Below are 56,456 nucleotides of genomic sequence, written 5' to 3' on the forward strand. Positions count from 1 at the left end.
ACACCGCATCCCATTCCAGCCCCTTGGCGGCGTGCAACGACGCGAGGGTGACGCCCTGCACCACCGGTGGATGGCGCGCGTCGGCCCGGATCCGCAGCTCGGCCACCAGCCCCGGCAACTCCAGCTGCGGACGCTGCGCGACCTCGTCGTCCACCAGCTCGGCCAACGCCGTCAGCGCCTCCCAGCGCTCCCGGACCCGGGTGCCAACGGGTTCGGAGGCCGTGAGCCCCAGCGGCTCCAGCACCGCGCGGACCACGTCGGGCACGGGTCCCTCGGCGCCGCGCTCGGCCGCGCGATGCAGCGCCACCATCGCCTGCTTGATCTCCTGGCGGTTGAAGAAGCCCTCGCCGCCGCGAACCTGGTAGGCGATGCCCGCCTCGGTCAGGGCTTCCTCGTAGATCTCGGACTGCGCGTTGACGCGGTAGAGCACCGCGATTTCGGACGGCGCGGTACCGGATTCGATCAGCCCCGCGATCTCCTTCGCGACCGCGGCCGCCTCGACGGTTTCGTCGGGATGCTCGTGAAACGTCGGGGCCGGACCCGGCGCACGCTGCCCGGACAGCTGCAGCTTGCTGCCGGCGACCCGGCCGCGGGCCGCGGCGATCACCTGGTTGGCCAGCGATACGACCTGTGGAGTGGACCGGTAGTCGCGCTCCAGGCGCACCACCGTGGCGTCGGGAAACTGCCGCGAGAAGTCGAGCAGGAAGCGGGGCGAGGCGCCGGTGAACGAGTAGATGGTCTGGTTGGCATCGCCGACGACGGTCAGGTCGTCCCGGTCGCCCAGCCACGCCGACAGCACCCGCTGCTGCAGCGGGGTGACGTCCTGATACTCGTCGACGACGAAGCAGCGGTAGCGGTCGCGGAACTCCTCGGCGACCGCGGCGTCGTTCTCGATCGCGGCCGCGGTGTGCAGCAGCAGGTCGTCGAAGTCGAGCAGCGTCACCGATTCGTCGCGAACCTTGAGGGCCTCGTAGGCGGTGTAGACGTCGGAGACCTTCTTGGCGCCCAACGGGATGTCCCGCCCGGCCGCGGCGACCTCGGCCGGGTAGGCCTCGGGGCTGATCAGCGAGGCCTTGGCCCATTCAATCTCACCGGCCAGGTCGCGCACGTCGTCGGTGCTGACGTTGAGCCGGATGCGGCCGGCCGCCCGGGCGACGACGGCAAACTTGGTGTCGAGCAGCTGCCAGCCGGTGTCACCGACCACTCGCGGCCAGAAATACCGCAACTGCCGGTGCGCGGCCGAGTGAAAGGTCAGCGCCTGCACGGCGCCGACGCCCGATCCGCTCTGCGTGTTCGCGTCCAGCGTCCGCAACCGGGACCGCATCTCCCCGGCCGCGCGCTGGGTGAACGTGACCGCGAGCACCTGCCCGGCCGCGACATGGCCACTCGCCACCAACTGGGCGATGCGGTGCGTGATGGTGCGGGTCTTGCCCGTTCCGGCGCCCGCGAGCACGCAGACCGGTCCGCGCGGCGCCAGCACGGCCTCGCGCTGTTCGTCGTCCAGTCCGGCGGTCAGTGGGTCGGCGACCATCGGCATGCCGTCCATCTTGGCAGCGGTCGCCGACAAACCGGGTGTTTCGCCACGCCGAACGCGCCCACCTCCTCAGCGCCCGCCGCGCGGAACGCATCGTCGGCGGGCTACGTTATTCGGTTATGAGCAACGCTCCGATTACCGTTTACACGACGTCATGGTGTGGGTACTGCCATCGGCTCATGACCGTGCTCAAGTCCAACGGAATCCCCTACGTGACGGTCGACATCGAAGCCGACCCGGCGGCCGCGGAATTCGTCGGTTCGGTCAACGGTGGCAACCGGACGGTGCCGACGGTGAAGTTCGCGGACGGGTCGACGCTGACCAACCCGAGTGCTGCCGAGGTGAAAGCGAAGCTGGCTCAGGTCGCCGGCTAAGCGCTCGAGCTGAACCCGCGCACTCGGCCAAAGTATCCCGTAGGGCGCCTTACGATACGAACTATGGCGCCGAGTCTGCGTTCGCGGCAGGACAGTCCAATTCGCAAATTCTGGCCCGCCGCGATGGCCTGCTGCGCGGTGATGCTGCTGTCGGCTTGCTCGCATTCGAGCACTCCGGCCACGTCACACCCCACCGTCACACATGTCGACGACATGATCGTCGACCTCGATGATGTCCGGCGCATCGCCAAAGCCGACGACCTCGCGCGCGCCGAGGCGGACCTGAACAAGCCGGCCCCGTCGGACGCCAATGCTCCGGGACCGTGCCGGGCGGTGGGACACAACGACCTCACCTTCGGCAGCGCCTGGACAGAGTTTCGTGCCGCGGGATATCACGGCGTCACCGACGACATCCAGCCGTTGGGCAGGGCCATGATCAATGGCGTCACCCAGGCGGTGGCGCGCTACGCGAATCCCGAAGCGGCACAAGGCGCATTCCATCAGCTGGAGTCGTCGCTGCACGCGTGCGTGGATCTGCACGATCCCAACTTCAGCTTCAATCTCGACAGCCCGGATCCGTCGACGCTGAGGATCGGCGCCCACCAGTGGAGCCATCTGTACCGAACCAAGTCCGCCTATGTGGTGTCGGTCGGCGTGGTGGGACTGGAGTCCGCGGATCAGATCGCGAATTCCGTCCTGCAGATGATCACCGACCGCATCGGCTAGCGCCTCAGTCCAGCTCTGCCCAGGACTCGATGATCACGCGTGCGATCGAAATCGAGCCGGGCAGAAGCAGTTTCGACTCCGACGAACTGCTCCAATCACCGACGGCGAGCGCCGCGCGTACCTCGTCGCGGGTGAACCAGGCCGCCTCGGCGATCTCACCGTCGTTGAACGAGAACTCCTCGTCGGGGTCGCCCAGCGCGTGGAAACCGACCATCAGCGAACGCGGGAAGGGCCACGGCTGGCTGCCCAGGTAGCGAACGTCGGTGACGTTCAGGCCGATTTCCTCGCGGATCTCGCGGACCACACAGACCTCGAAAGACTCTCCGGCTTCGACGAATCCGGCCAGCAGCGAGAACATGCGCTCGGGCCACACCGCCTGGCGCGCCAGCACCGCACGGTCGCCGCCATCGTGCACCAGGCAGATGACCGCCGGATCGATGCGCGGGAACTCCTCATGCCCGGTGACCGGGTTGACCCGCGACCAGCCCGCGCGCGCCAGTTTCGTCGGGGAGCCGTCCACCGCGCTGAATCGCGCGCTGTCATGCCAATTCAGCAGCGCAACGGCCGACGACACCAGTTGGCTGCTGGTGTCGTCGAAGATCGGGCCGAGACTGCGCAAGTTCACCACCTCGGTTTGGACGTCGGGATCCTCGGGTGCCTGCAGCGCTCCCCGGATGGCCCAGACGTGCTGGTCGTTCTCGATGCGGCCGAGGAATACCGCGTCGTGGGTGGGCTTTTCGCCCAGTTCGGCCGCCTTGCCGAGCACCACCCGGCCGTTGGCGACCAGCACCTGATTGCGCGAATCTACCCGCAGGAGCGCCGCATCCGCCCACCCGACAGTGGCCGCGTCGACGTCGGTGCGCAGTTGGTCGGCTCGGTCGGCGCCGACGCGCGAGAGCAACGGAACACTGCGCAGCTGAAAGTCCACTAGTGTCCCGCATCCCGGATGTAGAGCAGCCGGTCGGTGGCCTCGATGGCGTCCACTTCGGGTGCGCCGATGCGGATCAGGTATCCGTCACGCACCACGCCCAGCACGATGTCGCGTAGGTGCCGCGGCGATCCGCCGACTTCGCTCGGCTCCACTTCGCGTTCGGCGATGGCCAACCCGGCATCCGGGGTCAGCAGGTCCTCGATCATCTCCACGACGCTGGGTGTGGTGGTGGCAAGACCGAGCAACCGGCCCGCGGTTTCCGAGGAGACCACCACCGAGTCCGCGCCCGATTGCTGCAGCAGGTGCGAATTCTCGGCCTCCCGGATCGCGGCCACGATTCTCGCCGTGGGCGCGATCTCTCGCGCGGTCAGCGTGACCAGCACGGCGGTGTCGTCACGGTTGGTGGCAACGATGATTGACGACGCTTGCTGCGCCCCGGCCAGCCGCAGTACGTCGGACTTGGTGCCGTCGCCGTGCACGGTGACCAGGCCGGCGGTGGCGGCGTGCTCGAGGGCGCCGCGGTCGGTGTCGACGACGACGATCTCGCCCTGGGCGGCTTCGTCGCTGACCCGCGCGGCGACGGCACGTTTGCCCTTGGTGCCGTACCCGATCACGATGGTGTGGTTACGCACTCTGTTCCTCCAACGCTGAATTTTCCATCCCTGCCGGGACCGCTCCGAGAGCACCTCGAGCGTCGTTCCGACCAACACGACCAGGAACGCGATCCGCAGCGGTGTGAAGACGACGGTGTTGACCAGGCGTGCGGTTTCGGTGTACGGCGTGATGTCGCCGTAACCGGTCGTCGACAGCGACACCGCCGAGAAATAAAGGCAATCCAGAAACGTCAGCCGATCGCCGCGCACGTCGCGGTAACCATTGCGATCCAGGTAGACGACGAGGGCGGCACCGAACAAGACCAGCAGCGCGATGACCAGCCGCCGGGTGATGACGCGAGCGGGGCTGCCGTGGTCTTCGGGGATGCGCAACACTCCGACCAGCGAATGACCGGGCTGGGTGGTCAGTCTCTCGTCGAGACCCGGCAGCCGTCGCAACCTACCTTTGGGCACAGCGGTCCGTCGTTGGCCGGACAACACCGCACGCCACACGCACGACTCAAATGTAACCACGATCGCCGGTCGGCAGACACTTGATCGCCTCAGACGGCGACATCGCGCTCGCCGGCGACATCGGTCTGGGGCTACGGCCCGCTCGCCGAGGCCAGCCCCGCCAGCTCGCCGGGATCGGGCAGTTCGTCGGGGACGACGGTGACACCGGTACGCACGTAATGGAACGCGGTCCGCACCGAGGACTCCGGGCAGCCGGACAACGCAGCCCAGGCCAACCGGTAGACGGCGAGCTGGACCGCGGCCTGACGCATCGCCTCGGCACCGCGCGGAGGTTCGCCCGTCTTCCAGTCCACCACCGTGGCGCCGCCGTCGGGTTCGGCGAAAACGGCGTCGATGCGTCCGCGCACCACGGTGTCGCCGATCGGCATCTCGAACGGAACCTCGACGGCAATCGGTGTGCGGGCCGCCCACCGCGATCGGGTGAATGCCTGCTGCAGCGCGGCCAATTCTTCGGTGTGGCCGAGATCGGCGTCCGCCGCACCCGGCAGATCGCCGAGGTCGAACAGCCACTCGGTTCCGTAGAACTGCTGCACCCAGGAGTGAAAAGCATTGCCCGGCAATGCATGTGGATCCGGGCGGGTCGGCAGGCGATGCGCCAGCCGCTGCATCGCACCGTCGGGATCGCGGGCCAGGTCCACCAGGCCGCTGACCGACAGCTGGCTGGGCAGCGCGTGGGCGACCCGCCGTTCGGCGCGAGCGCGCTCGGCCAGCAACGCGTCGACGTCAGCCGCCCAGCCGTCGACGTCGGCACACTGTCGCGTCGCGTCCGCGGCCATCGCTGCGGCCACCAACGCCGCGCCGCGTTCGACGTCGGGACGGCGCCGGGCCAGCGGATCGGCCGGCCAGATCGCCTCGATCACATTGTCGCGCATCGGGTTTCGATCGCCGTCGGCGGGCGCCGGAGCCCACTGCTCCACCACCCCGCAGGGATCGTCGGCCGCGGCCGAGCGGTCGATGACGTCCTTGAGTTCGCACAGAAAGTCCGACGGCCCGCGCGGTTTGATCCCGGTCGGGCCCCAGTGATGACCGGAGACCAGCAGCGTGTCCTCGGCCCGGGTGATCGCGACATAGAGCAGGCGGCGCTCTTCGTCGAGGCGCCGCTGATCGAGCTGGCGGCGATGCTCGGAGATCTTGTCCGACAACTGCTTTCGGTTGGTGACGTCCGAAAGGTCCAGCACCGGGATGCCTGGCGAGCCCGCTGCTGCGCGATCCCCGCGCAGCAGCGGTGGCAGCTCGGCGGCGTCGGTGAGCCAGCTGCTGCGCGACGCGTTCGACGGGAATGTTCCGCCGGACAGGTGGGCCACCGCGACGACTTCCCATTCCAGCCCCTTCGCGGAGTGCACGGTGAGCACCTGGACCCGGTCCCGCGCGACCGTCAGCGGCGCGGGCGCCAAGCCGTTTTCGACGACCTCGGCGGCGTCCAGGTAGGCCAGCAGCCCCAGCACCGACGCCGCGGCGGACACGTCGGTCGCGCTGGTTCGCTCGGCGTATCCGGCGACCACGTCGGCGAAGGCGTCGAGGTGTTCGGCGCCGGCCCAGCCGCGATGGCCCACGGCCGCGCGGACTTCGCAGTCCACACCCAACGTGCGTCGCACCTCGGCGACCAGGTCGGGCAGCGAATGATCGAGATGCGCACGCAGGGTGTTCAGCTCGGCGGCCAGCGTGGTGATGCGTTGATATCCCGCCTCCGAATACGAGCCGGACGCGCCGGGATCACCGATCGCGTCGGCCAGGCACGCGGTGTCGGCTTCGATGCTGGAGGGACCGGCCGCCCTCGCGATCGACTGGGCCGAGGACGCGTCGGCGTGGCGCCCCGGACCGAGGGACGCTGCGCGCCGCCAGAGCGCGGCGATATCGCGGCCGCCCAGCCGCCAGCGTGGCCCGGTCAGCACCCGCATCGCCGCCGCGCCGGCCGTGGGGTCGGCGACCAGGCGCAGCATCGCCACCAGTTCGGCCACCTCCGGGATGGACAACAGGCCGGCCAACCCGACGACCTCGACCGGGATCCCGCGGGCGCGCAGCGCATCGGCGACGGGTGCGGCATCGGCGTTGCGGCGCACCAGCACCGCGGCGGTCGGCGGGCTAGTGCCGTCGGCGCGGGCCCGCTGGTAGTGCTCGTGCAGGTGGTCGGCGATCCACTCGCGCTCGGCCTGCGCATCTGCCAGCAGCGCGGCACGCACGGTGCCGGGCGGGGCTTCCGGGCGTGGCCGAAGGGCGTGCACGGCCACCGATCGGCGCCGCGCCTCCGCCGAAATGGCGTTGGCGATGTGCAGCGTGCTCGGCGGGTTGCGCCAGCTGGTCCGCAGCTCCAGCACCGGCGCTGCAGTGCCGTCTGACCGCGGGAAGTCGGTGGTGAACCGGGGCAGATTGGTTGCCGAAGCGCCGCGCCAGCCGTAGATCGACTGAATCGGATCGCCGACGGCCGTGAGCGCCAACTCATCGTCGACACCGCCGCCGAACAGGGCCGACAACGCGACACGCTGGGCGTGGCCGGTGTCCTGGTACTCGTCGAGCAGGACCACCCGGTAGCGGTTGCGCACGTCCTCCCCGACCTGCGGGAAGTTCGCGGCAAGCCTTGCCGCCGAGGCCATTTGCACGCCGAAGTCCATGACCTTCGAGCTGTGCATCCGGTCCCGCAATGCGTCGAGCAGCGCCACGAGCTCGGTGCGCTCGGTCTGAGCGGCCAGCAGGCGCAGCAACCATTGGCTCGGTCCGCGGTCGCGTTGGTACGGGCCGGCGGGCAGAGTGTGGATCAGCCGCTCCAACTCCAGGTGGGTGTCGCGGAGTTGACCGGTGTCGACGAGGTGCTCGGTGAGCTGGCCCCACAGTCGCAACACCATCGAGGTGACCGCGGCCGGCGTCTTGTCGGTGCCCAGCTGCCCGTCGTAGCCGTTGACGACGTCGAAGGCCAGCTGCCACAACTCGGTCTCGCTGAGCAAACGGGCATCCGGTTCGATCGGCAACAGCAGCCCATAGTCACGCAGCAGCGAGCCGGCGAACGCGTGATAAGTGCTGACCGCCGGGGCGCCCGCCGATTCGGCCGTCGCCGGGCCGGCCGTGTCCAAGCCGATACCCGCCAACCGGGCCAGCCGGGAGCGGACCCGGCGTAGCAACTGCCCGGCGGCCTTGCGGGTGAACGTCAGTCCCAGCACCTGGCCGGGCTCGGCGTACCCGTTGGCGATCAGCCACACCACCCGCGCGGCCATCGTCTCGGTCTTGCCCGCGCCGGCTCCCGCGATCACGACGAGCGGGCCCGGCGGCGCGGCGATCACGGCCGCCTGTTCGGCGGTGGGCGGGAAAAGACCAAGCGCACAGGCTAATTCGTCCGGGCTGTAGCGCGGGGTCATGGCGCCGACTCCGCTACGTGGGCCGGGCACGACGGGCGGACCGGGCAGTGCGAGCAGCCGTCGTTGCGCCGGGCCACGAACTGCGGACCGGCGGTCGCATCGGCCGCGCGCGTGACGAGGTCGCGCCATTCCTCGCGGGCGGCCGGCGTCAGCGGATCCTGCTCTCGCACGGTGGCGCCCGCCGCTCCGGTCTTGCCGATGTAAACCAGCCGCGCGCCGCCGGGCTCCATGTCGGGTCCGCCGCCGGCCATAAGGCCTTCGGCCACCGCGAGCTGATACATCGCGAGCTGAGCATGCTCTTGGGCGTCGTCCTTGCTGACCGGTGTTTTGCCGGTCTTGATGTCGACGACCACCAGCCGGCCAGACCCATCGCGTTCCAGTCGGTCGACCCGACCCCGCAACCGCACTTCACCACCACCCGCACGCGGCGCGCCAAGAACTCCGTCGACGTCCACCTCGACGCCGACTTCGCGCAACTCGCCTCGCGTCTGCGCTCGCCACTCGACGAACGCCTCGATCATGGCGCGGTGTCGGGCGAGCTCATTGGCCGAATGCCATCGGGCATCGAAAGGCAAATGCTGCCAAGCCTTCTCCAGATCGGACAACAGCTGAGTTTCGGTCTTCCCCGGCTCGGCGATCAGCGCATGCAGCACCGAGCCAATCGTTGACCGCAGCTCTCGCGGATTGGTTCCGCCGTGCCGCTCGACCAGCCACCGCAGCGGGCAGTCGTTGAGGGTCTGCAGCGTCGATGGCGTCAACGTGACCGGATCGCGGCCGTCGCACAGCGGATCGCTGGTGCTGACCGCGGTCAGACCGTGCCAGCCTGACGGGTCCGCGCCGGGCACACCGGCGGCGGCCAGTCTGGCCAATTGCATTGCCGCACAATGGCGTGCATCGTCGTCGACCGCACCGTCGGGCGCACAGACGACACCGCGCAACCGTCCGACCAGCGCAGCGGTCGATAGGACGCGCGGCGCCGAAACAGGCTGTGCCGCAAAGGTATCCTCATCGGCCCACTGGGCGAGCTCGAAGAAGAACGGCGAGGGCAGCGCGGCTCCCCCGTCCGCGCCGTCGCTGTCGCTGTCCACCGCGGTCACCAGCAGTCGACGCCGGGCTCGGCCCATCGCGGCCACCAGCAGCCTGCGCTCCTCGGCCAGCAGCGGCGCACGCACCGAGGCGTCGGCGCCGACGCCGTCCATGACATCGAGCAGTCGCTGGGTAGCCAGCACGCCACCACGCGGAACGACGTTGGGCCACAACCCATCCTGCAGGCCGGCGATGAGGACCACGTCCCATTCATGTCCCAGCGCCGCATGTGCGCTGAGCACCCGGACCTGCTCGGCGTTCGACGCGGGCTCGGTCTTGACGCTCGGCAGCTGCAGCGCCGCGATGTGCTCGAGCAGACCGCGCAGTGACGCCGCAGGGGTGCGCGACACGTATTGATCGGTGATGTCGAACAGTGCCGTCACTGCCTCGAGGTCCCTGGTGGCCTGGGCCGCGGCGGAGCCGCCACGCTCGCTGGCCGTCAACCAGCGGCGCTGCAAACCGGACCGGTGCCACGCCGCCCATAGCGTGTAGCGCGGGTCTTGACCGTCGCGATCGCAGCGTGCGGCGGCGTCGAGCACCGCACGTACTCGCCGCAGCGGCCGTGACCCGGACGTCGGCGCCCCGGCGCCCAGCGCGGTCACCACCAGATCGCCGAAATTCCCTGTTGCATCGGTGTTTTTGCCGCGCGCCAGCGTTCGGCGCAGCTGTCGCAGCGAGACCGGGTCGACGCGACCGATAGGCCCGGTCAGCAGTGCCAGCGCCTGGTCGCCGTCCAAGCCCTCGGCGGTGGCGGCCAGCACCGTGAGCAGCGCCCGCACCGCGGGCTCCTCGGCCAACGACCCGCTGACCGGAGGTGCGGCCACCGGCGCCCCGGCGGCCGCCAATGCTCGCGGCAACCGGGCTGCCGCCCGTGGCACCGACCGCACGATCACCGCCATCTGCGACCACGGCACGTTGTCGACGAGGTGCGCACGCCGCAGCGCGTCGGCGATCATCGCGGCCTCCGCGTGCGCCGAGGCCGCCAGCCGCACACTGACCGATCCCTCCGCGGCGCCCGTGCCCTCGATCTGCCGGGCGTCGCTGCTGCCGGGCAGACGCCGCGCGATGCCACTGACGGCGCGCGCCACCGCCGGCGCACACCGATGCGACTGCGTCAGCGTCACCGCCGGGGCGTCGCCGTCAAGCAGCCCGGCCGACTCGCCGCCGCGGAAGCCGAATACCGCCTGGTTGGGGTCCCCGGCGACCAGCGCCAGTTCGCTTCCCACCGCCAGTACCCGGACCAGGCGGGCCGCCTGCGGGTCGAGTTGCTGCACGTCGTCGACCAGCAGCACCCGGATGCGGGCGCGCTCGGCGGCCAGCAGCTCGGCATCGACCGCGAACGCCTCCAGCGCGGCGCCCACGAGTTCGGCGGCACCCAGCGCCGGCGTCGTCGCCTGCGGCGCCGCGGTACCGACCGCCGCGCGCAGCAACATCACCTGCTCGTACTGTTGCGCGAATCGGCCCGCCGCGGTCCATTCCGGACGCCGGGACAGCCTGCCGAGGCGCTGCAGCTCGTGGGGGTCTACCCCACGTTCCGCGCAGCGCGCCAACAAGCTTCGCAGTTCGGAGGCGAATCCCGCGGTGCTCAGGGCGGGCCGCAGATGCGCCGGCCACGCGCAGGTGCCGACCTCTTCGAGGTCGCCGGCCAGCAGCTCGCGGATGATGGCGTCCTGTTCGGCGCTGGTGACCAGCCGCGGCGGTGCGTCGCCGGCGCGCTCGGCCGCCCGCCGCAGCACCGCGTAGGCGTAGCTGTGCACGCTGCGTACCACCGGCTCTCGGACCGCCGAGGTGCCCGGGCCGGTGGCACGCAGCAATGCCATCGTCAACGCGCTGCGCTGCCGCATCCCGATCCGGCCCGAACCGGTAAGCAGCAGAACCGATTCCGGATCGACACCGGCATCGACCTGAGCGACCGCGGCGTCCACCAGCAGGCTGGTCTTCCCCGTGCCCGGGCCGCCCAGGATTCGGATCGGGCCGCGGGCAGCCGGATCCAGAACGGCTCCCGCCTCGGCACCCCAGGTCAACGACATACGGTCATGACATCACGACGGTCTGACAAGTCGGTCCGGCTACGACCGGCGGTGTCCCCCGGGCCTGGCATCATCGACGCGTGACCACCCACCTTCACGTGCACCGCTTCGGTCCGTCGGGCCCGGTGCAGATGCTCGCCCTGCACGGACTGACCGGCCACGGCCAGCGGTGGCAACAGCTGGGCGATTATCTACCCGAAATCACCATCGCCGCTCCCGATCTGCTCGGCCACGGCAGGTCGTCCTGGGCGGCGCCGTGGACCATCGACGCCAATGTCGCCGCGCTGGCCGCGCTGCTCGACGAGGTGGCGCATGCCCCGGTGCTGGTCGTCGGGCACTCGTTCGGCGGCGGGCTGGCGATGAATTTGGCGGCGCTGAGGCCGGACCTGGTGGCGTCGCCGCTGCTGCTCGATCCCGCGGTCGGCTTGGACGGCGGGTGGACGAGCCAGATCGCCGAGGCGATGTTCTCCTCGCCCGACTACCCGGATACCGCGGAGGCCCGCATGGAAAAGGCAACCGGATCGTGGTCGGACGTGGATCCGGCCGTGCTCGACGCCGAACTCGACGAGCATCTGATCCGGCTGCCCAACGGACGCTACGGCTGGCGGGTCAGCCTGCCGGCGATGATGTCCTACTGGAGCGAATTAGCCCGTCCCACAGTGCTTCCGCCCGCGGGAACGCCGACGACGTTGGTGCGCGCGGCATGGACGTCGCCGACCTACGTCACCGACCAACTCGTCACGGGTCTGCGGGAACGGCTGGGGTCCGATTTCGAGTTACTGACCTACGAGTGCAACCACATGGTGCCCGGCGCGAAGCCGGCCGAGGTCGCCGCGCTGATCCGCAAGCAGCTCGAAGACCGCTGACATGGCGCCGGTGACCGAGGAGCAAGTCGAGCGGGTGCGCGCACTGGTCGCCGCGATTCCCTCGGGCCGCGTCTGTACCTACGGCGACATCGCCGCTGTCGTAGGGCTTTCCAGCCCGCGGATCGTCGGATGGATCATGCGCACCGACTCCTCCGACCTGCCCTGGCACCGAGTGATCACGGCATCCGGACGCCCGGCCCGGCACTTGACGACGCGGCAACTCGAACTATTGCGCGCCGAAGGAGTGCTCGCCGTCGACGGGAAAATCGCGCTCAGCGAGGTTCGCTACGAGTTTCCGCCGGACTAGAGCACCAGGCGGATCAAAGCCGCCGTGCGGGCCAGGCCCGGGAAAGCCTCGGCAGTGGATCGCGGGTGTAGCGTGTGTACGGCCAGACGGAACATCAACGCGCGCAACAACATCTGCGGCCATTCCGGCAGCGCGTTCCAGCGTTCGATCAGACCGTCGTCGGCCTCACCCCAGGACAGCGCGTCGACGACGACCACACCGGCGGCCCACGACGCCGGACGCCAGTACGGCGTGATGTCGGTGATTCCCGGCGCCGCGGTGCCGACGAAAAGCACCGTGCCGTAGAGATCCCCGTGCACCAGCTGGTTGGGGCTCTTGGTCGGCTTACGCAGCGTGGCGAGCTGGGTGATCAGTTCGACCGAGCGGTCGGCGTCGGCGCTGGGTGGAGCGGACCGCGCGCCCGGGGGAATCGACTGCAGCGGCCGCTCTTCCCACGCGCTGCGGTCGGCGGCGATGAACACGTCGACGTCCGACCACGGCGTGGTCGGTCCCTGCGTCAGGAATCGGGGGCGCTCGAGTTTGCCGGTGGCCTCGTGCAGCCGCACCGCCGCCGAGACGACTTCGTCGTGGCGCGGCTCCGGCGTACCGGCGACAAACGTGTCCGCTCGCCATCCCGAGACCACGTAGCGGCCGTCAGTCGAGCGGACCGGCCGGGCCAGCCGCACCCCGTCGACGAACAGCGTTTCCCGCACTCGCGCAGACCACGCCGCGCGCGCATGGTCCGCCACGATCGAGAGGACGACCTCGCCGCATCGCCAGCCGCCCTCCCAGCTGGCGCCCAAGGCGATCGGCTTCACGCCGGCCAATCCAAACGCCGAAAGCACGTGCTCCGGCGGTGGATCGACACTCACGGGGGTTAGCCTAGCCGGGCGACGATGCGCGTCGTTACGACGCGCTGATGGGGCGTCAGTACATCACCATGTCGGGCTGCATCTGCTGCGCCCACGCCACGATTCCGCCCTGCAGATGGACGGCATCGGCAAAACCAGCCTTCTTCAGCGCTGCCAGTACCTGGGCCGATCGCACGCCCGTCTTGCAGTACAGCACCGCCTTGCGGTCGTGCGGCAGCTTTGCCAGACCCTCGCCGGAGCTGATCGACGACTGCGGGATCAACTGGGCGCCGCCGATATGATTGATGTCCCATTCGACCTGCTCCCGAACGTCGATCAGGGCCAACGCCTTGCCCGAGTCCAGCAACGCGCGCAGCTCACGCGGGGTAATGGTCGAGCCGGTGGCCGCCTTGGCCGCGTCGTCGGAAACCTCACCGCAGAACGCCTCGTAGTCGATCAGCTCGGTGATCCTCGGTGTGGCCGGATCCTTGCGGATCCTGATCGTGCGGTAGCTCATCTCCAGCGCGTCGTAGATCATCAGCCGGCCCAGCAGCGATTCGCCGATGCCGGTGATCAGCTTGATCGCCTCGGTGCCCATCACCGAGGCGATCAAAGCGCAGACGATGCCCAGCACGCCGCCTTCGGCGCACGACGGCACCATGCCGGGCGGCGGCGGCTCCGGGTAGAGGTCGCGGTAGTTCAGGCCACGCTCATTGCCGGCGTCATCGGCCGGAGCGTCTTCCCAGAACACCGAAACCTGGCCTTCGAAGCGGTAGATCGACCCCCAGATGTAGGGCTTACCGGCCAGCACCGCCGCGTCGTTGACCAGATACCGGGTGGCGAAGTTGTCGGTGCCGTCGACGATCAGGTCGTACTGCCGGAACAGGTCGACGGCGTTGCTCGCCTCCAGCCGGAACTCGTGGAGGCGCACCTGCACCAGCGGATTGATCGCGTGGATCGAGTCGCGCGCGGACTGCGCCTTGGGCCGTCCGACGTCGGCCACGCCGTGGATGATCTGGCGCTGCAGGTTCGACTCGTCGACGATGTCGAATTCGATGATGCCGATCGTCCCGACGCCGGCCGCGGCCAGATACAGCAGCGCCGGTGCGCCGAGTCCGCCCGCGCCGATCACCAGCACCCGCGCGTTCTTGAGTCGCTTCTGCCCGTCGACGCCCAGGTCCGGAATGATCAGGTGACGGCTGTAGCGCGCCACCTCGTCGCGATTCAGCTCGCCCGCCGGCTCGACTAATGGCGGCAACGATGTGGACACCACATATCTCCTCGGTCGACTCAACTGCTACCAGTCAACGCTTCCGTCACCGGCAATGCTTCCCCGGTGCGCTTCGTCGCGGGGCTAGGCGATCGGATACGGCCAGGGGTTGAAGCGGCAGGTCTTGCCGTCGGCCTTGACGTACTCGGGGTCGAACTTCGCCGCGTCGTCGTTGGAGGTGGAGAACGTCTGCTGCATCATCACCGGCGCCAATCCGCCCTGCTTGTCGCACGGTTCGTGGCGCACATAGCCGATGGCATGGCCGACCTCGTGGTTGATGACGTACTGCCGGTACTCCCCGACGTCACCCTCGAACGGCACGGCGCCGCGCACCCAGCGCGCCTCGTTGATGAACACCCGTGCTTGCCGTTCCGTGCCGAATACCGGGTTGTAGCAGGAGGTCTCCAGCCGGAATTCGTAGCCGCAGCCTTCGCGCACCGTCACCGGGGAGACCAGCGAAATCCGGAAGTCGGGTTTCCCGTTGTCGATCCGGACGAAGGCGAATTGCGGATTGTGCGTCCAGCCCTTGGGGTTGGCCAGCGTCTGATCGACCATCGTGGCGAACGCGTCGTCACCGCCGAACATTGCGGGATCCAGGCCGTCCTCGACCTCGACGGTGTACCGGAACACCTTGGCGGTGCCCTGACCGATCTGCGGCGTGGTGCCGGGCACGACGTGCCACGTCTTTTCGCCGGCTTCGGTGAACGGCCCGCCGTCCGGCAGCGTCCCGGCCGGCAGATTCGCGTCGAAGGTGGCCAGGCCGCGCGGCGGTGCGTCGAGGATGGCGGTGCCCACCGCCCCGATGGCCGGGGGCCCCTGGATGGGGGGCTTACCCGCCGTCGGTTGCGGGGCGCCGACGCCGGTCGCCGTCTGGTAGATGACCACCGCGGTCAGCGCCACCAGAACGGGCAGGGCGTACGCGCGCCAGCCGTACGTGGAGATGAACCGGCCCAGCCACGTTTGTTTCCGCCACTGGCGGGGACGGTCGCGATCGACGCGGGCTCGACCGGTACCCAGCGCGATCGGGTCCCGCAGCGCGCGAAGCGGTTCTCGCCACTCGTCACGCAGCATCGGTACTCGACCGGTGCCGTGCACGGGCGGCTCGGACGTCATTGCCCCAGGATGGCACAGCCGGAACCGTGGGGGTCCCTGGCGCGCCCGACGACACCGGTTCGGGCTGCACCTACGGTGCCGATGCCGGTCACTGGTACACCATGGGTAGTAATGTCTGTGCGACGAGCGGCGTGCGGCCAGCCCGTCGGTATTCGATGGTCGGTCGCCACAATTCAGATGAGGACCAAGTGAGCGATCTCGCCAAGTCGGCGGCACGGCGTGCCGTCAGATCGGACCGGGGTCGGCCGAGTGACGGCATAGCGACCTCGAACCGGCGGGGTAACCGGTTGCCGCGCGACGAGCGGCGCGGCCAATTGCTGATCGTGGCCAGCGATGTCTTCGTCGACCACGGCTATCACGCGGCCGGCATGGATGAGATCGCCGATCGGGCAGGGGTCAGCAAACCCGTTCTGTACCAACACTTTTCCAGCAAGCTGGAGCTGTATCTGGCGGTGCTCGATCGCCACGTCGAGAACCTGGTCTCGGGCGTGCAGAACGCCCTGAGTACCACCACCGATAACCGGCAACGGTTGCGCGCGGCGATCCAGGCGTTCTTCGATTTCATCGAGCACGACAGCCAGGGCTATCGGCTGATTTTCGAGAACGACTACGTCACGGAGCCCGAGGTCGCTGCGCAGGTGCGGGCGGCCACCGAATCGTGCATCGACGCGGTGTTCGCGCTGATCAGCGCCGATTCGGGCCTGGACCCGCACCGCGCCCGGATGATCGCGGTGGGCCTGGTCGGCATCAGCGTCGACTGCGCCAGGTACTGGCTGGACTCCGACCGCCCGATCTCGAAGTCGGATGCCGTCGACGGCACCGTCGCGTTCGCGTGGGGCGGACTGTCACACGTGCCGCTTACTCGCTCTTAGCGCCCTTGCCGGACTTCGCGCCGACGTCCGCCCCGATTCCGAAGCCGACCCGACGGCCGTCGGCGGCACCGATCTCGACGTAGGCGATCTTGGCGGTGTGGATCAGGAAGCGGCGGCCCTTCTCGTCGGTTAGGCCCAGGAGGCCCGAACCTTCACGAAGCGCGGCACTCACGGCATCTTCGACCTCCGCAGGCGTCTGTGCACTGGCGAACACCAGCTCGCGCGGACTGTCCGTGATACCGACCTTGACCTCCACGATGGCCCCTTCCGTTGATATTCCGTCGCAGGCGTGTCAGCTGCAGGTTAATGGACGCGGCCGAGCTGCTCCGAGCAGAGGGGGACTGGGGGCGCTTCGCGCTAAGCGAAACCCTTTCTAACGGCAGATAACGATTCGCTCCCAGCTGGATCAAGGTGGCGCACGGCACCCGGTCTTGTCCTGTCACGTCAGTAACATCGGCCTCATCAGAAACACGATCGATGATCGCACCGGCCTAGACCGCGGCTATCGCCGCGACTACCCCGATGACGACACCTACGACGGAGCCGACTACGACGGCTACGACGATGACGGCTACGACGATGACGAGTACGTCGACGACGACCACGAGGAGTACGACGAGCTCAAGGAACTCCTCTGGCCGATCGGCAGCTGGCGCCCGGCGGTCGCGGTGCTGGGCGCAGTGGTGGCGATCGGCGCGATCGCGACCGCGGTGATCATCAACAGCGGCGACAGCGCATCGACGAAGGCCACCGTCGCGCCCGCGGCTCCCACGACGGTGAGCTCCGCGCCCCGGACAACCAGCCCGCCGAGCGCGTCGCAGCGCCCGGCCCCGAGCACCTCGCAAGCACCCCAGCTACCGCCGGAGACCGTCACCACGCTGACCCCGCCGAGCGCGGCGCTGACGACTCCGCCGCTGGCCGCGCCACCTCCCGCGGTCGTATCACCAAGGGCCACAATCAATCCGAGCACCATCTACTACAGCGTGACCGGGACGAAGACACTCCTGGATCTGGTGAACGTCGTCTACACCGACGCCCGTGGCTACCCCCAGACCGAGTTCAACGTGGCGCTGCCGTGGACGAAGGTGGTGGTGCTGAATCCGGGCGTCACGACCCAGTCCGTCGTCGCGACCAGCATCGTCGGCAAGCTCAACTGCGCGATCGTCAATGCCCAGGGCCAGGTCGAAGTGGCGTCGGCCAACAACGCGAACCTGGCGACCTGCACCAAGTAGGGAATCAGCTCAGGCCGAGCTCGCGCATCCGCCGGTCGTGGGTTTGCTGCAGACGCTCGAAGAACGCGCCGAGCTGCCCCAGACCGCCGGTGCCGGACAGCACCAGGTCGACCAGCTCGTCATGATCGGCCAGCAGGTATTGCGCCTGGGTGATGGCTTCGCCGTACAGCCGGCGGGCCCACAGCGCCAACCGGCTGCGCTGTTTGCCACTCGCGGTCACCGCGGCGCGCACTTCGGCGATGACGAACTGCGAGTGCCCAGTTTCCGACAGGGCCGCACGCACCACGTCGGCTACCTCGTCGGGCAGTCCGTCGGCGATCTCGAGGTAGAGGTCGGCGGCCAGCGCGTCGCCGACATAGGTTTTCGCCAGTGCTTCCAGCCAGGTGCTGGGCATCGTCAGCCGGTGGTAGTTCTCGATCGCGGAGACGTAGCGCGACATCGCCGAAACAACGTCGACGCCACGGTTTTCCAGGGCATCGTCCAGCAGCTCGTAGTGCTTCATCTCGGCGGCCGCCATGCTCGCCATCGAGATACGTCCCCGCAGGTCAGGGGCCATACGAGCCTCGTCGGTCAGCCGGTAGAAGGCGGCCACCTCACCATAGGCCAGCACTGCGAACAGTTCGTTGACACCCGGATGATCCGCGGTCAGTCCCACTGAAGGCGAATCGTCTACTTGGTCGGCAGAGGAGGCCGAAGTCATGGGCATCACTGTAGTCGGCGGACCTGGAAGAAGATGGGTCTGAGCTATCGACCAGCTATCATGCAGGTTGATAGTGGCTGTATCTCTTCGCACGGCCGTTATCGGCGAAATGTGCGTGCACCGCTGGCCCGCCCCAATCTCAGCAGGGCCTGGCGACTCGGAGTCGGAATTCGTGCGCGCGTGACCGCGACAGAAAAACCGACTCAACCGAATAGTCACCGAAAGGTACATCACTCACGCATGACTGCATTGACGAGTAAGACTGAACCAACTTTTGCCGAACTCGGCGTCCGCGACGAAATTGTGCGGGCCCTCGCCGAAAAGGGCATCGAGCACGCCTTTGCTATCCAGGAACTCACCCTGCCGATGGCGCTGGCCGGCGACGACGTCATCGGCCAGGCCCGCACCGGTATGGGTAAGACCCTGGCCTTCGGCGTCCCGCTGCTGCAGCGCATCACCAACGGCGTCGGCGTGCGGCCGCTCAACGGCACGCCGCGTGCACTGGTCGTGGTGCCCACCCGCGAACTCTGCCTCCAGGTCACCGAGGACCTGGCCGCCGCCGCCAAGCATCTGACCGCCGGCAGTGACCCCGCGGCCGGAACCCGGCCGTTGTCGGTGGTGTCGATCTACGGCGGCCGGGCCTACGAACCCCAGATCGACGCGCTACGCACCGGCGCCGACGTCGTGGTCGGCACCCCCGGCCGGCTGCTCGACCTCTCCCAGCAGGGTCACCTGCAGCTGGGCGGGCTGTCGGTGCTCGTCCTCGACGAGGCCGACGAGATGCTGGACCTGGGCTTCTTGCCCGACATCGAGCGCATCCTGCGCCAGATCCCGGCCGACCGGCAGTCGATGCTGTTCTCGGCGACTATGCCGGACCCGATCATCACGCTGGCCCGCACCTTCATGGTGCAGCCCACCCACATCCGGGCCGAGGCGCCGCACTCGGCGGCGACCCACGACACCACCGTGCAGTTCGTCTACCGCGCGCACGCGCTGGACAAGGTGGAGATGGTCAGCCGCATCCTGCAGGCCGAAGGCCGCGGCGCGACGATGATCTTCACCCGAACCAAGCGCACCGCGCAGAAGGTCGCCGACGAGCTGGCCGAGCGCGGCTTCAAGGTCGGCGCCGTGCATGGCGACCTCGGCCAGATCGCCCGCGAGAAGGCCCTCAAGGCGTTCCGCAACGGCGACGTCGACGTGCTGGTGGCCACCGACGTCGCCGCGCGCGGCATCGACATCGACGACATCACCCACGTCATCAACTACCAGATCCCCGAGGACGAACAGGCCTACGTGCACCGGATCGGCCGCACCGGTCGCGCCGGCAAGACCGGTATCGCGGTCACCCTGGTGGACTGGGACGAGCTGCCCCGCTGGACGGCGATCGACAAGGCGCTGAACCTTGGCTCCCCGGAGCCGGCCGAGACCTACTCCAACTCACCGCACCTCAAGGCCGAGCTGGGCATCCCGGCCGAGGCGACCGGCACCGTCGGCACGCCGCGCAAATCGCCGGTCAAGCGCCGTGACACCGACAATCGCGATCAAGGCGACGGCCAGAAGTCGAGTCGTGCCCGCTCCCGTGCGCCGCGCCGTCGCACCCGCGGTGGTCAGCTCGTGAACGGCCACTCGGCCGGTAGCGAGGGCGAAGGCACCGGGGAGACGCCGTCGGACCCGGCGTCCGGCAATGGCGGCAGTGCCAGTGGCAACCGTCGTCGCCGGCGTCGCCGCAAGCCGGCGGAAGCCAGCACGCACGCCAACTGAGCCAGCCGAGTCGACAGCCCAGGCATGGTCAAACCCGAACGCCGAACCAAGGGCGATCTGTTGGCCGCCGCGGCGATCGCGGTCGTCGTCGCCATCACCGCGTCGCTGATCTGGTGGACCAGCGACGCTCGGGCCACGATCAGCCGACCCGCCGCGACGCCGGCGCCCAACCCCACGGTGGCCCGGCAGGTGCCGACCAGCCTCAAGCAGCTGTGGAGCGCGGCCAGCGCCGCCACCACGGCACCGGTGATCGTGGCCGGGACGGTCACCACCGCCGACGGCCGCGAGGTCGACGGGCGCGACGCCGGCACCGGCCAGACGCGCTGGAGCTACTCCCGCGACACCGACCTGTGCGGCCTGTCGTGGGTCTACCACTTCGCGGTCGCGGTCTATCGCGACGACCGCGGTTGCGGCCAGGTCAGCACCATCGACGGGTCCACCGGTCGCCGCGGGCCCGCCCGCAGCAGCTACGCCGACCCGCAGGTCCGCCTGTCCTCCGACGGCACGACGGTGTTGTCGGTCGGCGATACGCGGCTGGAACTATGGCGTTCGGACATGGTCCGGATGCTTGCCTACGGCGAGACCGACGCCCGGGTGAAACCGTCGTCGCGGGGACTGCACTCCGGATGCAAGCTGTACTCGGGGGCGGCCAGCTCGCTGCAGGTTTCGGTGCTGGAGAGCTGCGCCAACCAGGCCGATTTGCGGCTCGCGCTGTTGCGTCCCGGCAAGGAAGACGACGAGCCTTCGCAGCACCTCGTCGCCGAGCCCGGCATCGGGATGAACTCGGGTGCTCGTGTGTTGACCGTCTACCAAAGCAATACGGCCGTTTATCTGCCGACACCGCAGCCCCGAGTCGACGTGGTCGATGAAATGGGCAGCACGGTGGCCAGCGCGCTGCTGCCCAAGGCGCCGACGAATTCGGCGGTGTCGCAAGCCGGCAACCTGATGACGTGGTGGACGGGCGAGTCCGTTCTGGTGTTCGACGCGAGCACGCTGAACCTGCGCTACACGATCGCGGCGGGCGGCACGACGGTCCCGTTGGGACCCGGCACCATGATGGCGGGCAAGCTGCTCATTCCGGTCACCGGCGCGATCGGCGTCTATGACCCGACGACCGGGGCCAACGAGCGCTACATTCCGGTGAACCGGGCGCCGAGCAACCGCGCGGTCGTCCCGGCCGTGTCGGGCTCGCACGTGTTCGAGCAGCGCGGCGACACCGTGGTGGCGTTGGGCTGAACCCCGCCCGAATGTGCGTTACGCGCTATGCCTCGACGGCGAACGTCGGCAGCGGTTTTCCGGACTTCCAGTGCTTGAGCAACGCCTGCGCCAGCGTGGCGTACGCCACCGCGCCCTTGTTCTTGCGCCCGGCCATCACCGACGAACCGGACGCGCTGGCCTCGGCGAAGCGCACCGTGCGTGGGATCGGCGGTGCCAGCACCGGCAGGTCGTAGCGGTCCGCGACATCGAGCAGCACATCGCGGGTGTGGGTGGTCCGCGAGTCGTACAACGTCGGCAACGCGCCCAGCAACCGCAGCTTCGGGTTGGTGATCTGCTGGACATCGGCGACGGTGCGCAGGAATTGACCGACGCCGCGGTGGGCCAGCGTCTCGCACTGTAGCGGCACGATCACCTCGTCGGCGGCCGTCAGCCCGTTCAGGGTGAGCACCCCCAGCGACGGCGGGCAATCGATGACGATCACGTCGAATTGGTCGGCGACTTTGGCCAGTGCGCGCTTGAGCGCGTACTCACGGCCGGCCCGCATCAGCAGCATCGCCTCGGCACCCGCCAAGTCAATGTTGGCCGGCAGCAGCGTCATTCCCTCCATCGTGGTGACCAACGCCGCACTCGGCTCGACCTCACCGAGCAGCACCTCATGCACCGACACCGGCAACTTGTCGGGATCTTGACCGAGCGAGAACGTCAGGCACCCCTGCGGATCGAGATCGACGAGCAGCACCCGTCGTCCTTTTTCCACCATCGCCGCGCCCAGCGAGGCAACCGTCGTCGTCTTGGCGACTCCACCCTTCTGGTTAGCCACCGCCAGTACCCGCGCTTCACTCACACCTGCCATCCTGGCACGTTCCGGGGAGCTAAGGACTTCCATCTTCGGCGACGGCAAGTCGTGGGGCAGAATCACCGGCATGGGCTTGCACAACCATCGACTTGTATTGCTGCGCCATGGCGAGACCGAGTGGTCGAAATCCGGCCAGCACACCGGCCGCACCGACATCGAACTTACCGATTCCGGCCGGCTCCAGGCCGAGCTTGCCGCGCACGTCCTGCGTGAACTGAAACTCGTCGACCCATTGGTGATTAGCAGCCCGCGAATTCGTGCGCTGATCACCGCCAAGCTGGCCGGGCTCACCGTCGACGAGGTAACCGAACTGCTCGCCGAATGGGATTACGGCTCCTACGAGGGGCTGACGACCGAACAGATCCGGGAAACGGTGCCAGATTGGCTGGTGTGGACGCATGGTTGTCCCGGCGGCGAGAGCGTGGCGCAGGTCAGCGCCCGCGCTGACCGGGCCGTCGCACTGGCTTTAGAGCACATGGCCTCGCGCGACGTAGTTTTCGTGGGCCACAGCCACTTTTCCCGTTCGGTCATCACCCGCTGGGTCGAGCTGCCGCTCGTCGAGGGCAGCCGCTTCTGGATGCTGGCCGGCTCGATCGCCGTATGCGGATTCGAGCATGGCCTGCGACAGCTCGCCGCCCTCGGACTGACCGGTGTCCCGCAGGCGATCGCACCCGGGTGAGCTCGGTCGAACCGCCTTTCGCATTGTGCGGCCCGCGAGGCACCCTGGTTGGCGAAGGGGTGCGGGCGCACTACCACGACATGGGCGCCGCGCAGACCGCGCTGATTTCGGGATCGACACCAATAGTATTGGGCGCGTTGCCTTTCGACGTGGAGAGACCGGCCGCACTGTTGGTGCCGGAGACGGTATACCGCAGCGACGGCCCACCGGATTGGCCGATGGACCCGCTGCCCGGTGTGCACGTCGCCGCGGCCATCCCGGCCCCCGCCGACTACCGCGCCCGGATCAGCCGCGCCCGAGACGAGCTGCGGGCACCGGACACCTCGCTGAGCAAGGTGGTGCTGGCCCGCGCTTTGCAGCTGACCGCCGACGACGCGCTGGACGCCCGCGTCCTCCTGCGCCGGCTCATAGCCAACGATCCGGCGGCCTACTGCTATCTGACCGACCTCACCCCGGCGGGCGCGGACTACGCGGGCGCGGTCCTCGTCGGCGCAAGCCCCGAGCTGCTGGTCGCCCGCTCCGGCGACCGGGTGAGCTGCCAGCCGTTCGCCGGTTCGGCACCCCGCGCCGTCGACCCGCAGCGCGACGCCGCCAACGGCGCCGCGCTGGCCGCGTCCGCCAAGGACCGCCATGAGCATCAGCTGGTCATCGACACGATGCGGGCGGCGCTGGAACCGCTGTGCGACGAGCTGACCATCGCGCCCGAGCCGCAGCTGAGCCGCACCGCCGCGGTATGGCATCTGTGCACACCGATCAGCGGCCGGCTGCGCGATAAGTCAACCACCGCAATCGATTTGGCGTTGGCACTGCATCCCACCCCGGCGGTCGGAGGGGTGCCGGCCAAGGCCGCGTCCGAGTTGATCGCCGAACTCGAAGGTGACCGCGGCTTCTACGCGGGGGCGGTGGGCTGGTGCGACGCCGACGGCGACGGCTATTGGGTGGTGTCCATCCGCTGTGCGCAGCTGTCGGCGGATCGCCGCACCGCGCTGGCCCGCGCCGGCGGCGGCATTGTCGCCGAATCGGATCCCGACGCCGAAGTAGAGGAAACCACAACGAAATTCGCCACGATACTTAACGCGCTGGGAGTTGAGCAGTGAGCGAAAACATCCGTCGTGCCAAACCCGAAGACGCCGCGGCTATTACCGACATGATCCATGCGCTGGCCGAATTCGAACACGCCGCCGACGAATGCACCGTCACCGAAAAGCAAATTTTCACAGCGCTTTTCGGTGATTCGCCGATCGCATACGGACACGTCGCCGAAGTCGACGGTGAGATCGCGGCGATGGCGCTGTGGTTCGTCAACTTTTCCACTTGGGACGGCGTCGGCGGCATCTACCTCGAAGACCTGTTCGTACGCCCCGAATTTCGCCGCCGCGGCCTGGCCCGCGCACTGTTGTCGACCCTGGCGGCCGAATGCGTCGACAACGGCTACACGCGGTTGTCGTGGGCGGTGCTGAACTGGAACGCCGACGCGATCGCGCTGTACGACGAGATCGGCGGCCAACCGCAACGAGAGTGGACGACCTACCGGCTGTCCGGGCCGCTGCTGTCCAAGCTGGCCGGCCCGCGCTGATCGCCCCCGGTGACCCAGCGCAACGCCGCGGGACTGAAGAGCAGCAGCAACGCTGTCAGCGCCACGACGGCCAGCGGTATGCCGAAGGCGGGCCGATGTGAGCCCACCGCCAGGTACCAGGCCACCGGCAACAGCAGCAGCTGCGTGAACACCGCCAGCCCGCGCCCCCAACGCCGACCGACGACGAGTGCTCGCCCTGCGGCCAGCACCACGCCGCCGATCACCAGGAACCAGAGCGCGGTACCCAAGCCGTTGACCACCCGCTGGTCGGCCCCGGCGATCGCGCGCACCACCAGGACCACCGCCATCGCCAGTGCGGCCAGTCCCTGCGCCGCGACGATGAGTCCCGCGCCGCGAACAGCGGACGGCGGCGGTGGTGTCTCCTGGTTGCGGGGGACGCGGGTCACAGCGTCAGCGTAACCACGCGGTACCCCCCAGCGCTTCCCCCACAGGGCCGCCTTAACCGCCCCGCATAAGCTCGTGCGTCATGCGAGCCGTGCTGATCGTGAACCCCGCAGCCACGTCCACCACGCCCGCCGGCCGCGATCTGCTGGCCCATGCGCTCAAGAGCCGTCTCGAGCTCACCGTCGAGCACACCAACCACCGCGGTCAAGGCACCGAACTCGGCCGCGCGGCCGCCGAGAGCGGGGTGGACCTAGTCGTCGTGCATGGCGGCGACGGCTCGGTCAGCGGGGTCGTCAACGGCATCCTGGGCCCTCCCGGCGCGGCGCGGCCCGCGCACGTCCCGGCGGTCGCGGTGGTGCCCGGCGGTTCGGCCAATGTGCTGGCCAGGTCGCTGGGCATCTCCCGGGACCCCGTCGCCGCGACCAACCAGCTGATCCAGCTGATCGACGACTACCGGCGCCACCAGACCTGGCGACGCATCAGCCTGATCGACTGCGGCGAGCAGTACGCCGTGATCAACGCGGGGATGGGCGTCGATGCCGAGGTGGTCGCCGCGGTGGAGGCCCAGCGCAACAAGGGTGTCAAGGTCACGCCGTTGCGCTATTGGCGGGTGGCGGTACCCGCCACGATTCGCTACAGCCGCCGCGCGCCGGACATGACGCTGGAAATACCCGGCCGCGATCCCGTCTCGGGCGTGCAATTCGCCTGGGTCTCCAACACGACGCCGTGGACCTACAGCAACAGCCGGCCAATGGTGACGAACCCGGGCTGCAGCTTCGAGTCGGGCCTTGGCGTGTTCGCCGTCACGAGTTTGAAGGTGATTCCCACGCTTCGATTACTGCGCCAGATTCTGGCGAAGAACCCGAAACCCGAAGCCAAACAACTTGTCCGCGATGACGACACACCTTGCCTGCGAATCACGTCCACCGGGGAGCCGGTCGCCAGCCAGTACGACGGGGAATACCTCGGCCTGCGCGACTCGATGACGTTCCGGGCGGTGCGCGATGCGCTTCCCGTGGCGGCGCCGCCGCAAAGCAAACCGTCCTGAGCTGCGGAAACAGCCAGCGAGACGGCGTGGGCAGCCGAAAATCCCCGGCAGGGTAGTCGGCGAGAGTAGTACAACGGAGTGAGGGCTTGACTAAGCCTTAATCAAAGTGAGATAGCCCACGCACTAACTCACGCTATTGACATCTGTTGTGCCTGTGAAACGATCGAAAGGTTGCATGCAGAGATTGTGGGGGTACCGAACGGACCCTTACTCATGCAAGCGTTAAGAGCCGAAGAATAACGCCAGCGCGCGATGCTGCGCACATAGTGAGGAGTAACTACTTATGGATTGGCGCCACAAGGCGGTGTGTCGCGACGAGGACCCGGAGCTGTTCTTCCCGGTAGGGAATAGCGGCCCGGCGCTCGCGCAGATCGCTGACGCGAAACTGGTCTGCAATCGGTGCGCGGTGACCACGGAGTGCCTCGGATGGGCACTGAACACCGGTCAGGACTCCGGCGTGTGGGGCGGTATGAGCGAAGACGAGCGGCGCGCGCTCAAGCGCCGCAACGCCCGGACGAAGGCCCGCAGCGGAGTCTGATCCCAGTCTCTAGACAGCGCGGGCAGCTACAGCAGCAGCCTCGACCGACGGCCGATCGGCACCCTCAGCACCACGTCGGTGCCGCCCTGGGGTCCCTGACGCATGCCCAGCGTGCCGTCCAGCTCGGCCGCCACCAGGGTGCGCACGATCTGCAGACCCAGGCTGTCGGATTTCTCCAAGCTGAAGCCCTCGGGCAGCCCCCGCCCGTCGTCGTGCACCACCACGTCGAGCCAGCGCGCCGAGCGCTCGGCGCGAATCGTCACCGACCCTTCCTGGGCGGCCGGGTCAAACGCGTGCTCGATCGCGTTCTGGACCAGCTCGGTGATCACCATGATCAGCGCCGTGGCGCGGTCGGAGTCGAGCACACCCAGATCACCGACCCGGTTGATCCGGATCGGCCGGTCCACCGAGGCCACGTCGTTCATGATCGGCAGGATCCGGTCGATCACTTCGTCGAGGTTCACCTGCTCGTCAACCGACATCGACAATGCGTCGTGGACGAGGGCGATCGACGACACCCGGCGCACCGATTCGATCAGCGCCTCGCGGCCTTCGGCGTTGACGGTCCGGCGGGCCTGCAGGCGCAGCAGCGCCGCGACCGTCTGCAGGTTGTTCTTCACCCGGTGGTGGATCTCACGGATCGTGGCGTCCTTGGAGATCAGGGCCCGGTCGCGGCGCTTCACCTCGGTCACGTCGCGAATCAGCACCGCGGCGCCCACCCCGGCGCCGTGCACCACCAGGGGCAACGTCCGCAACAGCACCGTGGCACCGCCGGCATCGACCTCCATGCGCATGCTCTTGCCGCCGGCCAGCAGGTCCTGCACGTGCTCGGCCATCTCCTGGGCTTCGAACGAGTCCGAGATCAGCGGCCGCGTGATCCGGATCAGGTTGTGACCCTCCAACTCGCTCGTCAGTCCCATCCGGTGATACGCCGACAGGGCGTTGGGGCTGGCGTAGGCGACCACGCCGTCGACGTCGATGCGGATGAATCCGTCGCCCACGCGAGGCGTGGAGCGTGACATGGCGACGTCGCGCACGTCGGGGAAGGTGCCGTCGGCCAGCATGTGGACCAGATCGGCGGCGCAATCGCGATAGGCGGTTTCCAGGTGCCCGGAGTTCTGGTTGGCGGTCAGCTCGGTTTGGTGCTGGGTAAGCACCGCGACCACCTGATCGGCGTAACGCACCGGGGACGCCGCGACGTGCGGGCCGGGAAGTTGCCACGAATCTTGTTGGCGCGCATTGGTTTCCAGGTGCGCAGTTCCTGACGCGAAGGTCTCGGCGACCAGCGGTAGCCGCTCGGCCTCCACGACGCTGCCCACCGAATCCGTCTGCAGCACCGTGGGCGCGGTGTTGGGCCGGCATTGCGCGACACACACCAACACGCCGTCGTCGCGGCGAACCCACATCAGGTAGTCGGCGAACGACAGGTCGGCCAGCAGCTGCCACTCACCGACCACCGCGTGCAGGTGGTCCACCGCATTGCCGGGCAGCATCGTGTGTTCGGCCAGCAGGTCACCGAGCGTGGACATCAGTTACTCCCGTGTCGTCCCACGGCGGTATGCGCGCAGCGCAGAACGGCTAGCTGATTACGGCGATCAGATCGCCCGCCTGGATGACGTCACCAACGGCCACGCTCACCTTGCTGACCGTGCCCTCGACCTCGGCCAAGACCGGAATCTCCATCTTCATCGACTCCAGCAGCACCACGATGTCGCCCTTGCCGATTTGGTCGCCCTCGTTGACAACGACTTCGAGCACGCTGGCCACGATCTCGGCACGAACATCCTCGGCCATCTTCACCCCACTCGTTTCGGCCATTGCGCATGCTGGCTGGTCCGGGCTTTCGTCAAGCTCATGTATATCGAACCACAACATCATCGGGCACACCGGCGCGCGGGTTGACGCCCGGTGGGGTGAAAAAGCACGGCCGCCGCCGTGAGAGAATTGTCGGCAACCTGACCGGGCGCCCAGCGCCGGAGATCATGAATGAAATATGGAGGTTCTCCCCATGGCCAAGCGTGGCCGCAAGAAGCGTGACCGTAAGTACAGCAAGGCCAACCACGGCAAGCGCCCCAACGCCTAACCGCTGGTAGTCGCACCGCAGCGCCGGTACTACACGTCCCGGACGATCGTGGTGCGGCGGATCTCGAGCCGCAGCCGCTCGCGCAGGCCCTCCGGGGCCTTGTCACCGCTGCATTTGGTGGCGATCAGCGCTTTGAACTGCTCTTCAATCCCGAAGAGCCGCAGGCATGGCGGGCATTCCTCGAGATGCTGCTTGAGCTTTTTCCGGTTCTCGGCGGTGCATTCGCCGTCGAGCAGCGTCCATACCTCGGCGATCAGTTCGGCGCACTCGGCCTTCGTGCGGGGGTCCGCACCCGCCGAGGCGCCATCGGACGAGAACTCGCTCATGACGACACCTCCTCGTGCGCTTGCGGACCCCGGATGAAGCCGCGCTCCTTGGCGACGTCTTCCAGCAACGAGCGCAGCTGACGCCTGCCCCGGTGCAGCCGAGACATTACCGTCCCGATCGGAGTGTCCATGATCTCGGCGATCTCCTTGTATGGGAAACCCTCGACATCGGCGTAGTAGACGGCCATCCGGAACTCTTCCGGCAGTGCCTGCAGGGCCGCTTTGATCTCAGTGTCCGGCAGCGCCTCCAGGGCCTCGACCTCGGCCGATCGCAGCCCGGTGGACGAGTGCTCGGCGTTGGAGGCCAGCTGCCAGTCGGTGATCTCCTCGGTCGGATACTCCGCGGGCTGACGCTGCTTCTTGCGATAGCTATTGATGTAGGTGTTCGTCAGAATCCGGTACAGCCAGGCCTTGAGGTTGGTGCCGGCCCGGAACGAGCGGAACCCGGCGTAGGCCTTGACCATCGTTTCCTGAAGCAGGTCCTCAGCATCGGCGGGGTTGCGCGTCATGCGCAGGGCGCCGCCGTAGAGCTGATCCAACAGCGGAATGGCATCGCGCTCGAAACGCGCGGTCAGCTCCTCATCGGTTTCTTCAACCGGCCTGAGCTCTGCGTCGGCTGAACCGCGCACTTCTTCTGGACCATCGTCGAAGTCCGCCATCTCGATTAACACGGTCCCTTCCGTTGCAGCGTCGCCGCGTACCACCCCGAACGACACCGGACTCGCAAATAGGCGAGCCAACTGCTTCTCGCCTATTGAACTGCCTAACAGGCTCGTCGCCGTTGACACCAGATCCTCCTCCCAATCTAAAGGCTGCGACCGACATTGTTTGCCTGGGCCGCTCACATGCGTATTAGGGACCGACTTGAGCAACAGCGCGAGCCGATGGGCTATTTCCGGCGCCGAGCCCCCCAACCGCCCGGTTGGGACAGAGCGTTACTGTGACGCCATGTCTCTCAACGGCAAAACCATGTTCATCTCCGGCGCCAGCCGCGGTATCGGCCTGGCGATCGCCAAACGCGCAGCACAAGACGGCGCCAACATCGCGCTGATCGCCAAGACCGCCGAGCCGCACCCGAAACTGCCGGGAACGGTGTACACCGCCGCGAAGGAACTCGAGGAAGCCGGCGGCCAGGCGCTGCCGATCGTTGGGGACGTCCGCGACCCCGATTCCGTCGAATCCGCGGTGGCCAAGGCCGTCGAGCAGTTCGGCGGCATCGACATCTGCGTCAACAACGCCTCCGCGATCAACCTCGGGTCCATCCTCGAAGTGCCAATGAAGCGGTTCGACCTGATGAACGGCATCCAGGTACGCGGCACGTACGCCGTGTCGCAGGCGTGTCTACCGTACATGAAGGGCCGGGAGAACCCGCATGTCCTGACGCTGTCCCCGCCGGTACTGCTGGGTCAGGAGTGGCTGAAGCCGACGGCGTACATGATGGCCAAGTTCGGCATGACGCTGTGCGCGCTGGGAATCGCCGAGGAGATGCGGGAAGAAGGCATCGCGTCCAACACGTTGTGGCCGCGCACGCTGGTCGCCACCGCCGCCGTGCAGAACCTGCTCGGCGGCGACGAGGCGATGGGCCGGGCCCGCAAGCCCGAGATCTACTCCGACGCCGCCTACGTGATCCTCAACAAGCCGTCCAAGGAGTACACCGGCAACATGCTGCTGTGTGAGGACGTGCTGGTGGAAAACGGCGTCTCCGATTTGTCGGTCTACAACTGCGTGTCGGGCGGCACCCTCGGCGTCGACTTCTGGGTCGATGGCGTCAACCCGCCGGGGTACACGGGCCCCTAAGGGGACATAGCGTGGCCGCGACGCCGGCACTGGCGGCGCTGACCAAGCCCGGCGTGCCGCACGAGGTGGTGAAGTTCGACCACGATCCGCGGGAGCATTCATTCGGTGTGGAAGCCGTTAATGCGTTGGGCGCGGCCGGCATTGCGCCCGGGTAGGTCTACAAGACGCTGGTGATCGCGATCCCCAACGGGTTGGCCGTCGCGATCGTGCAGGCGTCCGCCCGGCTCTCGCTGAAGGCGGCCGCCGCGGCGCTGGGCGTGGCCAGGGCGGCGATGGCCGAACCCGCGGTCGCCGAACGGACCACCGGTTACGTCGTCGGCGCGGTCTCGCCGTTCGGACAGCGCAAGGCGCTGCCGACGGTCGTCGATTCCAGCGCGCTCGCCTGGGAGCGGGTGTTCTGCAGCGCCGGGCGCCGCGGCTGGGATGTCGCGGTGGCCCCGGCGGACCTGATCCGCGTCACCGGAGCGGTCACCGCCGACATCCAGGCTTAGCGTTTGGCGAGGGTGAACTGCGCGACGTCGGTGTACCCCTCGCGGAAAAGGTCGGCGCAGCCGGTCAGGTACTTCATGTACCGGTCGTAGACCTCCTGTGACTGAATCGCGATGGCCTCGTCACGCCGCGCTTCGAGCGCGGCCGACCAGTTGTCGAGGGTGCGGGCATAGTGCAGCCGCAACGGCTGATAGAGCTCGAGGTTGAAGCCCGCGCGCTTGGCGTGCTCCTCGACGGACTTGGCGTTGGGCAGGTCTCCACCAGGGAAGATCTCGTCCATGATGAATTTCATGAAGCGGATCTTCGTCATGGTGAGCGGCAGCTCGCGCTCGGCGAATTCCACGTCGCTGGGCTTGATGATGGTGTGCAACATCATCACGCCGTCGGCCGGGAGCGCCTCGTAGGCGGTTTTGAAGAAGTCGTCGTACCGGTCGCGTCCGAAGTGCTCAAACGCGCCGATGGAAACGATGCGGTCGACCGGTTCGTCGAACTGTTCCCAGCCCTGCAGCAGCACCCGCTTGGTTCGTCCGGACGGATGCTGGTCCAGCCGCTGCTGAACGTGTGCCTGCTGATTACGGCTCAGCGTCAGGCCGACGACGTTGACGTCGTAACGCTCGAGGGCACGGACGATCGTGGTGCCCCACCCACAGCCGATGTCGAGCAGCGTCATGCCGGATTGCAGCCCGAGCTTGCCCAGCGACAGGTCGACCTTGGCGAGCTGAGCCTCTTCGAGCGACATGTCCTCGCGCTCGAAATAGGCGCAGCTGTAGGTGCGCGTCGGGTCCAGGAAGAGCGCGAAGAATTCGTCGGACAGGTCGTAGTGCACCTGCACGTCTTCGAAATGCGGCTTCAGGCCAGGAGTTTCGCTTTCCTTTGAGGACAAAAGGCACAACTTTCTGATCGGTTTTTATTGGACTTTGCGGCGCCCGATCGAAGTTGATCGACTCCCCCCGGTGTAACAGTCTATCGAGCCCATGACCGCGCCCCGACCAATTCGCGTCCAGCGAACTTCATCAACCACGTAGAAGTACTCTTTCACCGCTATGAACGGCCGATATAGCTCTGAGAAATCTACATCCAGCAAATGAAAGTGTCGGCGATTTGCTCGAAGTTCTTAGCCGTTGTCGTTTTCACTGTTCAGAAATTTCCCGATCACGGGCGCGAGCTCCGGCGCATTGTACACCAGGTCGATGTGTCCGCCGGAATGCAAATGCAGCCGCGAATGCGGTAGCAGTGCGTGCAGGATACGGGCGTTGATCACCGGGACGATCGGATCGTCTGTTCCCGATCCTGGATGCCACGGCGCGGGTGTTCCTCGCCCAGGAGACCTTCACTCAGGCGATGACCAACGCCTCCCGTCAGCAGTTGACGGCGCAGATCTTAGAGCGCGAGGAAGAGCGATCGGCGTTGGTGGAGGCGCTGCTGCCGCGGCGAATCACCGATGGTCAAAGTCTTTGGGAAGCAGCCGATTTGCTGCTTCTTCCCACTTCGGGGCCCTATGCCGTCGTAGCCGCGGAATTGCCGGCCATCGGCAAGCTGGGGCTTCCGGCTATCGAGAACAAGCTGTCCGCCCGCGACATCCGTTCCGCGTGGCGACTGCCGCCCGACTCACAGGTCGGCATCGTCCATTTGAGCGAGCCCGCACCGGAGGCCCTGGGTTCCGCGAACGACACCGCCGCGCAGATCTATTGCCACCCCAACACGGTGCGGCATCGGCTGGCTCTCGAGGTCGAAGTGCGACTGCCCTAGGCGGCCTTGGTCCGGCTACGGACCTGGAACGCACTGATCACGTCGACGATGCCGATCGCGATCAGCCAGCAGCCCGCGACCAGCGTCAGCACGGCGATCGAGTGCAGCGGCGAGACGATCAGCACGGCGCCGCCGACCACGATCACCAACCCCGACAGCGCCTGCCAGCCGCGGCCCGGCATGTGATCCAAAGACAGCGCCGCGGCCAGCAACGTCATCCCCCGGAACAGCCAGCTGATGCCAATCCAGATGGCCAAAAGTGTGACCGCCTCGAATTCTTCGCGGAAGCAGAAGAATCCCAGAATCAGCGACACGATGCCGGTGATGAACGTCAACACTCTCATCGCGGCGCCGGCATGTGAACCGAAAGCGGCGAACACGTAGCCAACCCCGGAAACCACCAGGTAGATGCCGAACAGAACACCTGCCACGAATAGGGTCTGCCCTGGCCAAGCCAGGACTATGACACCCAGCGCAACCGCCAGGATGCCGGTGAGGAGAAGCACTTGCCAGGCACTGCGGGCAAGCTGCTGGAGGGGGCCTTCGAAAACGGTCTCGTCGCCAATAGCCATCTCAATATCATTGGCGACAATTGGTGAAAAGAAAATGTCCGTGGCAACACAATTGCGCATCGCGCACGGGTATAGCGAACAATGACGAACCGAAACCGCTGAGGTACGGTGCGCACCCGCGACCCTGTGCAACCAGTTTGTCGCCCGAAGACAACGTTCTGCTGGCCCCCGTAGTGCTGCCCGCGATCATCACCGCCGTCGACGCGCTCACCCCGCGGGCGCAGATCAACACCCTGGAGCGCGCAGCTCCTGTGCAGCCGAGCACCTGATCCGGCCCGGCTCACTCATCTCGGCTGCAAGACCGCGGCGCCGTACCAATGGCAGATCAGCAATGCGAGCTCGAGGTCGAGCCGATCCTCGCCGATCTCGCGACCGCGCCGGGCAACCGCGCGGCCGACGCGATACTTCACCGTGTTGAAATGCAGGTTTAGCTCCTCGGCCGCCGTCTTGTAACTGCAGCCACAGCTCAGAAACACGCGCAACGTCTCCCGCAGGCGCGCGTCGTTCTCCTCGTCACCCGCTAGCCCGCCAAGCACATTGAGCACCCATCCGCGGGTTTCGGCGACGTCGCCGCTCAGCAACGCCGCAATGGATAGCCCGGGATCGCTCGCCGCGATCACCGTCGGCTCCCGCTTTCCCACCAGCGCGACGCGGCGGGCACTTTCGGCTTCGCGGTGCGATTGGCGAAAGCCCTCGACACCGCTGGACAACGTCCCGATCGCCAGATTCGGGGCCTCGGGACGCGTCAGCGCGAACTGACGCACCTTCTCCGCGGCATCCCCAAACGCGGCGCGATAGGGCAGCCAACCCCATCCACACGTCTGATCTGCAGCGACAAACAGCGGGGCGGCGGCCGCGTCGACGGCATCGGCCAGATCCCGGAGAAAACGCTGCAGCCGGGCGAGTTCGTCGCCTTCATTGCCCAGATCCGGATACCACCGGAGCGAGATGATGCCACCGCAGCGGGTAGCGGATGGCCGTGGTCACCTCGTCGACGTCGACGGTCTTCGACGCCGCCAGCACCTCGCGTACCCGCAGGGCGCGCAGGCTGTTCTGATTTTCCAGCCAGCGTTCGCGCTCGTCTTCGTAGACGACGACCACCTGCTGCGAGATCCAGTCGATGTATTCGAAAATCGTGCCGGAGATCTTCTCGATGACCGAGTACCTGGCCTGCTCCGAGGTGTCGATCAGGCGTACCTCGTTGAAGACCAGCTCATTCGTCAGCCGCTGGCCGAGGCGATAGGCGCGAACCAGGGCGTTGACGGGCACCCCGTGTTGGGCCAACCGCCGGGCGTATTCGAATGCCGCGGTCGGCGCCTCGATTCTTTCGACGGCGATGCCGTACCGCAACGCGCGCAGGACGGTGTCCACGTTCCCCTCGACGCTGGGCCGGAGCAGTTCGGTGACCCGTCCGTCGCCGCGCAGCTCGGGGATCTCCTCCTCCAGGAAACGGTGCATGTCCGACGTCAGCTCGGCCAACCGACCATGCAGCCGCTCGGCGGTCTGCGCGACGTGACGGCCGATCTCGACATCGGTGTCGGCCTGCGCTTTTGTCACACCCTGACGGTAGACCCCGGGGTTGTCTCGGGGCGACAACTCGAGCACAAATCTTCGTCGCATGACCACTGTCTTGGCACGGGCGCGATTCCTAATCTTGTCGCCACCACACCGGCGAATCGAAATGGGAAAGGAGCTGCGAAAAATGGGATTTACCAAGCCGCATTTGCCCGACGTCGAGCCAGACGATTTTCTGCAGAAGCCGTTGATGGAGCGGATGCGGATCCTCGCGACCGAATGGGCCGAGAACGGCTTCGGCGCACCGCGGATGGTCCACACCATTTACATCGTCAAGCTGGTCTTCTTCTTCGCGTTCGGCGGCATCGCCATCGCTACGACGACGTCCGGCCTGCCCGCCTTCTGGCATGTCACCGAATGGTGGAATCAGCCGGTCGTCTATCAGAAGGTCATTCTGTGGACGGTGCTGCTGGAAGCCATTGGCGTGGCCGGCTCGTGGGGGCCACTGGCCGGCAAGGTCAAGCCGATGACCGGCGGCATCCTGTTTTGGGCTAGACCCGGAACCATCCGGCTACGGCCCTGGAAGTGGGTGCCGTTGACCGACGGCGACCGCCGCACCTGGTCGGACATCGTGATCTACCTGGGGCTCTTGGTGAGCCTGGCCGTGCCGTTGCTGTCGCCTGGCGCGCACCCCGAAACGCTATCGAAAGCGTTGCCGGACAACACGTCTGGTTTGGTGAACCCGATCCTGCTCGTCGCCCCGATCGCGCTGCTGGTGTTGATCGGCCTGCGAGACAAGACCATCTTCCTGGCCGCGCGCGGCGAGCAGTACCTGCCGGTCCTGCTGGCCTTCGCCGTGCTGCCGTACTGGAACTTCACCAACATGGTTGTCGCTTTGAAGATGGTGATCGTGGTGGTGTGGGTCGGCGGCGGCTTTTCGAAGTTCGGGAAGCACTTTTCCAATGTCATTCCGCCGATGGTCAGCAACACGATTTTCGCGCCCAAATGGGTGCGGCTCGCTCACTACCGCCAATTTCCGGCCAACCTGCGCCCGTCACGGCTTGCGGACTTCATGGCACACGTCAACGGCACGACAGTCGAGATCGTGGCCCAGCTGGTCCTGTTCTTTTCGACCAGCAAGTGGCTGACGCTGGCCGCGGCGCTGTTGATGGTGGGCTTCCACCTGTTCATCATCTCGACGTTCCCGCTCGCGGTGCCGCTGGAATGGAACGTGGTTTTCGCGTACACCACGATCTTCCTGTTTCTCGGTTTCCCGAACTGGAATGGCTACGCGCCCTGGAACATGACGCCGCCGTGGTTGGCCCTCGTCATCGCCGCCGGCCTGCTGTTCTTCCCGATCCTGGGGACCCTGCGACCCGACAAGGTTTCGTTCCTGCCGTCGATGCGCCAGTACGCGGGGAACTGGGCCTCGGCGGTGTGGGCGTTCGCGCCGGGCGCTGAGGCCAAACTCGACCGCGTCCCCCGGTCGACGCGAAACCAGGTCGACCAGTTCGTCGACTTCGGCTATGAGCCACAGTGGGCAGAGATCACCTCGCAGCGGACGATCGCGTGGCGCAGCATGCATAGCCAGGGCCGAGGTCTGTTCTCGCTGCTGCTGAACCACCTGCCGGACGTCGACACGCGCACGGTCCGAGAGGGCGAGTTCATCTGCAACTCGTTGATCGGGTTCAACTTCGGCGACGGTCACCTGCACAATGAAGACTTGATCCGCGCCGTGCAGAGCCAAGCCGCCTTCGAGCCGGGCGAGTGTGTCATCGCCTGGGTGGAGTCGGAGGCCGTCGGCAGCGGAGTGCAACATTACAAGTTGATCGACGCCGCGCTCGGGGTGATCGAACGCGGGACCTGGAAGGTGGCCGACGCCGTGCAAGAACAGCCCTGGCTCCCCAACGGCCCCATCCCGACCGAGGTGACATGGTCGCTTCGAGACGGCGCGACCGGGCCGCTGGGCGGCAGCAAGCAGGGAGTGCTGACATGAGTACCGGGCTGGTCGTCGGCAGTGGGCCCAACGGGCTGGCCGCCGCGATCTGCCTGGCCGCCAAGGGCGTGCAGGTCACCGTGCTCGAAGCGGCCGACGAGGTCGGCGGCGGTACCCGCAGCACCGAGGCCATCATTCCCGGCCTGCTGCACGACCACTGTTCGGCGATTCACCCGATGGCGGTGGGCTCGCAGTTCCTGAGCGGCTTCAACCTGCAGAGGTATGGCTTGTCGTGGCGCTGGCCGGAAATCGATTGCGTCCATCCGCTCGATGGCGGCAGCGCCGGCGTGCTGCACCGCTCGGTGGAGCAGACCGCAGCCGGACTGGGTCGCGATGGGGCGCGCTGGCGCCTGGCGTTCGGTTACTCCGCCGGCCATTTCGATGCGCTCAGCGACGACATCATGGGTCCGCTGCTGCGGATCCCCCACCATCCGCTGATGCTGGCCCGGTTCGGTGCTCCCACGGTGCTTCCGGCGTCGACGTTCGCGCGGGTGTTCCGCACCGACGAAGGCCGGGCTTTGTTCGGTGGTGTTGCGGCCCACGCCTTCCGGCCGCTGCACTACCCGATGACCTCGGCCATCGGCATGGGCATCATCGCGGCCGGGCACCGGCACGGCTGGGCGGTGGCCGAGGGCGGATCGCAGTCGATCGCCGACGCGATGGTCGCGCTGCTGAGCGATCTGGGCGGCAAGATCGAAACCGGTGTCCGGGTGCAGAATATGTCGCAGCTGCCACCGGCCGACGTCACGATGTTCGACCTGGCACCCAGCGCGGTCGCCGGCATCCTCGGAGCCCGTCTGCCCCGCCGAATCTCGGCCGCCTTCACCAGGTTCCGGCGCGGGCCCGGCGCGTTCAAGGTCGACTTCGCCGTCGAGGGCGGGGTGCCCTGGACGAACCCGGACGCGCATCGGGCCGGCACGGTGCATCTGGCCGGCACCTTCGCGGAGCTTGCCGCGACCGAGCGGGATGTCCATGCCGGTCGCATGCCCGAGCGGCCCTTCGTGCTGATCGGTCAGCAGTACCTGGCCGATCCGCAACGCTCGGTGGGTAATACGCATCCGGTGTGGAGCTACGCGCACGTCCCCAACGGCTACACCGGCGACGCGACGGAAGCGATCATCGCCCAGATCGAGCGGTTCGCGCCAGGCTTCCGGGACCGCATCGTCGGCCACGTCGTGCGCAGCACGACGCAGATGGCCACCTTCAACGCCAACTACGCCGGCGGCGACATCATGACCGGCTCGAAGGACATCCGCCAACTTACCTTCGGACCACGGATTACGCTGTCGCCCTACACTATTAGCGTGCCGGGCATGTACGTCTGCTCGGCCGCCACCCCGCCCGGACCCGGCGCGCACGGGATGTGCGGCGCCAATGCCGCCAAACTCGCGCTGGCCGAGCTAAGTCGTTAGGTCCGCCAGCGTAACGCTAGGGCGAAAACCCGGGGCCTTATCCCGCCGTGGCGTTGCGCGCGAGCTTGAGGACGTCACTAGTCGCGTCGTTGTCGTATTCGCTCGTGTGCTAGACCGTCAGGTATCCGCCGTCGACGGCGATGGTGCTGCCGGTGATGTACGACGCGGCATCGGTACACAGGAACAGCGTCGCCCCGGCGCAGTCCTGGGGTGTGCCGGGTCTGCCCAACGGTGTGTGGAAGCCGATCTCGACGTCCAGGATCTCCGGAATTCCCATGGCCGGCTGTGTCATTCGGGTGTCGATCAGGCCCGGCGCGATGGCGTTGACGCGGATTCCGTCGGTCGCCCACCGGCGTGAGAGGTTCATCGTCAGCGCGACGAGGCCCATCTTCGATGAGGCATATCCCGGGACGAACACCGCCGAGCGGAACGCGGACCTCGAGACGATGCTGACGACACTGGCGCCGCCGGGCGCCTTGCTCGCCTTCAGGAGGTCGTGGCAGCGCATGGTTAATCGCATGGGGCCCAACATGTTCTGCGCCACCGACGCGACGTAGCCGTCGGGATCGTATTCGTCGCCGGCGGGATACGGACCACCGGCGTTGTTGATCAAGACGTCGAGTTCATCGAGTGAGTCCGCCAGCGCGTCGACGGCGTCGGGATCCTGGATCTTGCACTGGCGGTAGGTGAATGGTCTCAGATCCGCCTCGGGATAATCCGCGGTCGACGCGCGGGTACCGGTCACCGTAACGGCCGCGCCCGCCTTGGCGAACTCGGCGGCGATCGCGTTGCCGATGCCGCTGGTGCCACCGGTCACCAGCACGTGGGCGCCGGTGAAGTCGAACCTGATGGAGTTCATGATACCGGCCATGACTTGCGATCCTCTACATTTCTAGAGGTAAAGTCAATATCCATGGGACTGCGCGGCCTCGCCTTCCTGCTGTCCGAGGAAGGCGAATGGATCAACGGCCAGGTCGTCAACATCGACGGCGGTACCGTCCTTCGATGACCATGGCCGGCAAGCGATCCCGGAAACGCAACGGCGACGAACGCCGACGCGCACTGTGTGACGCCGCGATCCAGGTGCTGGCCGAGCAGGGCTCCCGCGGCCTGACGCATGGGCAGGTCGATCGCTGCGCTGGAGTGCCGGGGGGCACCACGTCGTACTACTACCGGACCCGAGCGGCGCTGTTGCGTGGCGTCGGCTGGCGGGTCGCGGAAATCGACGTCGCCAACTTGCAATCGGTGATCGACGAACCGCTCGACCCGCTCGCGCCGTTCGCGCATCTGGCGCAGCTGACCATGATGCAGGCGCAAGGGCACGGTCTGATGCTGAACCGGGCGCGGCATGAATTGCTGCTGGGGGCGCTGCGCGATCCCGGGCTCGCCGAGACGTCACGGACCTTCGTCGCCCGGATCAACGCGATGGCCCACGAGGCGATCGCCCACCTACAGCCGGCCACCGACGACCCCGAACTGCTCGACGCGCAGACGACGGCCGTCACCACCTTCATCGCGGGCGTGTTCACCCGGCTGGCCGGCGGAGACCGCACCATCAGCAACGTCGAGCAACTCACCCGGCTGCTGGCAGCCGTCGCCACCGCGGTCTCGCTGCAGCGGGCAAAAACATAGCGGCGAAAAGCCCTATGCAGTCGCCTGACAAGCCCTAGCCTTGTCGCTGACGTACCACGGAGGATTGGATGAACATGAAGCGACTCTTTGCCGCAGGTGTGCTGGCTTTCGCGGGAATGATGACGGCCGGACTGGGCGTCAGCAACGCCGACACGATTCAGACCGAGGGCAGTTATCCGACGCGGGAGGCCTGTCAGGACGCCGGCCCGGGCGTGAAGGCCACGACACCCGGCGGCTGGAACAACTTCTGGTGTGTTCCGGACCGGACGACTCAGGGCAACTGGCGGCTGGTTCTCAGCAACTAGTACGTGTAGAAGCCCTCGCCGGTTTTGATACCGAGCTTGCCGGCGTCGATTTGGGACTGCAGCAGGTCCCGCACGTTCTTCGGCAGGTGTGGACTCTCTGCGGCGTAGTGGTTTTCGATGTCGAGCACGACGTCGAGGCCGACCAGGTCCATCATCTGAAACGGTCCGACCGGCACGCCCAAGGCGAGCTTGAACAATCGGTCGATGTCCTCGGGGCGTCCCACGCCCTCGGCAACCACGGCGAGCGACTCGCGCTTGATGGCCGCCCAGATCCGATTGAAGATGAAACCCGTGCTTTCCTTGCGTACTTCGAAGGGATGCAGGCCGAATTCGGGCAGCACGGCCAGCAGGGTGTCCAGCACGCTGCGTGCGGTCTCGCCGTCGGACATCAACTCGACTGCGTTGATATCCGGCGGCATGTAGAAGTGCGTGCTGCAGAAACGTGTTTTGTCCCTGATCTTTTCGGCCATCATCCGCGACGGGATGGACGACGAGTTGGTCCCGAAGATGGCGCCCATCGGCGCGGCCTGGTCGATCTCGTCCCACAACGGAATCTTGATCTCGAGCTTCTCCGGGACCGATTCGACGACCAGCCATGCGTCGTCCAACGCCTCGCCGAGCGACCCGGTGGCGGTCACCGTTCCAGCCTCGCCAAATCCTCGGTCGTCCAACAACTTCGGTAGCGCCTGAGCCACGTATTGCGTCGCTTCGTCACGCTGTTCTTCGCGCCGCGCGTAGATTCGCACAATGCCGCCGCGGGTGGCGAACATCAGGGCGATGCGACGGCCCAGCGTGCCCGCTCCGATCACCGCGACGGGCCGGTTTTGGATGTCTTCGAATGTATATGTGTACGAACCAGTCACATACGCATGCTAGATCCCCATCGGCGCGAGTGGATCCGTCGATCATCGACAAAGATTCGCCGAATGTTGTCCCGCGCAGACAATAAACCTTGGGTGTTATTTTTGCGGGCCTCTGAGCGACTATCGCCGTGAGTTCACACTCGTTAAATCTCTTGTGCCACTTGTGTTTCTGTGGTCACAGGGCGGGGTTTTGTGTCGGTGGGTCGATCTAGTTTGGTCGGTATGAGTACGGGTGTGATCGTCGACGGGGAAGCCATGGTGGCGGCCTTCGATGTGCTGACCGCCGCGATCGAGACCATCAACGGGTTCGACAAACAGATGCTACGCACCCCCGAGCGACTGGCCATGCTGCGCCGCTACGAGCAGGCACAACGACAACTATCCGCCGGCCAACACCCGCTGATCAACGGGCTCGCCCAGGACGCCACCCCGGCGGAGTTGGGCGGCACACTGTCCCATGCGATCGCCGACGCCACCCTGATCAGCCGCGCCGACGCCGGCCGCCGGGTCCGCGAAGCCGCCGACCTCGGGGAGCGACGCGCCCTGACCGGTGAACCGTTGCCGCCGGTGTTGGCCGCCACCGCCACCGCGCAAAGGGCCGGAAAGCTGGGTCGCGAGCATGTCGCGGTGATTCGGCGCTTCTACCATCAGCTGCCGGGCTGGATCGACATCGAGACCCGCACCGCCGCCGAAGCCGACCTCGCCCGCCTAGCCACCCAATACCGCCCCGACCAGCTGATCGGATTCGCCGAGCACGTGATGAATTGCCTGAACCCGGACGGCAACTTCACCGACGACGACCGGGCACATCGCCGCGGGGTGACCCTGGGCAACCAGCAAGCCGACGGCATGTCCGCCCTCAGTGGTTGGCTCACCCCCCCAAGCCCGCGCCTCGCTGGAGGCCGTGCTGGCCAAATTCGCCGCCCCCGGCATATGCAACCCCGACGACCACACCCCCTGCGTCGACGGCGCACCGTCCCAGGACGCGATCGATCACGACCCCCGCTCGGCGGCGCAGCGCCATCACGACGGCCTCAACGCCGCCCTCCGTGCCGTGCTCGCTAGCGGGGAGTTGGGTCAGCACAATGGGCTGCCCGCCTCGATCATCGTCTCGACCACCCTGACCGAACTCGAAGCCGCCGCCGGCCACGGCCTCACCGGCGGCGGAACCCGGCTCCCCATCTCCGATGTGATCCGCCTGGCCCGCCACGCGCATCACTACCTCGCCATCTTCGACCAGGGCCAACCCGTCGCGCTGTATCACACCAAACGCCTGGCCTCACCCGGACAACGAATCGTGCTGTACGCCAAAGACCGCGGCTGCACCGTCGGCGGCTACTACTGCGAAATCCACCACATCACCGACTACGCAACCTGCCACACCACCAACATCGACAACCTCACCCTGGCCTGCGGCACCCACCACCGACTCCTACAACCCCACGGCTGGACCACCCGCAAACACCCCAACGGCACCACCGAATGGATCCCCCCACCCCACCTCGACAAAGGCCAACCCCGCACCAACACCTACCACCACCCCAACAAACTCCTCCACAACCCAGACGACGACGAGACGGCATAAAATGCTCGCCACGTGTCACAAAAACCGTGTGAGGGCTATAACAGCGTGATCTGCTCGGGCTGCGGTTCGGCCGGCTCGAGCAGCTGGGGCCCGTTATTGCGGATGCTGTTCACCAGCCGCGACACCTCGCGCAGCTCGATGCCACGCACATCCGGCACATGCGTCAGCAGCTCGGTGTCCAGCGGGGCATCGGGATCCAACCAGGCGTCCCAGTCACGCTCGGCCAGAATCAACGGCATCCGGTCGTGGACCCCGGCCAGCTCCCCCACGGCGTCGGTGGTGATGATCGTGCAGCTCAGCAGCAGGTCCGCCTCCTTGTCGGGTTTCCAGACCGACCACAGGCCCGCCATGAACAGCGGCTCGCCGTCCTCGCGATGCATGAAGAACGGCGTCTTCGCGCTCTTCTTGCCCGCGGCGTCGTCCGGATTTGGCCGCCATTCGTACCAGCCGTCCATCGGCACCAGGCAACGCTTGCTCTTGGCCGAACCGCGGAAGGCCGGCGAGGTCGCCACCTTGTCGGAGCGGGCGTTGATGAGCAGCGGACCCTTGGAATCCGGGCTGCCGTCGGGACCGGCCTTGACCCACGGCGGAACCAGCCCCCAGCGCATCAGCCGCACCCGGCGAGTCGGCTCGTCGTCCGGCTCACTGTGGCGGCACACCACCGTCGCGACCGTGGTCGTCGGGGCGACGTTGTAGTTGGGCTCGCTCGCGCGCTCCGAGCTACCGGTAGCTTCGTCGATCGCCTTGATCTTCTCGGCCAGCAGGGCCGGATCCGTCGTGACCGCAAACCGTCCACACATGACATCCATGGTGCCCGGTACCCACGACACCCGCCGACACGGCAGGATGAAGCCGTGAGCACCGACCCCTGGACGGCCCCCATCGCGCCGACGCCGGTGCACGCGACCGTGACCGTGCCGGGCTCGAAATCGCAGACCAACCGGGCGCTGGTGCTCGCGGGACTGTCCAGCGCGCAGGGCCAGAGCGCGTCGACGATCGGCGGCGCGCTGCGCAGCCGCGATACCGACCTGATGATCGGTGCGTTGGCCGCGCTGGGCCTGCGGGTGGACGGCGACGGCACCGAACTGACGGTCAGCGGCCGGCTCGACCCCGGCCCCGGCGCGCGCGTGGACTGCGGCCTGGCCGGCACGGTGTTGCGCTTCGTTCCACCGCTGGCGGCGCTGGCCAACGCAGCGGTGGAATTCGACGGCGACGACCAGGCCCGGGGCCGGCCGATCGCTCCGTTACTGGACGCGCTGCGCGACCTGGGTGTCCCGATCGAGGGCACCGGTCTGCCGTTCCGGGTGCTGGGCAGCGGATCGGTCGCCGGCGGCACCGTGGCCATCGACGCGTCGGGGTCGTCGCAGTTCGTCTCCGGCCTGTTGCTGTGCGGGGCGTCGTTCAGCAACGGCCTGACCGTCGTGCACACCGGGACGTCGCTGCCGTCGCAGCCGCATATCGCGATGACGACAGTGATGTTGCGCCAAGGCGGAGTCGACATCGACGATTCGGTGCCCAACCGCTGGCAGGTGCATCCCGGCACGGTCGCGGCCCGGCACTGGGACGTCGAACCCGACCTCACCAACGCGGTTCCGTTCCTGTCGGCGGCCGTCGTCACCGGCGGTACGGTACGCATCACCGGATGGCCGTCGACCAGCGTGCAACCCGCCGGCGACATTCTGGATGTCTTGGGCGAGCTGAATGCCGTTGTCACCCAGACTGATTCATATCTCGAAGTGCAGGGCTCGGAGGACGGCTACGGAGGATTTGATGTCGACCTGCGCGCGGTCGGCGAACTGACGCCGTCGGTCGCCGCGCTGGCGGCACTGGCCACCCCGGGGTCGGTGTCGCGGCTTTCCGGCATCGCCCATCTGCGCGGCCACGAGACCGACCGGCTGGCCGCGCTTAGCGCCGAGATCAACCGGCTGGGGGGTGACTGCCAGGAGACCGCCGACGGCCTGGTGATCACCTCGACACCACTGCACTCCGGCATCTGGCGCGCGTATGCCGACCACCGGATGGCGATGGCCGGCGCGATCGTCGGGCTGCGGGTAACCGGAGTTGAGATCGACGACATCGGCGCCACCACAAAGACATTGCCGGAATTCGCTCAGCTGTGGGCACGCATGCTGGAGTCCAACGTTTGAGGCCGGGTGACTACGACGAATCCGACGTCAAGGTCCGATCCGGCCGGGGTTCACGGCCCCGGACCAAAACCCGTCCCGAGCACGCTGACGCCGAGGCCGCGATGGTGGTCAGTGTCGACCGCGGCCGGTGGGGATGTGTGCTCGGGGGTCGGCCCGACAGCCGGGTCACCGCGATGCGGGCCCGCGAGCTGGGCCGCACCCCGATCGTGGTCGGCGACGACGTCGACGTGGTGGGTGACCTGTCCGGGCGGCCGGACACGCTGGCCCGCATCGTGCGTCGCGGGCCTCGGCGAACGGTGTTGCGGCGCACCGCCGATGACACCGATCCCACCGAGCGGGTGGTCGTCGCCAACGCCGACCAACTGCTGATCGTGGTGGCGCTTGCGGACCCGCCGCCGCGCACGGGTCTGGTCGACCGGGCGTTGATCGCCGCGTACGCCGGCGGGTTGACGCCAATTCTGTGCCTGACCAAGACCGACCTGGCCCCGCCCGAGCCGTTCGCAAAGCAGTTCGCCGACCTCGATTTAACGGTGGTCACCGCGGGCCGCGACGATCCGCTGCTGGCCGTGGTGGACCTGCTCGCCGGCAAGATCACCGTGCTGCTCGGGCATTCCGGCGTCGGCAAGTCAACATTGGTGAATCGTATTGTGCCAGAAGCGGATCGAACTGTAGGCGAGGTTACCGAGATCGGCAGGGGCCGGCACACCTCGACGCAGTCGGTGGCATTCCCGCTGGGCGCCAACGGCTGGGTGATCGACACACCCGGCATCCGCTCGTTCGGGCTGGCTCACATCCGGCCCGACGACGTGTTGTTGGCCTTCTCGGATCTAGCCGAGACCGTGCAGGATTGCCCACGCGGCTGCGGCCACATGGGGCCACCGGCGGACCCGGAATGCGCGCTGGACATGCTCTCCGGTCCCGCCCTTCGCCGTGTCGAAGCGGCCCGCCGATTGCTCGGAGCTCTCAGGGAGACTTAGCCAGCCGCATGCCGAGCTCGTCGGGCGGCACCAAATGGCCCTCGGTGCACCGTATTTCGACGCTCGCCTCCGCGCCGCATCCCAGGTGGGTCAGCCGTAGCTGGTGGCGGCCCGGCAGATGGTGCCGTCCCCACTCGAACATGGCCCAGACCACCGGCATGAAGTCGGTACCGGCCTCGGTCAGCACGTATTCCTCGCGGCTGCGCTGACCTGGCTCCTGATAGGGCTGGCGCGCCAGTAGCCCGAGATCAACCAGCTCGGTCAGGCGCGCGGACGTGGCCGCCTTGGTGATCCCGACCCGGCGCGCGAAGTCGTCGAATCGGGTGGTGCCGTAGTACGCCTCGCGCATGATCAGCATCGCCGACTTGGTGCCGACCACCGCCATCGTCTTCTCGATCGCGCACTGACCAACCGCCGACCATTTCTCCCGATCCGCCAGGGCGCCCTGCAGAAATGTCATGTAGATCACCTCCCGTCTGGGTTGATTTTAGTATACCTAGACGCTTTGCTGGGTATATCGAGCCATACCCAGGGCTCAAGGAGGAGTCATGACCTCATTTCAGGGCCGCGACGCGGTGATTGTCGGCGCCGTCCGCACCCCGATCGGCAAGGGCAAGGCCAGTGGCGCACTACACGACGTGCTCCCGGTCGACCTGCTGGCGCACAGCCTGCGCGAGCTGGTGGCCCGCACCGGTGTGGACCCGGCGCAGGTTGACGACGTCATCGCCGGTGCCGTCCACACAAGTCGGCGACCAGGCGGTCAATATCGCGCGCAACGCGTTGCTGGGCGCGGGCTTCCCCGAATCGGTTCCTGGCGTCACGATCGACCGCCAATGCGGCAGCAGCCAGCAGGCGATCAGCTTCGCGGCGCAGGGAGTCATCGCCGGCGCCTACGACATGGTGATCGCCGCGGGCGTGGAGTCGATGAGCCGCGTCCCGATGGGCACCCAGGTATTGCCGGGCAGCGACCCGTTCGGCGCGGGCATGGGCACGCGCTACCCCGAAGGTCTTGTTCCGCAGGGTATTAGCGCTGAATTGATCGCCGCCAAGTGGGGCTTCTCGCGTACTCAGCTCGACGAGTTCTCGGCCGGTAGCCACGACAAGGCCGCCCGCGCCACCAAAGATGGGCTGTTCGAAAACGAGCTGATCCCGATCGCCGGGCTGCACACCGACGAGATCATCCGCCCGGCCACCACGGTCGAGACCCTGGCCGCACTTAAGCCGGCGTTCTACAGCGAAAAGATGGAACAGCGCTTCCCGCAGATCAATTGGGACATCACCCCGGGTAACTCGTCGCCGCTCTCGGACGGCAGCGCCGCGGTGCTGATCACCACCAGTGAGGTCGCCAACAAGCTGGGCCTGCGCCCGCTGGCGCGGATTCACACCACCACCGTGGTGGGCGACGACCCGCTGTACATGCTGACCGGCGTTATCCCGGCGACCGAGAAGGTGCTGCAGCGATCCGGCCTGACGCTGGCCGACATCGACTTGTTCGAGGTCAACGAGGCCTTCGCACCCGTGGTGCTGGCCTGGGCTCACGACACCGGTGCCGATCTCGCCAAGACCAACGTCAACGGCGGTGCCATCGCGATCGGACACCCGTTGGGCGCCAGCGGAGCTCGCATCATGACCACGATGGTCAACGCGCTCGAACAGCGCGGTGGCCGTTACAGTCTGCAGACGATGTGTGAGGGCGGCGGCATGGCCAACGCCACCATCATCGAACGGCTGGGCTAGAACGCTTCAGTAGACGCCGAGTACCCGGGTACACGCCTGGGGCCCGGCCGAGCTGGGCGAGGACTCCTTGCGCCAATAGTGGTTGGCCCATATACCCCTTGGGGGTATATGGGTCACGGCGTACACAGAGCTCACCCGTGGCTCTACGCGGAAGGCCGAGAGGAGTCACCGATATGTCCGTGACGTTCGACAGCGAGACAAAATTGTCATGGGTGTTGGCGGCACTGGCGGGCCTGATCGGCGCGGCCGCGTTTACCCACTCCGCTGGATACTTCGTGACCTTCATGACGGGTAACTCCGAACGTGCGGCATTGGGACTTTTTCGCCAACAACCTTGGCTCGCAATTACAGCAGCGTTGCTGATAGCGACTTTCGTAGGAGGCGTGGTAGTCGCATCGCTGTGTAAGCGCCATCTGTGGGTAACGCATCCCCATGGACCAACAGTGCTCACCGCCCTGTCTTTGGCTACCGCTACCGCGGTCTGCGTCACCACTCATGGGTGGTCGCAATCAAACGATCTCTCCTTCGCACCAACCCTTTTCGTTGCATTCGGAGTCGGCGCCCTCAATACGTCATTTACGAAGGACGGCGAGGTATCGACGCCACTGAGCTATGTGACGGGGACCCTTGTGAAGATGGGCCAGGGCATTGAACGTCACATCAGCGGCGGCTCGGCGGCCCAATGGTTGGGATACTTTCTGCTGTACCTGAGCTTTGTACTGGGCGCAGCCATCGGCGGCGGCATTAGCCTGGCCGTGAGCGGCGCCCAGATGTTGGCGATCGTAAGCACCCTGTGTTTTCTCACCGCCGGATACACGTATTTCCATGGCGACCGCCGTGCACTGATAGCGGAATCGAACGCGCGCACGCGACGAACAGGCCGTCTCACGCCGCAGATCGGTGTTCGAGACCTGCGCCCCTGACCCAACCCTGGCTCGGGCTCGGATACCGGCGGCATGGCCAAGGCCACCATCATCAAGTGGCTGGGCTAGTCAGTTTCGGCCACCCCTGGGACGTGACGCGGCTACTTGGAGTTGGCTTGTTTGAGATGCGTTATCTCGTTGCCCCACACGGATTGTGCTCCGGTATCCCCGACGCGGTAGATCTGGATCATCGTCGCGACAGCAACGACGACCGCAACAATTGCGACGGGCACGCTGAGAGGCCGACGACTCGAGCCGGATCGGCGTTCGGCCAAACCGAGTATCAAAAGCGCGACCGCGACGATCAACAGCGCAACAGCGAAATAGATCATGGTGTCGCCTAACTCGGCGTGTTTGCGCAGAATCGGACTGGGATCGCGCCGCAAGTCGTAAAGCTATCCGCCGGCATTTGTCGTGATCGGCGTCAGCACCACGGTCGCGACCGCGAGGACGCCGGTGAGCCAGCCCAGGTGCCCTCGCCGGCCCGCGGACCACAAGGCACACACGATCTCTAAAAGTGCTGTCAGCGGTACCAGGACGACGAGGAAATGGACGAGCAGCGCATGGGCAGGCAAGCCGTGAATGACCGTCATGAGGTTCCTTCGCGCGAATATAAATACCTCGGGCGCCAGCGTCATGGCTTGTCCGGCGGGCTGCAACGAGCGCCACTGTGAGGTGGGGCGACCGCGATCATACCGTCGCTCAACCCGACAAAGGCAAAGCTAATTAGGTCTAGTGCACAAAGTTTGATGAGGCTGCGCTTGCTGGCGCGACCGGGTGAAGATGCGCTTTGCTAGGCGACATGGGCAAAAACGAGCCGCCTCAGGAGGCACCAACCCACGCCGCCGAACCGCATGCCGGCGACACCTCTGGCCGGCTCAATAGCCTGCGCGCAGCGGTATTAGGCGCCAACGACGGCATCGTATCGGTGGCCGGCCTGGTGGTCGGGGTGGCCGGGGCGACCACCGAGCGCGGTCCGATCTTCACCGCGGGCCTGGCGGCCCTAGTCAGCGGGGCCGTCTCGATGGCACTGGGCGAGTTTGTTTCCGTCTCGAGCCAACGGGACAGCGAAAAGGCTCAGCTCGCCACCGAACGAAATGAGTTGCAGCACATACCCGAGGCCGAACTGGCCGAATTGACGGCCATCTACCAGGGCCGAGGTTTGTCGGCTGAAACCGCAGCGCAAGTCGCCAAAGAGCTGACCGCGCACGATGCGCTCACCGCCCACGCACACGCCGAACTCAACATCAATCCCCACGACTTGGCCAACCCGTGGCAAGCCGCCGCAGCCTCTGCGACCTCGTTCCTGATCGGAGCGCTGCTGCCATTAGTGGCTATCTTATTGCCGTCCAGCGCATTTCGGGTTCCGTTCACTTTTGTCGCCGTGCTCGCGGCCCTGGCGCTCACCGGTGCACTCAGCGCACGGACTGGCGGCGGTGGTGTTTGGCGTGCGGTGCTTCGTGTCGTGCTCGGCGGCGCGGCCGGACTCGGATTGACCTACGGCATCGGGCATCTTTTCGGCACCGCGGTCCAGTAGTACGCCGCCTCGAAGGCGCCTACGAACCCGCCTCCGTCGTGCTCGGTGAAGTCAGAGCCACCCGGTGCGCGCGGCGGCAACCGGCTCCGCGGGTGCCGGGGCCAATTCCCCCTCTCGCACGCCGTCCAGCATCCTCTTCACCGCGGCAACGATCTCCGGAGCCGCCGCGGCCAGTCCGGCTTTATCCGCCTCGGGGACCTCATCGGCATCGACGCCCGCCCGAGTCAGCACGGTGACCGGATCGGCCAACTGACCGGCCAGCCAAGACACCGGATCTGCCGACAGCTCGGGAACAAAGTTCCGGCGTCCGGGCTCCCAGCCCTCGAATCGAGGATGATGATGGGCCCGGTCCAGCGTCCCCGGCGGGCTCTCGGTCGACCCAAAGAGATCGACGCGCCACACCGGGCGGTTGAAGGCGATCGGGATGCCGGCGTAGATCGACCCGTGCGGCTCGGCCCGATCGACGACGCGCAGTTCCAGCCTGACTCCCCGCTCCGGGGTTTCCTGACCTTCATTCGGGGTCGGGTCGACGAAGAACATGTCCCCGACGACCACACCCAGGGTTTCGAACCCAAACGCTGCGAGCATATTTCCGAGAATAGCGCTAAGCGCCAACCGCGCCGGGATTGCGCAGTACAGGGCGCTGGGCGGCCTCGGCGCCGTCACCTAAACCGAGATCGGCCGATCATCTCGACACACGGCCGCGCGGCGCGCCGTCGGCCGCGCTGCTTGATCTTGGTACCCTACGGGGGTACCGTTCGGCGCATGCCAGGCGAGGAAGCCACCTCTTGATCGGCGACTTGACGTTGCGGTGGATTGTCACCGCCCTCTTCGGTATCAGCATTGCAACGTACGTCTACCTCCTTGTCGCGCAACGCGATCGGGCGACGAGCACAATCGACCACTTGTTACACCTGACGATGGCGGCGGCAATGGTCCTGATGGCGTGGCAAGTCGGCATGGATCTGTCGACAGCCGGGCCGATGGTCTTCTTCAGCTTGGCCGGCGCCTGGTATGTGCGCGCGGCGGGTCGCGCGTCGTCCGCCATCGGCCAGCGACTCACCAACTGCTACTACGCCGTGATGACGGCGGCGATGGTGTGGATGTACGCGGTGATGAGCGGTAACCTGCCGGGCCAGGCCAGCCACCCGACATCGCTGGCCATGACCATGCCCGGCATGGAGATGCCCGGGCACCAGATGTTCAGGGCGCCAACGGGACCCGGATGGATCACCACGGTGAACTGGATCGCGGCCCTCGGGTTCGCGGTCGTGGCGCTGTATTGGTCATGCCGGTACGCAGCCCGGCGGCAGTCCACGCGGTTGGAACCGCTGTATCAAGCGTGCACTGCCGCCGGCACCGCGGCGATGTTCTTCGCCATGCTGTAAGCGCTCAGGCCGCCAGGTCGTCGGCGTCCTTGAGCAGCTGCCCCATTTTCTTCATGGCGCGCTTGTTGCGGCGCCAGCCCCGGACGGTGGCAATGGCGGTCTTGAGTCCGCGCCGCCGGCCGGTCTCCGGATCCGTGCCCGCGAAATCGGCGTCGAGTTCGGCGAACATCCGCTCGCTACGGGTTTCCGGCGCGTCGTCGGCGTTGTCCAGCAAGTACTTGTTGGGCAACGACAGCTTGGCCATCGTGCGCCACGTCTTGCCGTACTGCACCAGGAATGACCCTGTGGTGTAAGGCAAGTCGTACTTGTCGCAGATCTCACGCACCCGCACCGAGATCTCGTGCAGCCGGTTGCTCGGCAGGTCAGGGTAGAGGTGGTGCTCGATCTGGTGGCACAGGTTGCCGCTCATGAACCGCAGCAGCCATCCACCTTCGAAGTTGGCACTACCCAGCATCTGGCGCAGGTACCACTGGCCCTTCGTTTCGCCGATCATGTCGGTCTTGGTGAATTTCTCTGCACCATCGGGGAAGTGGCCGCAGAAGATCACCGCGTTGGCCCACACGTTGCGGATCACGTTCGCGACGGCATTGGCCTTCAATGTGGACTTGTAGGTCGCGCCGGGCGACAGCGAGGTCAGAGCCGGGAATGCGACGTAGTCCTTCAGCACCTGACGGCCGGCCTTGGCGAAAAACTCGTCCGTGCGCTGGCGTGCTTCGTCGTGGTCCATCCGCTTCTTGACGATCTTGCCGATCTCGACGTGCTGCAAGCCGACGCCCCACTCAAAACCGATGGCCAGCAAGGTGTTCCAGACCAGGTTGAACAGGTTGTACTTCCGCCAGCGCTGGTCGCGGGTGACACGCAGCATGCCATAGCCCACGTCGTCGTCCATCCCGAGGATGTTCGTGTACTTGTGGTGCACGAAGTTATGCGTGTAACGCCAGTGCTTGGACGACCCGCTCATGTCCCACTCCCACGAGGAGGAGTGAATCTCCGGGTCGTTCATCCAGTCCCACTGGCCGTGCATGACGTTGTGGCCGATCTCCATGTTCTCGATGATCTTGGCCACGCCCAGGGTCACGGTTCCAGCCCACCATGCCGAGCGCCGCGAACTCGCGGCCAGCATCAGTCGGGCGGATACCTCCAGCGCGCGCTGAGCGGCGATGGTGCGACGGATGTAGCGGGCGTCCCGCTCGCCGCGTGAGTCTTCTACGTCTTGGCGGATAGCATCCAGCTCAACGGCCAGGGCTTCGATATCAGCGTCGGTCAAATGCGCGAATACGTCGACGTCTGTGATCGCCATTGGTCTCACCTCCCGGCGTTCGTTTCTGTGGTCAGTACCTACGCTATTGTAACCTACGAAGCCGTAGGTTACCTATGAGTAGCCTTTAAATGTCGAGCACACAATTGCCCGATGCGGCCGAAACGCACGTTTGCACCCGGCTCCCGGGCTCGTGTTCCTGCCCGGTGCGCAGGTCACGGACGTGACCCTCCACCAGGGGTACCACGCAGGACTGGCAGATACCCATTCGGCAGCCGAAGGGCATCTGGATTCCGGCACCCTCCCCCGCGTCCATCAGCGAGGTCGCGGCGTCGGCGGACACCGTACGCCCGCTTCGGCCGAAGGTCACGGTTCCACCTTCTCCGGCGGGTGCGGCCTTGGCCACCGCGAACCGCTCCAGGTGCAGCCGGTCGGCGATGCCCGCGGCCCCCCAGACCTTCTCGGCCTGGGCCAGCATGCCCTCCGGCCCGCAGGCCCAGGTTTGACGTTCGCGCCAGTCGGGCACCTCGTCGTCGAGCCGGGCCAGGTCCAGCCGGCCTTGGGCCCGGGTCTCGCGAACCTGCAGCCGGTACCCGGGGTGCACCGCCGCGAGCGCGATCAATTCGGCACCGAACATCACGTCGGATTGGGTGGGCGCCGAATGCACGTGCTGGATGTCAACAATTTGCTTCCGGCGCACCAGTGTTCGCAGCATTGACATCACCGGCGTGATCCCAGATCCAGCGGTGAGGAACAGGATCGACGACGGAGCCGGGTCGGGTAGGACGAAGTTGCCCTGGGGCGCGGCCAGCCGCACGATCGTCCCGGGCTCGACCCCGGCCACCAGATGGGTGGACAAGAAACCTTCCGGCATCGCCTTGACGCTGATGGTCACGGTGCGCTCCGGGCCGGACCCGGACCGCGCGACGGGACTCGACGTCAGCGAGTAAGACCGCCAGCGCCAGCGGCCGTCCAACCGCAGTCCGATCCCGATGTACTGGCCCGGCTCGAAGTCGAAGCCGAAACCCCAGCCCGGTTTGATGACCAGGGTTGCGGAATCCTCGGTCTCGCGGCGAACCTGCACGATGCGGCCGCGCAATTCGCGCGCCGACCACAGCGGGTTGGCCAGGTGCAGATAGTCGTCGGGCAGCAGCGGCGTCGTGATACGCGCGGCGAGCTGGCGCAGCGCATGCCAACCGGGGTGCCGCTCCGCCCCCGCGACCGTGGGACGCTTGGTTTCGACCACATTCGCGGTGATCGATTGGTATTTCCTACCCATAGGAAGCTCCTGCTCAGGCTGCGGGCGTTTAGCTTCCGCTCGATTTTCGCTGGGGCGTCTCGTACCCCGTCACAAAGGCTACGGTACCGTAAGTTACGGTATGTTTTCCAGGCCCACGTGCCCGGATTGCGTCACATTCGCCGGCGCGTTGTAGCGCTCACAACAGGTCGAGCAGGAACGGCAGCTCCTGGTTCGCGTACCAGGCCAAATCGTGGTCTTGGGCGTCGCCGACGATCAGGTCGGCATCCTCATCACCCAGGTCAGCGGCATCGATGGCTTCGATCGCCTTCGCGACGGCCTCCTCCGCGCCGGCGTTGTCGACGTAGGCCGCGACCACCCGGTCCATCGGGACGGGCCCGGCGAGCCTGACCACCGCATCGTCGAGATCGGGGCGGAACGTGACGTCATCGAGCTCGGCGGCCAGCACCGCGCGCCGCGGTCGCACCGACCGATCATCTCCCCCGGCTTCCTCGCCCGCCAGCAGCCGCAGTGAAGCCAGCGCCGCCTCGCGCAGCGCCACGTCGGCGAGCTCGTCGTCGTCGCCCTCCGCATAGGCCTCGCGCAGGGTCGGCGTCACCGCGAAAGCGGTGCCGTTGACCGGGCTCAGTGAGCCGTCGGCGACAAGCCGCTGCAGCATCGCCAGAGTGGCCGGAATGTAAACCTGGACCGTGCTAGCACCCATCGTCAGCTCTTGATCAGGGTGGCCGCGTAATCGTCGACGTAAGTCGACAGCTCGCGCGGCGGGCGCTGGTAGTTGCCGCTGACCACCGGACGTTGCGGCAACTCGACCTTCGGCTCGTCGACCTCGTGGTACTCGATACTGGCGAGCAGGTGGTGCATCATGTTCAGGCGCGCGTGTTTCTTGATATCGGATTCCACTACGTACCAAGGACTTATCGGTGTATCGGTGTGCACCATCATCTCGTCTTTGGCGCGCGAATAGTCCTCCCAGCGATACACCGATTCCAAGTCCATCGTGGACAGTTTCCAGCGCCGGACGGGGTCGTTGCGGCGCGCCTTGAAACGACGCAGCTGTTCACCCTCGGAAACCGAAAACCAGTACTTGCGTAGCAGAATCCCATGACTTTCTCGATCCCAGCACGGTTGTACCATGACCGGTCGAATAGCACGATTTCGCCTTTGCTGGGCAGATGCTCGATATACCGCTGGTAGTACCACTGGCCGCGCTCCCGATCCGTGGGCACCGGCAACGCGGCGATGTGGGCGGTACGGGGGCTGAGGTATTCGGTGATCCGTTTGATGGAACCACCCTTGCCCGCGGCGTCGCGACCTTCGAAGAGCACCACGATTCGCGCGCCGGAATGCCGCACCCACTCTTGCAGGTTCACGAATTCTGTTTGTAGCCGGAACAATTCAGCTTCATAGACGGCATCGGAGATTTTGGGCGCGCTGCGCGCGGAGGATTTCTTTTTCTTCGCCTTTGCCGGCTCGCCGTTGTTCGAGGTGCTCACGGTAACGAATAGTATATCCCCACACCAATTTTCACCGTCAACAATTAGCGGGAAGCTTCGAGCAGTTCCTCGAGTGATTGTTTCAACAACCCCGGCAGCAGGTCGACGTCGCTCATCGCCTCGCGATCGGCGTTGATTCCGAAATACAGCGTGCCGTTGTAGGACGTCACACCGATGGCCAGCGCCTGATTGTGCAGCAACGGGGGTACCGAGTACGTCTCCAGCAGCTTGGTGCCGGCGACGTACATCTGCGACTGAGCGCCGGGCGCATTGGTGATCAGCAAGTTGAACAACCGCGCCGAGAAGCTGGTGGCCACCCGGATACCCATGGCGTGCAGGGTCGGTGGCGCGAAACCGGACAGCGTGACGATAGTCCGGGCGTCGACCAGCCGGGCGGCCGACGGATTGGACTCGGTGGCGTGCGCGATCTGCGACAGCCGCACCACCGCGTTTCCCTCACCCACCGGCAGGTCGACCAGGAACGGGGTGACCTGACTGATCATCTGGCCGGGGCCCGTCGAGTCGTGTTGGTCTTCGGCGTAGACCGAAAGCGGTGCCATCGCGCGGATCGTCGCGCTCGACGACACCGCCATCCCGCGTGACATCAGCCAGTTGCCCAGCGCGCCGGTCACGACGGCCAGCACCACGTCGTTGATGTCGCAGTCGTAGCGGGCCCGCACCGTGCGGTAGTCCTCGAGACTGCCGCGCGCCACCGTGAATCGCCGATGACGCGAAACGGTGGCATTGAGCGGGCTACTGGGCGCGGTGCCGCGCGCGACGGTCCGCGCGATGTCGAAGACCCGACGGCCCACGTTGAGCAGTTCGCCGTAGTTCGTCGCCACCCCGGCCATCGCCGAGCCGACGGCCTGCAACTGCGTGCCCGGGCCCACCATCCAGTCGCTGAGCGCGCCCACCAGCAGCCGGGTCGAGCCGGGCTCGCGTTCCGGGATCCAGATGTCTTCGGGGAACGGCGCCGGCTGCCGCGTCC

General features: G+C 66.9%; 53 protein-coding genes and 8 pseudogenes (2 of these 61 cut by a window edge). 30 read left to right on the forward strand and 31 right to left on the reverse strand.

Going from position 1 to position 56,456, the window contains the following annotated elements; genetic code table 11:
• Positions 1-1,537 carry the 5' portion of an ATP-dependent DNA helicase UvrD2 gene (locus G6N54_RS11855; RefSeq protein ID WP_163794683.1) on the reverse strand. It extends 563 nt beyond the left edge of the window, so 1,537 of the gene's 2,100 nt are visible here — the first part of the coding sequence; the start codon lies at positions 1,535-1,537; the stop codon falls past the left edge of the window.
• Between the two features lie 116 nt (positions 1,538-1,653).
• Between G6N54_RS11855 and mrx1 the strand changes: the two genes are divergently transcribed.
• Positions 1,654-1,908, forward strand: coding sequence for a mycoredoxin Mrx1 (gene mrx1 / locus G6N54_RS11860; RefSeq protein ID WP_163790328.1), 255 nt, complete (start codon positions 1,654-1,656; stop codon positions 1,906-1,908).
• A 63-nt stretch (positions 1,909-1,971) separates the two neighbouring features.
• Positions 1,972-2,634: a sensor domain-containing protein gene (locus tag G6N54_RS11865; RefSeq protein ID WP_163790329.1), complete on the forward strand. Its 663-nt coding sequence runs from the start codon at positions 1,972-1,974 to the stop codon at positions 2,632-2,634.
• A 4-nt stretch (positions 2,635-2,638) separates the two neighbouring features.
• Here G6N54_RS11865 and nudC read toward each other — a convergent pair whose 3' ends face one another.
• The 4 genes from nudC to G6N54_RS11885 form a co-directional block, all read right to left on the reverse strand.
• Entirely contained in the window at positions 2,639-3,562 is a 924-nt protein-coding gene (gene nudC / locus G6N54_RS11870; protein WP_163790330.1) for an NAD(+) diphosphatase, read from the reverse strand.
• The gene (locus tag G6N54_RS11875) at positions 3,562-4,632 is read right to left on the reverse strand and encodes a potassium channel family protein (protein ID WP_163790331.1); all 1,071 of its coding nucleotides are present in this window, start codon (positions 4,630-4,632) and stop codon (positions 3,562-3,564) included. Before G6N54_RS11875 ends, nudC begins: the two co-directional genes overlap by 1 nt.
• Before the next feature lie 131 nt (positions 4,633-4,763).
• Positions 4,764-8,039, reverse strand: coding sequence for an ATP-dependent helicase (locus G6N54_RS11880; RefSeq protein WP_163790332.1), 3,276 nt, complete (start codon positions 8,037-8,039; stop codon positions 4,764-4,766).
• On the reverse strand, positions 8,036-11,155 hold the full coding sequence (locus tag G6N54_RS11885) for an ATP-dependent helicase (RefSeq protein ID WP_163790333.1): 3,120 nt from the start codon (positions 11,153-11,155) through the stop codon (positions 8,036-8,038). Before G6N54_RS11885 ends, G6N54_RS11880 begins: the two co-directional genes overlap by 4 nt.
• Before the next feature lie 80 nt (positions 11,156-11,235).
• Here G6N54_RS11885 and G6N54_RS11890 point away from each other — a divergent pair, with 80 nt between their 5' ends.
• On the forward strand, positions 11,236-12,021 hold the full coding sequence (locus G6N54_RS11890; RefSeq protein WP_163790334.1) for an alpha/beta fold hydrolase: 786 nt from the start codon (positions 11,236-11,238) through the stop codon (positions 12,019-12,021).
• A 1-nt stretch (position 12,022) separates the two neighbouring features.
• The gene (locus G6N54_RS11895) at positions 12,023-12,328 is read left to right on the forward strand and encodes an MGMT family protein (RefSeq protein WP_163790335.1); all 306 of its coding nucleotides are present in this window, start codon (positions 12,023-12,025) and stop codon (positions 12,326-12,328) included.
• On the opposite strand, the gene G6N54_RS11900 is transcribed toward G6N54_RS11895, so the two are convergent.
• The 3 genes from G6N54_RS11900 to G6N54_RS11910 all read right to left on the reverse strand — a co-directional run bounded on the left by G6N54_RS11900 (position 12,325) and on the right by G6N54_RS11910 (position 15,541).
• Positions 12,325-13,179, reverse strand: a complete 855-nt coding sequence (locus G6N54_RS11900) for a TIGR02569 family protein (protein WP_163790336.1) — start codon at positions 13,177-13,179, stop codon at positions 12,325-12,327. The two genes, G6N54_RS11895 and G6N54_RS11900, sit on opposite strands and share 4 nt — an antisense overlap.
• 55 nt (positions 13,180-13,234) lie before the next feature.
• On the reverse strand, positions 13,235-14,428 hold the full coding sequence (gene moeZ / locus G6N54_RS11905; protein WP_163790337.1) for an adenylyltransferase/sulfurtransferase MoeZ: 1,194 nt from the start codon (positions 14,426-14,428) through the stop codon (positions 13,235-13,237).
• 84 nt (positions 14,429-14,512) lie between these two features.
• Positions 14,513-15,541 (reverse strand): DUF3152 domain-containing protein, encoded by a 1,029-nt coding sequence (locus G6N54_RS11910; protein ID WP_179969199.1) that lies wholly within the window; start codon positions 15,539-15,541, stop codon positions 14,513-14,515.
• A 188-nt stretch (positions 15,542-15,729) separates the two neighbouring features.
• On the opposite strand from G6N54_RS11910, the gene G6N54_RS11915 reads away from it, so the two are divergent.
• The gene (locus G6N54_RS11915; protein WP_163790338.1) at positions 15,730-16,413 is read left to right on the forward strand and encodes a TetR/AcrR family transcriptional regulator; all 684 of its coding nucleotides are present in this window, start codon (positions 15,730-15,732) and stop codon (positions 16,411-16,413) included.
• On the opposite strand, the gene G6N54_RS11920 is transcribed toward G6N54_RS11915, so the two are convergent.
• The gene (locus G6N54_RS11920; RefSeq protein WP_163790339.1) at positions 16,400-16,669 is read right to left on the reverse strand and encodes a DUF3107 domain-containing protein; all 270 of its coding nucleotides are present in this window, start codon (positions 16,667-16,669) and stop codon (positions 16,400-16,402) included. The genes G6N54_RS11915 and G6N54_RS11920 overlap by 14 nt on opposite strands.
• 196 nt (positions 16,670-16,865) lie before the next feature.
• Between G6N54_RS11920 and G6N54_RS11925 the strand changes: the two genes are divergently transcribed.
• Positions 16,866-17,645: an MmpS family transport accessory protein gene (locus tag G6N54_RS11925; RefSeq protein WP_372513151.1), complete on the forward strand. Its 780-nt coding sequence runs from the start codon at positions 16,866-16,868 to the stop codon at positions 17,643-17,645.
• Between the two features lie 4 nt (positions 17,646-17,649).
• Here the strand turns inward: G6N54_RS11925 and G6N54_RS11930 are convergent, their stop codons facing one another.
• Positions 17,650-18,345 carry a ferritin-like fold-containing protein gene (locus tag G6N54_RS11930; RefSeq protein ID WP_163790340.1) on the reverse strand — a complete coding sequence of 232 codons (696 nt, stop codon included), beginning with the start codon at positions 18,343-18,345 and terminating at the stop codon, positions 17,650-17,652.
• Between the two features lie 240 nt (positions 18,346-18,585).
• Here G6N54_RS11930 and G6N54_RS11935 point away from each other — a divergent pair, with 240 nt between their 5' ends.
• Together G6N54_RS11935 and G6N54_RS11940 are read left to right on the forward strand one after the other, a co-directional pair.
• Positions 18,586-20,106, forward strand: coding sequence for a DEAD/DEAH box helicase (locus tag G6N54_RS11935; RefSeq protein WP_163790341.1), 1,521 nt, complete (start codon positions 18,586-18,588; stop codon positions 20,104-20,106).
• 24 nt (positions 20,107-20,130) lie between these two features.
• Positions 20,131-21,342, forward strand: a complete 1,212-nt coding sequence (locus tag G6N54_RS11940; protein ID WP_163790342.1) for an Rv3212 family protein — start codon at positions 20,131-20,133, stop codon at positions 21,340-21,342.
• A gap of 25 nt (positions 21,343-21,367) precedes the next feature.
• Here the strand turns inward: G6N54_RS11940 and G6N54_RS11945 are convergent, their stop codons facing one another.
• Entirely contained in the window at positions 21,368-22,168 is an 801-nt protein-coding gene (locus G6N54_RS11945; RefSeq protein WP_163794686.1) for a ParA family protein, read from the reverse strand.
• A 79-nt stretch (positions 22,169-22,247) separates the two neighbouring features.
• Between G6N54_RS11945 and G6N54_RS11950 the strand changes: the two genes are divergently transcribed.
• The 3 genes from G6N54_RS11950 to G6N54_RS11960 are packed head-to-tail and all read left to right on the forward strand — an operon-like array spanning position 22,248 to position 24,435.
• The gene (locus tag G6N54_RS11950; RefSeq protein ID WP_163790343.1) at positions 22,248-22,859 is read left to right on the forward strand and encodes an acid phosphatase; all 612 of its coding nucleotides are present in this window, start codon (positions 22,248-22,250) and stop codon (positions 22,857-22,859) included.
• Positions 22,856-23,956, forward strand: a complete 1,101-nt coding sequence (locus G6N54_RS11955) for an isochorismate synthase (RefSeq protein WP_232073679.1) — start codon at positions 22,856-22,858, stop codon at positions 23,954-23,956. The genes G6N54_RS11950 and G6N54_RS11955 overlap by 4 nt, the downstream gene beginning before the upstream one ends.
• Positions 23,953-24,435: a GNAT family N-acetyltransferase gene (locus tag G6N54_RS11960; protein WP_163790345.1), complete on the forward strand. Its 483-nt coding sequence runs from the start codon at positions 23,953-23,955 to the stop codon at positions 24,433-24,435. Before G6N54_RS11955 ends, G6N54_RS11960 begins: the two co-directional genes overlap by 4 nt.
• Here G6N54_RS11960 and G6N54_RS11965 read toward each other — a convergent pair.
• Entirely contained in the window at positions 24,387-24,842 is a 456-nt protein-coding gene (locus tag G6N54_RS11965; protein WP_163790346.1) for a hypothetical protein, read from the reverse strand. The genes G6N54_RS11960 and G6N54_RS11965 overlap by 49 nt on opposite strands.
• An 80-nt stretch (positions 24,843-24,922) precedes the next feature.
• On the opposite strand from G6N54_RS11965, the gene G6N54_RS11970 reads away from it, so the two are divergent.
• Together G6N54_RS11970 and whiB1 are read left to right on the forward strand one after the other, a co-directional pair.
• Entirely contained in the window at positions 24,923-25,888 is a 966-nt protein-coding gene (locus G6N54_RS11970) for a diacylglycerol/lipid kinase family protein (RefSeq protein ID WP_163790347.1), read from the forward strand.
• 283 nt (positions 25,889-26,171) lie between these two features.
• Positions 26,172-26,426 (forward strand): transcriptional regulator WhiB1, encoded by a 255-nt coding sequence (whiB1, locus tag G6N54_RS11975; protein ID WP_085220076.1) that lies wholly within the window; start codon positions 26,172-26,174, stop codon positions 26,424-26,426.
• Positions 26,427-26,452: 26 nt separating this feature from the next.
• Here the strand turns inward: whiB1 and G6N54_RS11980 are convergent, their stop codons facing one another.
• Both G6N54_RS11980 and G6N54_RS11985 read right to left on the reverse strand, forming a co-directional pair.
• Positions 26,453-27,955 (reverse strand): sensor histidine kinase, encoded by a 1,503-nt coding sequence (locus G6N54_RS11980; protein ID WP_163790348.1) that lies wholly within the window; start codon positions 27,953-27,955, stop codon positions 26,453-26,455.
• Between the two features lie 49 nt (positions 27,956-28,004).
• Complete coding sequence (locus tag G6N54_RS11985) at positions 28,005-28,220, reverse strand: biotin/lipoyl-binding carrier protein (RefSeq protein ID WP_163794687.1); 216 nt, start codon at positions 28,218-28,220, stop codon at positions 28,005-28,007.
• Positions 28,221-28,434: 214 nt separating this feature from the next.
• Between G6N54_RS11985 and G6N54_RS31570 the strand changes: the two genes are divergently transcribed.
• Entirely contained in the window at positions 28,435-28,509 is a 75-nt protein-coding gene (locus G6N54_RS31570) for a 50S ribosomal protein bL37 (protein WP_089025046.1), read from the forward strand.
• A 29-nt stretch (positions 28,510-28,538) separates the two neighbouring features.
• Here G6N54_RS31570 and rsrA read toward each other — a convergent pair whose 3' ends face one another.
• The gene (gene rsrA, locus G6N54_RS11990; protein WP_163790349.1) at positions 28,539-28,835 is read right to left on the reverse strand and encodes a mycothiol system anti-sigma-R factor; all 297 of its coding nucleotides are present in this window, start codon (positions 28,833-28,835) and stop codon (positions 28,539-28,541) included.
• Complete coding sequence (locus tag G6N54_RS11995; RefSeq protein WP_163794688.1) at positions 28,832-29,494, reverse strand: sigma-70 family RNA polymerase sigma factor; 663 nt, start codon at positions 29,492-29,494, stop codon at positions 28,832-28,834. Before G6N54_RS11995 ends, rsrA begins: the two co-directional genes overlap by 4 nt.
• 289 nt (positions 29,495-29,783) lie before the next feature.
• On the opposite strand from G6N54_RS11995, the gene G6N54_RS12000 reads away from it, so the two are divergent.
• Both G6N54_RS12000 and G6N54_RS12005 read left to right on the forward strand, forming a co-directional pair.
• Positions 29,784-30,632: an SDR family oxidoreductase gene (locus tag G6N54_RS12000; RefSeq protein ID WP_163790350.1), complete on the forward strand. Its 849-nt coding sequence runs from the start codon at positions 29,784-29,786 to the stop codon at positions 30,630-30,632.
• Positions 30,633-30,643: 11 nt separating this feature from the next.
• Positions 30,644-31,123, forward strand: a pseudogene (locus G6N54_RS12005) (YbaK/EbsC family protein).
• On the opposite strand, the gene G6N54_RS12010 reads toward G6N54_RS12005, so the two are convergent.
• Both G6N54_RS12010 and G6N54_RS12015 read right to left on the reverse strand, forming a co-directional pair.
• Positions 31,120-32,004, reverse strand: a complete 885-nt coding sequence (locus G6N54_RS12010; protein WP_163790351.1) for a cyclopropane mycolic acid synthase family methyltransferase — start codon at positions 32,002-32,004, stop codon at positions 31,120-31,122. The pseudogene G6N54_RS12005 and the gene G6N54_RS12010 sit on opposite strands and share 4 nt — an antisense overlap.
• Before the next feature lie 231 nt (positions 32,005-32,235).
• A pseudogene (locus tag G6N54_RS12015) lies at positions 32,236-32,409 on the reverse strand (alpha/beta fold hydrolase); the annotation flags it as partial.
• A 53-nt stretch (positions 32,410-32,462) separates the two neighbouring features.
• On the opposite strand from G6N54_RS12015, the gene G6N54_RS12020 reads away from it, so the two are divergent.
• On the forward strand, positions 32,463-32,870 hold the full coding sequence (locus G6N54_RS12020) for a helix-turn-helix domain-containing protein (RefSeq protein ID WP_232073680.1): 408 nt from the start codon (positions 32,463-32,465) through the stop codon (positions 32,868-32,870).
• Here G6N54_RS12020 and G6N54_RS12025 read toward each other — a convergent pair.
• Positions 32,867-33,442, reverse strand: coding sequence for an HdeD family acid-resistance protein (locus G6N54_RS12025; protein WP_163790352.1), 576 nt, complete (start codon positions 33,440-33,442; stop codon positions 32,867-32,869). The genes G6N54_RS12020 and G6N54_RS12025 overlap by 4 nt on opposite strands.
• 137 nt (positions 33,443-33,579) lie before the next feature.
• On the opposite strand from G6N54_RS12025, the gene G6N54_RS31070 reads away from it, so the two are divergent.
• Entirely contained in the window at positions 33,580-33,711 is a 132-nt protein-coding gene (locus G6N54_RS31070; RefSeq protein ID WP_264078171.1) for a hypothetical protein, read from the forward strand.
• A 15-nt stretch (positions 33,712-33,726) separates the two neighbouring features.
• Here G6N54_RS31070 and G6N54_RS12030 read toward each other — a convergent pair.
• A pseudogene (locus G6N54_RS12030) lies at positions 33,727-34,999 on the reverse strand (PucR family transcriptional regulator).
• A 145-nt stretch (positions 35,000-35,144) separates the two neighbouring features.
• Here G6N54_RS12030 and G6N54_RS12035 point away from each other — a divergent pair.
• Positions 35,145-36,953: a DUF3556 domain-containing protein gene (locus tag G6N54_RS12035; protein WP_163790353.1), complete on the forward strand. Its 1,809-nt coding sequence runs from the start codon at positions 35,145-35,147 to the stop codon at positions 36,951-36,953.
• Positions 36,950-38,365 (forward strand): phytoene desaturase family protein, encoded by a 1,416-nt coding sequence (locus tag G6N54_RS12040; RefSeq protein WP_163790354.1) that lies wholly within the window; start codon positions 36,950-36,952, stop codon positions 38,363-38,365. The genes G6N54_RS12035 and G6N54_RS12040 overlap by 4 nt, the downstream gene beginning before the upstream one ends.
• A gap of 109 nt (positions 38,366-38,474) precedes the next feature.
• Here the strand turns inward: G6N54_RS12040 and G6N54_RS12045 are convergent, their stop codons facing one another.
• The gene (locus G6N54_RS12045) at positions 38,475-39,224 is read right to left on the reverse strand and encodes an SDR family NAD(P)-dependent oxidoreductase (protein WP_163794689.1); all 750 of its coding nucleotides are present in this window, start codon (positions 39,222-39,224) and stop codon (positions 38,475-38,477) included.
• Positions 39,225-39,293: 69 nt separating this feature from the next.
• Here G6N54_RS12045 and G6N54_RS12050 point away from each other — a divergent pair.
• The 3 genes and pseudogenes from G6N54_RS12050 to G6N54_RS12060 all read left to right on the forward strand — a co-directional run.
• Positions 39,294-39,374 (forward strand): annotated as a pseudogene (locus tag G6N54_RS12050) (oxidoreductase); the annotation flags it as partial.
• A gap of 2 nt (positions 39,375-39,376) precedes the next feature.
• Positions 39,377-39,997, forward strand: coding sequence for a TetR/AcrR family transcriptional regulator (locus G6N54_RS12055; RefSeq protein WP_163794690.1), 621 nt, complete (start codon positions 39,377-39,379; stop codon positions 39,995-39,997).
• Positions 39,998-40,065: 68 nt separating this feature from the next.
• Positions 40,066-40,302: a hypothetical protein gene (locus tag G6N54_RS12060; RefSeq protein ID WP_163790355.1), complete on the forward strand. Its 237-nt coding sequence runs from the start codon at positions 40,066-40,068 to the stop codon at positions 40,300-40,302.
• Here G6N54_RS12060 and G6N54_RS12065 read toward each other — a convergent pair.
• Positions 40,299-41,165 (reverse strand): 3-hydroxyacyl-CoA dehydrogenase family protein, encoded by an 867-nt coding sequence (locus G6N54_RS12065; RefSeq protein WP_163790356.1) that lies wholly within the window; start codon positions 41,163-41,165, stop codon positions 40,299-40,301. The genes G6N54_RS12060 and G6N54_RS12065 overlap by 4 nt on opposite strands.
• Before the next feature lie 222 nt (positions 41,166-41,387).
• Here G6N54_RS12065 and G6N54_RS12070 point away from each other — a divergent pair.
• A pseudogene (locus G6N54_RS12070) lies at positions 41,388-42,750 on the forward strand (HNH endonuclease signature motif containing protein).
• Between the two features lie 35 nt (positions 42,751-42,785).
• Here G6N54_RS12070 and G6N54_RS12075 read toward each other — a convergent pair.
• Positions 42,786-43,550 carry an SOS response-associated peptidase gene (locus G6N54_RS12075; protein ID WP_163790357.1) on the reverse strand — a complete coding sequence of 255 codons (765 nt, stop codon included), beginning with the start codon at positions 43,548-43,550 and terminating at the stop codon, positions 42,786-42,788.
• Between the two features lie 54 nt (positions 43,551-43,604).
• Between G6N54_RS12075 and aroA the strand changes: the two genes are divergently transcribed.
• Complete coding sequence (gene aroA / locus G6N54_RS12080; RefSeq protein ID WP_163790358.1) at positions 43,605-44,897, forward strand: 3-phosphoshikimate 1-carboxyvinyltransferase; 1,293 nt, start codon at positions 43,605-43,607, stop codon at positions 44,895-44,897.
• Positions 44,894-45,874 carry a ribosome small subunit-dependent GTPase A gene (gene rsgA, locus G6N54_RS12085; RefSeq protein WP_163790359.1) on the forward strand — a complete coding sequence of 327 codons (981 nt, stop codon included), beginning with the start codon at positions 44,894-44,896 and terminating at the stop codon, positions 45,872-45,874. The genes aroA and rsgA overlap by 4 nt, the downstream gene beginning before the upstream one ends.
• On the opposite strand, the gene G6N54_RS12090 is transcribed toward rsgA, so the two are convergent.
• Positions 45,861-46,334 carry a winged helix-turn-helix transcriptional regulator gene (locus G6N54_RS12090; protein WP_163790360.1) on the reverse strand — a complete coding sequence of 158 codons (474 nt, stop codon included), beginning with the start codon at positions 46,332-46,334 and terminating at the stop codon, positions 45,861-45,863. The two genes, rsgA and G6N54_RS12090, sit on opposite strands and share 14 nt — an antisense overlap.
• Before the next feature lie 88 nt (positions 46,335-46,422).
• Between G6N54_RS12090 and G6N54_RS12095 the strand changes: the two are divergent.
• A pseudogene (locus tag G6N54_RS12095) lies at positions 46,423-47,611 on the forward strand (thiolase family protein).
• A 173-nt stretch (positions 47,612-47,784) separates the two neighbouring features.
• Positions 47,785-48,534 (forward strand): YoaK family protein, encoded by a 750-nt coding sequence (locus tag G6N54_RS12100; protein ID WP_163790361.1) that lies wholly within the window; start codon positions 47,785-47,787, stop codon positions 48,532-48,534.
• 101 nt (positions 48,535-48,635) lie between these two features.
• Here the strand turns inward: G6N54_RS12100 and G6N54_RS12105 are convergent.
• Positions 48,636-49,127 (reverse strand): annotated as a pseudogene (locus G6N54_RS12105) (DUF2231 domain-containing protein).
• Between the two features lie 209 nt (positions 49,128-49,336).
• On the opposite strand from G6N54_RS12105, the gene G6N54_RS12110 reads away from it, so the two are divergent.
• Complete coding sequence (locus tag G6N54_RS12110) at positions 49,337-50,071, forward strand: VIT1/CCC1 transporter family protein (protein ID WP_163790362.1); 735 nt, start codon at positions 49,337-49,339, stop codon at positions 50,069-50,071.
• Positions 50,072-50,122: 51 nt separating this feature from the next.
• Here G6N54_RS12110 and G6N54_RS12115 read toward each other — a convergent pair whose 3' ends face one another.
• Positions 50,123-50,659: a hypothetical protein gene (locus G6N54_RS12115; RefSeq protein WP_163790363.1), complete on the reverse strand. Its 537-nt coding sequence runs from the start codon at positions 50,657-50,659 to the stop codon at positions 50,123-50,125.
• 200 nt (positions 50,660-50,859) lie between these two features.
• On the opposite strand from G6N54_RS12115, the gene G6N54_RS12120 reads away from it, so the two are divergent.
• Positions 50,860-51,459 carry a DUF5134 domain-containing protein gene (locus G6N54_RS12120; RefSeq protein ID WP_163790364.1) on the forward strand — a complete coding sequence of 200 codons (600 nt, stop codon included), beginning with the start codon at positions 50,860-50,862 and terminating at the stop codon, positions 51,457-51,459.
• 4 nt (positions 51,460-51,463) lie between these two features.
• Here the strand turns inward: G6N54_RS12120 and G6N54_RS12125 are convergent, their stop codons facing one another.
• The 5 genes and pseudogenes from G6N54_RS12125 to G6N54_RS29470 form a co-directional block, all read right to left on the reverse strand.
• On the reverse strand, positions 51,464-52,759 hold the full coding sequence (locus G6N54_RS12125; protein ID WP_163790365.1) for a fatty acid desaturase family protein: 1,296 nt from the start codon (positions 52,757-52,759) through the stop codon (positions 51,464-51,466).
• Positions 52,760-52,844: 85 nt separating this feature from the next.
• Positions 52,845-53,996 carry a ferredoxin reductase gene (locus G6N54_RS12130; protein ID WP_163790366.1) on the reverse strand — a complete coding sequence of 384 codons (1,152 nt, stop codon included), beginning with the start codon at positions 53,994-53,996 and terminating at the stop codon, positions 52,845-52,847.
• Positions 53,997-54,153: 157 nt separating this feature from the next.
• Positions 54,154-54,678, reverse strand: coding sequence for a DUF6912 family protein (locus G6N54_RS12135; RefSeq protein WP_163790367.1), 525 nt, complete (start codon positions 54,676-54,678; stop codon positions 54,154-54,156).
• Positions 54,679-54,680: 2 nt separating this feature from the next.
• Positions 54,681-55,468 (reverse strand): annotated as a pseudogene (locus G6N54_RS12140) (polyphosphate kinase 2).
• Between the two features lie 44 nt (positions 55,469-55,512).
• Positions 55,513-56,456, reverse strand: the 3' portion of a protein-coding gene (locus G6N54_RS29470; RefSeq protein WP_170313045.1) for a WS/DGAT/MGAT family O-acyltransferase. It continues 466 nt past the right edge of the window; 944 of the gene's 1,410 nt are visible here — the last part of the coding sequence; its start codon lies off the right edge, out of view — the gene reads right to left on this strand; it ends in the stop codon at positions 55,513-55,515.

Origin of the sequence: Mycobacterium stomatepiae (assembly GCF_010731715.1) — a bacterium.
GTDB lineage: Bacteria > Actinomycetota > Actinomycetes > Mycobacteriales > Mycobacteriaceae > Mycobacterium > Mycobacterium stomatepiae.

Coding starts and splice junctions, on each gene's coding strand:
- mrx1 (WP_163790328.1), top strand. CDS start 1,654: ATGAGCAACGCTCCGATTACCGTTTACACGACGTCATGGTGTGGGTAC.
- G6N54_RS11865 (WP_163790329.1), top strand. CDS start 1,972: ATGGCGCCGAGTCTGCGTTCGCGGCAGGACAGTCCAATTCGCAAATTC.
- G6N54_RS11880 (WP_163790332.1), bottom strand. CDS start 8,039: ATGACCCCGCGCTACAGCCCGGACGAATTAGCCTGTGCGCTTGGTCTT.
- G6N54_RS11885 (WP_163790333.1), bottom strand. CDS start 11,155: ATGTCGTTGACCTGGGGTGCCGAGGCGGGAGCCGTTCTGGATCCGGCT.
- G6N54_RS11895 (WP_163790335.1), top strand. CDS start 12,023: ATGGCGCCGGTGACCGAGGAGCAAGTCGAGCGGGTGCGCGCACTGGTC.
- G6N54_RS11910 (WP_179969199.1), bottom strand. CDS start 15,541: ATGACGTCCGAGCCGCCCGTGCACGGCACCGGTCGAGTACCGATGCTG.
- G6N54_RS11930 (WP_163790340.1), bottom strand. CDS start 18,345: ATGACTTCGGCCTCCTCTGCCGACCAAGTAGACGATTCGCCTTCAGTG.
- G6N54_RS11935 (WP_163790341.1), top strand. CDS start 18,586: ATGACTGCATTGACGAGTAAGACTGAACCAACTTTTGCCGAACTCGGC.
- G6N54_RS11940 (WP_163790342.1), top strand. CDS start 20,131: ATGGTCAAACCCGAACGCCGAACCAAGGGCGATCTGTTGGCCGCCGCG.
- G6N54_RS11950 (WP_163790343.1), top strand. CDS start 22,248: ATGGGCTTGCACAACCATCGACTTGTATTGCTGCGCCATGGCGAGACC.
- G6N54_RS11970 (WP_163790347.1), top strand. CDS start 24,923: ATGCGAGCCGTGCTGATCGTGAACCCCGCAGCCACGTCCACCACGCCC.
- whiB1 (WP_085220076.1), top strand. CDS start 26,172: ATGGATTGGCGCCACAAGGCGGTGTGTCGCGACGAGGACCCGGAGCTG.
- G6N54_RS11980 (WP_163790348.1), bottom strand. CDS start 27,955: ATGTCCACGCTCGGTGACCTGCTGGCCGAACACACGATGCTGCCCGGC.
- G6N54_RS11985 (WP_163794687.1), bottom strand. CDS start 28,220: ATGGCCGAGGATGTTCGTGCCGAGATCGTGGCCAGCGTGCTCGAAGTC.
- rsrA (WP_163790349.1), bottom strand. CDS start 28,835: ATGAGCGAGTTCTCGTCCGATGGCGCCTCGGCGGGTGCGGACCCCCGC.
- G6N54_RS11995 (WP_163794688.1), bottom strand. CDS start 29,494: ATGGCGGACTTCGACGATGGTCCAGAAGAAGTGCGCGGTTCAGCCGAC.
- G6N54_RS12000 (WP_163790350.1), top strand. CDS start 29,784: ATGTCTCTCAACGGCAAAACCATGTTCATCTCCGGCGCCAGCCGCGGT.
- G6N54_RS12020 (WP_232073680.1), top strand. CDS start 32,463: ATGACCAACGCCTCCCGTCAGCAGTTGACGGCGCAGATCTTAGAGCGC.
- G6N54_RS12025 (WP_163790352.1), bottom strand. CDS start 33,442: ATGGCTATTGGCGACGAGACCGTTTTCGAAGGCCCCCTCCAGCAGCTT.
- G6N54_RS12035 (WP_163790353.1), top strand. CDS start 35,145: ATGGGATTTACCAAGCCGCATTTGCCCGACGTCGAGCCAGACGATTTT.
- G6N54_RS12040 (WP_163790354.1), top strand. CDS start 36,950: ATGAGTACCGGGCTGGTCGTCGGCAGTGGGCCCAACGGGCTGGCCGCC.
- G6N54_RS12045 (WP_163794689.1), bottom strand. CDS start 39,224: ATGAACTCCATCAGGTTCGACTTCACCGGCGCCCACGTGCTGGTGACC.
- G6N54_RS12055 (WP_163794690.1), top strand. CDS start 39,377: ATGGCCGGCAAGCGATCCCGGAAACGCAACGGCGACGAACGCCGACGC.
- G6N54_RS12060 (WP_163790355.1), top strand. CDS start 40,066: ATGAACATGAAGCGACTCTTTGCCGCAGGTGTGCTGGCTTTCGCGGGA.
- G6N54_RS12075 (WP_163790357.1), bottom strand. CDS start 43,550: ATGTGTGGACGGTTTGCGGTCACGACGGATCCGGCCCTGCTGGCCGAG.
- G6N54_RS12090 (WP_163790360.1), bottom strand. CDS start 46,334: ATGACATTTCTGCAGGGCGCCCTGGCGGATCGGGAGAAATGGTCGGCG.
- G6N54_RS12100 (WP_163790361.1), top strand. CDS start 47,785: ATGTCCGTGACGTTCGACAGCGAGACAAAATTGTCATGGGTGTTGGCG.
- G6N54_RS12110 (WP_163790362.1), top strand. CDS start 49,337: ATGGGCAAAAACGAGCCGCCTCAGGAGGCACCAACCCACGCCGCCGAA.
- G6N54_RS12115 (WP_163790363.1), bottom strand. CDS start 50,659: ATGCTCGCAGCGTTTGGGTTCGAAACCCTGGGTGTGGTCGTCGGGGAC.
- G6N54_RS12125 (WP_163790365.1), bottom strand. CDS start 52,759: ATGGCGATCACAGACGTCGACGTATTCGCGCATTTGACCGACGCTGAT.
- G6N54_RS12130 (WP_163790366.1), bottom strand. CDS start 53,996: ATGGGTAGGAAATACCAATCGATCACCGCGAATGTGGTCGAAACCAAG.
- G6N54_RS12135 (WP_163790367.1), bottom strand. CDS start 54,678: ATGGGTGCTAGCACGGTCCAGGTTTACATTCCGGCCACTCTGGCGATG.